Genomic DNA, 54,934 nt, shown 5'->3' on the forward strand with positions numbered 1-54,934 from the left:
GCGCGTCGGCTCGCTGCGCCATGGCGCGCTTGACCTGTCGCGGCCAAGGGGCTTTGCAGGGATCATGAGCGCGCCCGACGATCCTGACCGGCCCCCGGCATCCCCCGCAGCAGGCCCCACGCCCGCCCAGAAGCACAGCCAGGCGCGCGCCGAGCGTCTTGCCCGGCAACTGCGCGCCAACCTGCGCCGTCGCAAGCAGGGCGCGACACGGGCGTCCGGCCCGCCGCAGCCGGGGCCGGACACGGAATAAAGTGCGCCATCGCGCGCAGCGGGCTTTGCCGCGCCTGCCCGCCTCGGCTAGATAGTGGGCCCGACAGCGTGCCCGTCAGACCCGTGCTGGCGACGTGCGGTGCGCCTGCCGGCTCCGGGACCACGCTTATTCACTCAAGGCTATCATGGATCGCATCGCCATCCGGGGCGGAAACCGCCTTTTCGGAGACCTGCCCATCAGCGGGGCCAAGAACTCTGCCATCAAGCTGATGGCCGCCGCCCTGCTCAGCGACCAGCCGCTGACCCTGACCAATATGCCCAAGCTGTCCGACACCCGCTTTCTGGCGGCGCTGCTGGAGAGCCTCGGCGTCGAGATCGGCAATGGCAGCGATGTCATGCGCCTGCACGCGCGCGAGATCACCTCGACGTTCGCGCCCTATGACCGGGTGCGCAAGATGCGCGCCACCTTCAATGTGCTCGGCCCGCTGCTGGCGCGGCGCGGCGAGGCCAAGGTCAGTCTGCCCGGCGGCTGCACCATCGGCGCGCGTCCCGTGGATCTGCACCTGATGGCGCTCGAGGCCATGGGCGTGCAGATCGCCCTTGAGGAAGGCTATGTGCTGGCCCGTGCGCGCGACGGGCTGAAGGGCGCGGATGTGAGCTTTCCGTTCGTGTCGGTGGGGGCCACCGAGCACGCCCTGCTGGCCGCCACGCTTGCCAGCGGCACCACGGTGCTTCGCAATGCAGCCCGCGAGCCCGAGATCGGCGATCTGGCGCACTGCCTCAATGCCATGGGCGCGCGGGTGTCGGGCATCGACACCGACACCCTGGTCATCGAGGGTGTCACCTCGCTGCGCGGCACCGAGTGGGCCGTGATCCCCGACCGCATCGAGACGGGCACCTATGCCCTTGCGGCGGCCATGGCGGGGGGCGAGGTGACGCTGACGGGCACGCGCGCGGGCCTCAATGATGCGCTGATCGGCAAGATGCGCGAGGCGGGCGTCGAGGTGGACGAGGGCGCGGACACCCTTCGCGTGCGTCGCGGCGAGGCGCGCCTGCGTCCTGTCGATGTGGACACCGAGGTGTTTCCGGGCTTTGCCACCGACCTGCAGGCCCAGTTCATGGCCCTGATGACCGTGGCCGACGGCGAGAGTGTGATCCGCGAGCACATCTTCGAGAACCGCTTCATGCACGCGCCCGAGCTGGCGCGCCTCGGGGCCGACATCGCGGTGCACGGCGGCGAGGCGAGGGTGCGGGGCGTGGAGGCCCTGCGCGGGGCCGAGGTGATGGCCACGGATCTTCGCGCCTCGGTCAGCCTGGTGATCGCGGGGCTGGTGGCAGAGGGTGAAACCACCATCGGGCGCGTCTATCATCTGGATCGCGGCTTCGAGCGGCTTGAGGCCAAGCTCTCGGGCTGCGGGGCGGACATTCGCCGTCTCACCGGCCCGGAGAGCAGCGGGGAGGATGATGGACACTGAGCGTCATAGCCCTGACATCGGCCTTGATGCCGAGGGCGAGTCTGCTGCCTGCGGGCAGGGCAAGGCCGTGCGCCTGCCGCCCCTGCGCCTGCTGGCCCAGGACGAGGACGACCTGACCGTCATTTCCGCCGCGCTTCAGGATGCGGTGCTCAAGGCGGCTGACATCCGCTGGGAGCGTGCCGCGCGCCGCCTCACCGTCACCTTGAGCCGCTTCTGCTGGGAATGCGGGGGCACGCGCGTGCTGGCCGCACTTCAGCTCGGCGATGTCGAGGCCGTCAGAAGCCGCCGCCTGCCGCGCGCGCCCGAGCGCCCTCTGGAGCTGCTGGCCATCGAGTTCCTGCCGGGCGAGGCGCCGGGCGGGCGGGTGCTGTTCATGTTCGCAGGGGGCGGCGACCTGTGCGCCGATGTCGAGTGCCTTGATGCGGTGCTGGCCGACCTGTCCCAGCCGTGGGCCGCGCGGGTGGCTCCGGCTCATGAAGACGCCGGGCAGGACGCATGAGTGACGAAGAGCACGACCCCAAGGACAGCCTGCCTGCCAGCGACAGCCTGCCTGCCAGCGAGCGCCTTGAAGCCATCGAGCTTGATCCCGCCTCGCTCAGTGCCGCCAGCGCCGAGGTCGAGCACGAGCGCCGCGTGGCCATCTTCGACCTGATCGAGCAGAACCGCTTTGCGCCCGTGGGTGCGGATGGCGGCCCCTATCGCCTGCGCCTCTCGTTCGAGGACAACCGGCTGGTGCTCGACATCACCGGCGGACAGTGGCGGCGCTCGCACATGGTGTCGCTGACACCGCTGCGCGCCACGCTGCGCGACTATCACCTGATCTGCGAAAGCTACCACGAGGCCGTGCGCGGCTCCTCGCCCGCGCGCATCGAGGCCGTGGACATGGGCCGCAGGGGCCTGCACAACGAAGGGGCCATCGTGCTGCGCGAGCGCCTGTCAGGCAAGATCGGGATGGATCACGAGACCGCGCGCAGGCTGTTCACCCTGATCTATTCGCTGTCCCTGCGCGGCTGAGCGGGCACGCCGGGGCCCGCGCGTGCGTTAAACCTCGACGCAAAGCGGCTTTTGGTGCATTAAGCGCGCCCGAAACCGTGAGGCTTGGCTGTGGCCGGGCGCATCTCATGGCTGGTTTCGTCGCCCGGCGAAGCGCAGCGTCACACACCTTGGACGACCCGGGCGAGAGAGGCCGCATGGCGAAGGAAGAACTGCTTGAGTTTCCCGGCGTGGTCAGCGAGTTGCTGCCCAACGCCACGTTCCGCGTAAAGCTCGAGAACGATCACGAGATCATCGCCCACACGGCGGGCAAGATGCGCAAGAACCGCATCCGCGTGCTCGCGGGCGACAAGGTGCTGGTCGAGATGACCCCCTATGACCTGACCAAGGGTCGCATCACCTACCGCTTCAAGTAAGGGCGCGCGCGTGCCTGCGCCCCTGCTGCTGGCCTCGGCCAGCCCGCGCCGCCTGGAACTGCTGGGCCGCCTCGGGCTGGAGCCGGACAGGATCGTCTCCACCGACATCGACGAGAGCACCCGCCGGGCCGAGCGTCCCGACGATGCGGCGCTGCGCCTGGCCTGCGCCAAGGCCGCCGCTGCGGCGGCCCTGTATCCCGATCACATCGTGCTGGGTGCCGACACCATCGTCGCGGTGGGACGGCGCATCCTGCCCAAGGCCGAGACCGAGGACGAGGCGCGCGCGTGCCTGGCGCTCCTGTCCGGCCGCAATCACCGCGTGATCACCGCCGTGGCCCTGGCTGTGCCCGGCACGGGCCTTCGCCACCGCACTGTCTCCACCCGCGTGATGTTCAAGCCGCTCTGTGCGCCCGAGATCGATGCTTACGTCGCCACCGGCGAGTGGCGGGGCAAGGCCGGGGGCTATGGCATACAGGGCCGGGCCGAGGCCTTGATCGTGCGCCTTCAGGGCAGCTTTTCGGGCGTGATGGGCCTGCCGCTCTATGAGACGCGCAACCTGCTGGTCGGCGCGGGGTTCAGGCTCTGACCATGGCGGACGCGCCGACGCTCTATCTGGATGAAATGCCGGGCGAGCGGCGCCTCGTGCTGATGCGCGGCGAGCGCCCGCACCGGCTGCTGGTGTCCCGCGACAGCGACGATCCGGCGCGCCAGCCCGGTGCGCGCGTCGTCGGCCGTGTCGAGCAGCTCGTGCCTTCGCTGAAGGGCGCCTTCGTGCGCATAGGCACCGGCGAGGCCGACGCCTTCCTGCCCCTGCGCGGCGGGGCAAGGGTGGTGGAGGGGCAGGCGCTGAAGCTTCAGGTCACGGCAGCGGCGCGCAGCGGCAAGGGGCCGGTTGTGCGCGTGCTGGGTCCGGCCGAGGGGCCGCCTCGCCTGATCGCGCCTGCGCCCGACCTCGTGCAGCGCCTGCGCGTGCTCGAGCCCGACCTGCCCGCCGGTCTTTCTCCGGTCACCGGGCTTGATGCGGTGCGCGCCTCCCTCGCCGCGGAAGAAGAAGCACTGGCCGACCACCACGCGCCGGGCGGGCTTGATATGTCGGTCGAGCGCACCCGCGCGCTGGTCGCGGTGGATGTGGATCTTGCCCCCGGCTCACGCCTGTCGCGTCAGGGGGCCAATCTGCGCGCCATTGCCGAGGCGGCGCGCCTGATCGCGCTCAAGGGCTGGGGCGGGCTGGTGGCCATCGACCTTGCGGGCACAGGCCTTGATGGCGAGGCGATTGCGCGCGCGGCACGCAACGCCTTTGCCTCACCCGAGGTCGTGATCGGGCCGGTCAACCGCTTTGGCGTGCTGATGGTGTCCCTGCCATGGAGCGAGACCCCGATCGAGGAACGGCTGGCACCCACAGCCGAGACCCGTGCGCTGAACGCCCTGCGTCAGTTGAACCTTGCCCTGCTGTCGGACACGCGCGCGGCGCGCATCACCCTGAGGGCGGGGGCAGGGATCGCCGATCTTCTGGCCACGCCGGTGGCATTGCTGGGACCGCGCGCCCATCTGGTGCCTGACAGCAGCCTTGCTGCCTGCGCCCATCATGTCGAGACCCCATGAGCCCTGCCCCTTCCTGCCCCGTGTGCCGACGTCATGCCCCCGATGCGCGCTATCGCCCGTTCTGCTCGCGGCGCTGTGCGGATGTGGACCTGGGGCGCTGGTTCTCGGGCCGGTATGCCATCGCCGGGGCGCCCGCAGAGGAGGGCGAGGATGCGCCCGCGCGCCCCCGCGCCGATGACGAGGGGCAGTGAGCGGCATCAAGCGTGATCAAGGGGCTGGCCAAAGGGCTGGCCAAGATGCTGGACAGCGCGCGATGCCTCGCCTATAGACGCGCTCCTGCCGTGCCTGCCGCATCTGATTGCGGCGCGATCAGGCCCTTGCCGGCCGGACGCCTGGGTAGCTCAGTTGGTAGAGCAGCGGATTGAAAATCCGCGTGTCGCTGGTTCGATTCCGGCCCCAGGCACCACTTCCCGCCTTCGACACATCACGAACGATCCGAAATCGCCTGCGTTACGGCATTGGTGCCTGGCGAGGCCCATTTTTCAGGCGCTGGCGCTGAGGCTGACCGAGCGCAGCAGGCTGACGATTTCGGGCCCACTTCCCGTTCCGCGCGCCGCAAGGATCTGCTCCAGCCGGGGCGCCAGTTCGGGACTGATGCGCGCGGCGGCCATGCTCCAGCCCTCGAAGCTGCGCGCGTTTATCGGGCCCTGTTCAAGGATGCGGATGTCGCCGTGGCGCGGGTCGGCCGAAATGCGTTTCAGCGCCAGGGCCAGCTGATCGGCGCGGCCCTCCAGCACCTGCACGAAGTGCTCGCGGTGGGCAGCCAGGGCACCGGTCAGGCCGTCGCGGGCGTTGTTGCGCTGGGACTGGGCAAGGATGGTCGCCAGATTGAGCAGCGAGCCGGTGCTGTCGGTGGCACGGCTCTCATAGACGACACGTTCGAGCGAGGAGGCCATGGCACGCAACTTTCCACTGATGAACGAATGGGCCGAATGTGCCGCAAGGTTGTGTCCAAACCCATAACGTGCAGAGCTTTGGCCACGGGCGGGCTCTGGCGTCTTGTGGCGCGGCGCCGATGGGCCTAGGCTTGGCGCGTTCTCCCGGGGGCGACTGAGGGTCGCTGAGATTGGGGCCTATCCCCTGACCGGTCGAACCTGATCCGGGTCATGCCGGCGAAGGGACGGGAACGGGCGGCCCGGCGCAACGCGACACCCGGATACCGCCCCGCCTTTTCTGATCGTCGGCGCACCCTCTTGCGAGAAAAGAGGCCGCGCCATGAACATCAACATCACCCCCGACGCGCTCACACCCGAAGCCGCGCAGGATGAGGACGCGCGCGAGACGGTAGCGCCCGATACCTCTGACGTCCTCAAGCAGCGAGCGACCGCGTCGCGAGCGGTAGGACCCATAAAGAAAAACCCTTCGCGCGCCCCCCAGACCGGCGATGTCACGGTGGGCCCGCGCATGGGCGGTCGCAAGATCTACGAGGCGGGCACCCTGTTCCCGCACATCCGTGTGCCCCACCGCCAGATCGACCTGCACCCCAGCGCCGAAGAGCCGCCCGTGGTGGTCTATGACCCCTCCGGCCCCTACACCGACGATGCGCCCGACATCGACATCGCGCGCGGCCTTGCCCGCCACCGCGAGGCCTGGCTGGCCCGGCGGGGCGACGTGGAGCGGGTAGAGCAGCCCCGCCAGGTCAGGCCCGAGGACAACGGCGGTGCCAGCGGCGCGCATCTGGCCCCTGCCTTTGACGACAGCGCCCGCACCATCTGGCGCGCCCGCCAGGGCCGCCCCGCCACCCAGATGGAGTATGCCCGCGCCGGGATCATCACCGAGGAGATGGAATATGTCGCCATCCGCGAAAATCTCCTGCGCGCTCAAGTGGCGAGCGCCCGCGGCGCGATAATCCGCGACGGCGAGGATTTCGGCGCCGCCATCCCCGACTTCGTGACGCCGGAGTTCGTGCGCGACGAGGTGGCGCGCGGCCGCGCTGTCATTCCCGCCAACATCAACCACCCCGAGCTGGAGCCCGCCATCATCGGGCGCAATTTCCTGGTCAAGATCAACGCCAACATCGGCAACTCGGCGGTGCTCAGCCATGTCGCCGACGAGGTGGACAAGATGGTCTGGGCCACCCGCTGGGGTGCCGACACGGTCATGGACCTCAGCACCGGGCGCAACATCCACAACATCCGCGACTGGATCATCCGCAATGCGCCCGTGCCCATCGGCACCGTGCCCATCTATCAGGCGCTGGAGAAGGTCGGCGGCGTGGCCGAAGACCTGTCGTGGGAGGTGTTCCGCGACACCCTGATCGAACAGGCCGAGCAGGGCGTGGACTATTTCACCATCCATGCGGGCGTGCGCCTGCCCTTCGTGCCCATGACCGCGAAACGCGTCACCGGCATCGTGTCGCGCGGCGGCTCGATCATGGCCAAGTGGTGCCTGGCCCACCACCGCGAGAGCTTCCTCTACGAGAACTTCGCCGAGATCTGCGAGATCATGCGCGCCTATGACGTGACCTTCTCGCTTGGCGACGGCCTGCGCCCCGGCTCCATCGCCGATGCCAATGACGAGGCCCAGTTCGCCGAGCTGCGCACCTTAGGGCAGCTGACCAAGGTGGCGTGGGAGCACGGCTGTCAGGTCATGATCGAGGGCCCCGGCCATGTGCCCATGCACAAGATCAAGGCCAATATGGATGAACAGCTCAAACATTGCGGCGAGGCGCCGTTCTACACGCTGGGGCCGCTGACCACCGACATCGCGCCGGGCTATGACCACATCACCAGCGCCATCGGGGCGGCCATGATCGGCTGGTTCGGCACGGCCATGCTCTGCTACGTCACGCCCAAGGAGCACCTGGGGCTTCCCGACCGCGACGATGTGAAGACCGGGGTGATCACCTATAAACTCGCCGCCCATGCCGCCGACCTGGCCAAGGGCCATCCGGCGGCGCGCCTGCGCGACGATGCCCTGTCACGCGCGCGCTTCGAGTTCCGCTGGGAGGATCAGTTCAACCTTGGCCTCGATCCCGAGACGGCGCGCAGCTTCCATGATGAGACCCTGCCCAAAGAGGCCCACAAGACCGCCCACTTCTGTTCCATGTGCGGCCCGAAATTCTGCTCGATGAAGATCAGCCAGGACATCCGCGACGCCGCGAAAGCTCAGAACGACGCGGGCCAGAGCCTGGAGGCGGAAGCGGGCATGGCCGAAATGGCAGCCAAATTCCGCGCCAGCGGCGGAGAGATCGAGGTGAAGGTTTGAGGGGCTGGGCGGGCGGCGCAGGCTCGACGTCAGAAGTGCCGCCCCACATATCCGATCTTCACACGCGGCCTTGATTGGCTGATAGCGAAATAAATTCGCGCGCATTTGTCGGGATGAGTGCCGTCAGATGGCTTCAAATGGAGTTCGCAATGAACGTCAATTCCGTTGATCCGAAACGTTCTTGCAGCTTTCTCGGAACGGCTGTTCTTCACGGTCTCTGACTCGCCGCTACATTCGATGCCTTTACCTCGAAGCCAAATCGGGATTGTTTTTCCGATGTTGCCTTTGCCTTCTTCAAGTGCGATCGAAAGCTCGTTCAGCGCTTGCAAATAATCCATTATTTTACCCGGCGGACCAGCGGTGGCGGAAAGAGTTGCGACCGAATCCTTTATTGTGTCCGCAAATTCTAAGTCTGAGGCGAATGCCTGGGTCGCGCGGCCCACAGCCTCACTGACGGTGGCTGGTGGAGCTTCAGTTTCTTCGATTTCAGCCGCGTCTGCCCCAAGGTCACCTCGGTAGTAGGCAGCGCGAAGACCGATGAGCTCGGCCTCCGCGTTCTCGATTTGGGCCTTCAGTTCTTTATTGCGCGCTCGGAGGGCATCGTTTTCCTCGGCGTAGACATCTGCGAGTTGCTGATAGTCGGCATCATCTATGGCCTTCTTGAGCGCAAATTCTATCCTTGATGCAGCGCGTCGTTCTTCAAGTTCAACGAACGCCTGATCATCAGACACGTAGCTAGATGCCTCGATGACGCGGCGCGTAATGGTGTTGTCGAGCCATTTCTGCGCGTCATCCAGTGTGTCGTACCGGGCGAGAACCCGATCCGCTCGCCAAAGAGTGTGCCTGAACGGAAGCCCTCGCCCAACACCGCCTGGCCAGTAAATTCGGACCGCCCCATTATAACATGACCATTGCTCACCGAGGCTGTCCGTCAAGTCCCAGCTAGCGGCTTGGTCAAGGACGCAGACGTGAGCTAATGCCGAAATGCGTCTTGCAAGATTACCAGCTAGGTCTGGGAATTCTACGTGATCGTCAATCTTTGAGATCGCAATCACAGGGAGAGCGCGATCCTCCGAAAGAATCAAGTCTTTGAACAGTTTTACGTTGCTCGTACCGACAGGGAACGGGCTCGAGAAAACTCTGTCTCTCCCGTTCTCCACATGCCATGCGGTCCCCGTTCCGATTACGTCGTGAACAAAGCGGGGTGCGCGTAACGCGACGGTGGGTCTTGACACTCCCGTTGCAACTACTCCCAAGTCGGCGGTGAACCGCACTTCGTTGTCGGACGATAGCAATGCAGCCTGGGTGGTTAGTTTGCCCCCAATGATGTCTTCTGTGACACGAACTCTCAAGAGTCGGCTACCTTCCACATCCTCCTGGGCGATTGCAGCGATGGCCGGTCGCCCGTCCCTACGAAATCGATACCCGCCCTCGTCATCGCGTTCGAATTTGCCAGCAAACCATGTTTGCAGCATCGCCGCTACTTCGTCGAAAAGCTTGGGCTGTGCATTAGGGTGCACTAATTTGAACTTGGCTACTGAACGCATTGTGCCCCCTGCGTGCTGCTTGGCCATGGCATTTTCACTTGCAAATCATCAGGGCTCAACCCCTTCTTTCGAGATGACTACTTTTGTCTTTTTCGCTGGCCTAGCGGTGCCGAGGAAATCGGCTTCATCCACGGCTTATCGAAGCAGCTGATGGGAACCGTTCGCTGAATACAGATCAGAAAGAGATGTTGGTTTTCGCCGAGGTGCGGGAGCGCCTGCACCGAAAGGCGGGTGATTATTTCGCCTTTGATATGAAGCGATGGGACAGAGCCAAACGGAGATTATTCTTCGGGGCGACTGACGCCCTTCTCGACACCGAGTTCGCCTTGTCGAATGTGGAACGGGGAATTCCGGCAGATAGGCAGCATGCGATTCTAGCCTGCTATGGCTATCTCCAAGCTCTCTATATCCAACAGGATGCTGTAGCTCTCATATGGAAGGCGCTAGATCTATCAGGAGAACCGCTTGCCGATCCAAAGATCCAAAAAGTTCGAGAGTTGCGAAACCGTATTGCAGGCCATCCCGCTCGAGCCGAGAAAATGGGGCCGGGCAAACGCCCCTCATCTGCTATCATCAACCTTCACGACATCAACCCATCGAGCGGCTTCAAGGCTGTGATCTACTACGATGACGGCATGGACGTTGTTGATGTCTCTTTCGCTCAGCTATTCGCAGACAATTGCTGCGGACTTACGGAATCGCTGTTGGAGGCCGAGCGTACAATGGACGAACGAGAAGCTGCATTCCGGCAGGCCGAGAGCACTCAACCGCTTTCTGTGGCCTTCGAGAATGGCCTGACGTATACCCTCGAAAAGCTCCGTTGCGGACCAGACGACAGCCGCCGAGAAATGGCCATGCGGATGCTACACAATAGACTCGATGACCTCGAGGCACACTTGAAAGGCCGCAATTTTTGGTACGAGGCGTCCGATTACCCAATTGATTCAATACGCGCCGGACTCAGGTTGGGTGAGCGATTGCACGAAATCTCTGAACCGGGCCGTGTTGAGCAGACGTGGTGGCTTATTAGCGAGGGGATCGATTCTCACGTTCGAAATCTGCTTGGGCACCTTCGTGCGCTTGACGAAAAGCTCGCTGAGGCACCTGGTTAGGCCCCCGCTATTTACCCTGCCCCAGAACGGCGGGCACGGCGTTGGTGTCGCGCGCGCCACGGGGCGGGGCCTCGCACGGAGGAAGGGCGTGGTTCCCCTAGCGGCCCGGGGCCAGCACCCCGCGCGCGGTCGGTCTGCCTGCCGCCGTGTCACCCTTCCCTTGCGCCCCGGCAGAACCTCGCCGTGCGCCCCCACCACGCAGCGCATCGCTGCGTCCTCTGAGGCTGCAGGCTTGACGGCGGGGGCGGGGAGGGCCACCTGACGGGCTGTCGGGCAGGGCACGGCAGCAGGCCACGACACCAGGCCACGACACCAGGCAAGGGGGGCGGGCATGAAGATCGACATTCTGTGCACCGCGCCCGATCACCCGGTCGTGCCATGGCTGCGCCGCTGGATGGACGAGACGGGCCGCGCGGGCCATGTGATCGCCCTCCACCATGACCGCTCCAGCCTAAGCGGCGGAGACGTGCTGTTTCTGATCTCGTGCAGCCAGCTGATCGGCGAGGCGGTGCGAGGGAAGTACGGCGAGGTGCTGGTGCTGCACGCCAGCGACCTGCCCGCCGGGCGCGGCTGGAGCCCGCATATCTGGGCGATCCTGGGCGGGGCCGAACAGGTCACCCTGTCGATGATCAGCGCCGCCGATCCGGTCGACACCGGCGACATCTGGGCCAAGACCACCTTCGATGTGCCGCGCCATGCCCTGCACCATGAGATCAATGCGGCCCTGTTCGAGGCCGAGCTGGCCCTGATGAGCCGCGCGCTGGAGATGATGGAGGCGGGCGAGCGGCCGGTGCCCCAGCCCCCTTACGTGCCCGGCGAGGGGGCCGCGCCGCCGTGGTGGCCAAGGCGCACGCCCGCCGACAGCGCGCTTGACCCCCAGCGCCCGCTGGCCGAACTGTTCGACCAGATCCGCGTGGCCGATCCCGAACGCTATCCCGCCTTCTTCACCCTGCACGGGCGACGTTTCACCCTTCGCATCGAGAGCGCCGAGACCGATGACTGAGTTCGCCATTGATGGACGCCCCATCGGGCCGGAGCATCCGCCCTATGTCATCGCCGAGGTCTCGGCCAACCACAACGGGGACCGCGACACCGCCCTGCGCATGATCGGCCTGGCGAAAGAGTGCGGGGCCGCGGCGGTCAAGATCCAGACCTATCGGCCCGACACCCTGACCATCGACTGCGACAACGACTGGTTCCAGATCAAGGGCGGTCTGTGGGACGGGCGCACGCTCTATGATCTTTACGGCGAGGCCTTCACGCCCTGGGAATGGCACGGCGCCCTGTTCGAGGAGGCGCGTGCGCAGGGCATCACACTGTTCTCGTCGCCTTTTGACACCACGGCGGTGGACCTGCTGGAGGACCTGGGCGCGCCGGCCTACAAGATCGCCTCGTTCGAGGCCGTGGACCTGCCGTTGATCCGCTATGCGGCCGGCACCCGAAAGCCCATGATCATCTCGACGGGCATGGCCGATGCCGACGAGATCGGCGAGGCGATTGCGGCGGCGCGCGAGGGCGGGTGCGAACAGCTGGCCATACTGCACTGCGTCAGTGGCTATCCGGCTCCCGCGCGCGACTACAACCTGCGCACCATTGCCGACATGCGCGCGCGCTTTGGCCTGACGGTGGGTCTGTCCGACCATACGCTCGACAACACCACGGCCATCACCGCCGTGGCGCTGGGGGCCAGCATCTTTGAAAAGCACTTTACGCTGGACCGCAGCGGCGGCGGGCCTGACGACAGCTTCTCGCTGGAGCCCGAGGGCCTTCGGGAACTGTGCGAGGGCACCCGCACCGCCTGGGAGGCGCTGGGCCGCGTCGATTACGGGCGCAAGTCCAGCGAGCAGGGCAATGTCGTCTTCCGCCGCTCGCTGTTCGTGGTGGCCGACATCAATGAGGGCGAGCCGATCACGAGCCAGAACGTGCGCTCGATCCGCCCCGGCTATGGCCTCGCGCCCAAGCATCTGGACGCGGTGCTGGGCCGCACGGCGGTGCGGGCGCTCAGGCGCGGCGAGCCGCTGCGCTGGGACGACATCAGCGCCTGAGACGTGCCCCCTGAGGCCGCGTGCGCCCAGAGGCAGCGTGCCTAGTGCAAGGCCGCCTTGCCGATCTCCAGCCCGTCGCTGCCCGCTGACACGGCGATCACGCTGCCGTCCTCCAGCTCGCCCGCCAGCAGCTTGCGCGCGATGGGGTCGGTCAGCTCCTTCTGGATCACACGCTTGAGCGGGCGCGCGCCATAGGCCGGGTCGAAACCCCGCTCGGCCAGCCACGCCAGCGCCGCGTCATCGAGGCTGAGCGCCATGCGCCGGTCGGCCAGCAGGGCCTCCAGACGCGCAAGCTGGATGCGCACGATGGCGCCCATCTGCTCGCGGCCGAGGCGGCGGAACAGGATGATCTCGTCGATGCGGTTGAGGAACTCGGGCCGGAAGTGTGCGCGCACCGCCTCCATGACGATGGGGCGCACCGCCTCGACGTCCTCGCCCTCGGGCTGGGCGGCCAGGGCGTCAGAGCCCAGGTTCGAGGTCATGATGATCAGGGTGTTCTTGAAGTCGACAGTGCGGCCCTGGCTGTCGGTCAGGCGGCCGTCGTCGAGCACCTGAAGCAGCACGTTGAACACGTCCGGGTGGGCCTTTTCCACTTCGTCGAACAGCACGACCTGATAGGGCCGCCTGCGCACGGCTTCGGTCAGCGCCCCGCCCTCGTCATAGCCGACATAGCCCGGCGGCGCGCCGATCAGGCGGCTGACGGCGTGCTTTTCCATATACTCGCTCATGTCGATGCGCGTGACGGCGGCCTCGTCATCGAACAGGAAGGCGGCGAGCGCGCGGGTCAGCTCGGTCTTGCCCACGCCGGTGGGACCGAGGAACAGGAACGAGCCCAGCGGGCGGTTCGGATCGTTCAGGCCCGCGCGGGCACGTCGCACCGCATCGGAGACCGCTTCCAGCGCCGCATCCTGACCGACCACGCGCGCGCGCAGCGCATCTTCCATGGCCAGCAGCTTCTCGCGCTCGGCTTCCAGCATCTTGTCCACGGGCACGCCGGTCCAGCGGCTGACCACGGCGGCGATCTGTTCGGCGTCCACCACCTCGGGCGTGAGGGGCGCGGCCCCTTGCGCGGCGGTGGCCTCGGCCTCGGCAAGCTGGCGCTCGAGTGCCGGAATCTGGCCGTAGGCGATCTCGGAGGCGCGGGCCAGATCGCCCGCCCGCTGGGCGTGGGTCAGTTCAAGTCGCAGGCGCTCCAGCGTCTCGCGCAGGCGCGCGCTCTCGCCGACCTTGTCCTTTTCCGAGCGCCAGCGTGCGGTCAGGGCCGCGGACTGCTGTTCCAGCTCGCCGATCTCGCCTTCCAGCCGATCGAGGCGCGCGCGCGACCCGGCGTCGGTCTCCTTGCGCAGGGCCTCGCGCTCGATCTTGAGCTGGACGAGGCGGCGGTCGATCTCGTCCAGGGCCTCGGGCTTGGAGTCCACGTTCATGCGCACGCGCGAGGCGGCCTCGTCGATCAGGTCGATGGCCTTGTCGGGCAGGAAGCGGTCGGTGATGTAGCGGTTCGACAGGCTCGCCGCCGCCACAATGGCCGAGTCCGAGATGCGCACGCCGTGGTGAACCTCGTACTTCTCCTTCAGCCCGCGCAGGATCGACACCGTGTCCTCGACCGAGGGCTCGTCCACGAACACGGGCTGGAAGCGCCGCGCCAGGGCGGCGTCCTTCTCGACGTGCTTGCGGTATTCGTCGAGGGTGGTGGCACCCACGCAGTGCAGCTCGCCGCGCGCAAGCGCCGGCTTGAGCAGGTTGGAGGCGTCCATGGCGCCATCGGTCTTGCCGGCTCCGACCAGGGTGTGCATCTCGTCGATGAACAGCACGATCTGGCCTTCGGCGGCGCTGACCTCGCCCAGCACGGCCTTGAGGCGTTCCTCGAACTCGCCGCGATACTTGGCCCCTGCGATCAGCGCGCCCATGTCGAGGGCCAGCACGCGCTTGTCGCGCAGGCTCTCGGGCACGTCGCCATTGACGATGCGCAGCGCCAGCCCCTCGACGATGGCGGTCTTGCCCACGCCGGGCTCTCCGATCAGAACCGGATTGTTCTTGGTGCGGCGCGAGAGCACCTGGATGGTGCGCCGGATTTCCTCGTCGCGCCCGATCACCGGATCGACCTTGCCGTCGCGCGCCGCTTCGGTCAGGTCGCGGGCATAGCGCTTGAGCGCGTCATAGGCGTCCTCGGCCGAGGCGCTGTCGGCCGGGCGGCCCTTGCGCAGGGCCGTGGCGGCCTCGTCGAGACGCTCGGGCGTGACGCCATTGTCCTTGAGGATGCGCGCGGCCTCTCCGCCCTCGCGCGCCAGGGCCGACAGCAGGCGCTCTGAGGTGACGAAGGCATCGCCCGCTTCCTTGGCGGCGGCTTCGGCGGCGGCGAATGTGCGCGCCATCTCGGGCTTGAGATAGAGCTGGCCCGAGCCGCCCTCGACGCGCGGCAGCCTTGACAGCGCGCCTTCCACCGCCGCATCCACAGCCGCCGGGCGACCGCCCGCGCTCTCGATCAGCGAGCGGGCCAGGGCGTCGCGGCTCTCCAGCAGGGTTTTTAGCAGGTGCTCGGGCGCGAATTGCTGGTGGCGGCGCGCCAGCGCCAGGGTCTGGGCCGACTGCACGGCCTGACGGGCGCGGTCGGAGTAGAGGTCAAGGTCCATGTCTTCCCCTGCATGAGGCGGATGAAACGCACGCGCGCCCCCGATGTGGGCGACGCACCTGCGCGGGTCATGGAACAGGTGGGTGAGCGGGCCGGGCCCTGCAAGGGCCGCTCGCCGTCAGCCCCCGGTGGGCGCGGTCGAGAAGTCGAACTGCTCGGGCTGGCGGCGCGGGCTGGAGCCGAAGCTGTAGGTCAGGCCGATGTAGAAGGCGCGCAAGGACACCTTCTGCTCGAAGCGCTCGCGGAACAGCGGGGTCTCGAACACCGTGACGTTGTTGAAGGTGTTGAGCACGTCGCGCCCGGTCACGTTCAGCGACCACTGCTCGTTCAGGCGGCGGCGATAGCCGATGTTGAGCATGCCGCCCGCCTCGCGCGTGCCCTGGGCCAGCAGGCTCTCGCCCTGCCAGAAGCCGGTCACCTGGACGAAATTGCGATCATCGGGCTGCCAGTTGAGGCTGGCGCGGCCGCTGGCCAGGGTGCCCGAGCGGTCGCTGCCGCCCGCGATGCCGCCTGCGTCGATCTCCTGATAGAACAGGTTGACGCTGGCGTTGTAGCGCAGGGTGGGGCTGATGCGGCCGCTGGCGGTCAGCTCCAGCCCGGTGTCGCGGCGCCCGCCCAGGTTCTCCGGGCGCGTCAGCAGCACGCCCCCGCCGATATCGACGGCCACGTCCGTGAACGCGCCGCTGGTCGAGCGGTGATAGAGGGTGGACTGATAGAAGGTCTGGCCCTGGCGCATCTGCCACATCAGCTCGAAGGAGTCGGTTTCCTGGGGCTCCAGGTCCGGGTTGCCCGAGCGCAGGTTCTGGGGATCCTGATAGGCGACGAAGGGGTTGAGCTGGCCGGGCTGGGGGCGCTGGATGCGGCGCGAGTAGCTGGCGCGCAGGGTCTGGGTGTCGCTGAGCTGATACTGGACGTGGGCGCTGGGATAGGCGCGGAAATAGTCCTGGCTGGCGCTCAGGCCGCCGGTGATGTCCTCGATGCGGATGTCGGCCTGCTCGAGGCGCAGACCCACCTGGGCGGCGAGGCGCTCGCTCAGGGGGCGCTCGAAGGTGGCATAGAGGGCGTGCACGCTCTGGCGCGCCTCGAAGCGGTTGCTCAGGCCCGGCACGGGCGCGAGGCCGCTGACCGAGGGGCCGCGCTCGAACAGCACGTCCTGGGTCGGGCGCTGCTGGTTCAGCTCATAGCCTGCGCGCAGGCGCCCGCCGTCCTCGGTGGGTCGCACATAGGCGCTGGTGAAGCCGAGGGTCTCCTGCTCGATGCTCTGGCTGGTGCGCTCGAAAAGGTCGGGCGCTGCCGGGGTCAGGAATCGGCTGAGCGCGACGCCGCCGCTTTCATTGGCATTGCTGTCAAAGCGCAGCTCGTTCGACCACTCGTGGCCCGCATCGTCAAAGCGGTGCACCACACGCGCCGTGGCGCCGAAGTTGGTGAAATCGAATGCGGTCTGGCCGTCGCGGCGGAAGGCGCCGGTCACGGTGCCCGCCGGATTGCGCGTCTCGAACAGGCCAATGACATCGCCCTCGCCCTCGAAGGCGACGGCGCGCAGCTCTCCGGTCAGGGAGGTGCGCGGGGTGATGCGGTATTCGGCGGTGAAGCGGCCAAAGGCCCCGCTGTTGTCGATCTCGACGCTCTGGTCGGTGGTGGTGATCGAGACCAGATCGCCGGTGACCGGATCGAACTGCTCGCGCTCGCGGATGAATCCGACCGAGTTGGGATCGGCGCGATAGCTGAGATCGCCCGAAAGCGTCACGCGATCCTTCTGCCACGAGCCGCTGATGCCGGCGTTCCAGCGGCCGTCGGTGCCGACATTGAAGCGCGCCGAGCCGGTGGTCTGCACGCCCGCGCGCGGCGCGGTGGGACGGGTGATCAGATTGATGACCCCGCCCGAGCCCTCGGGGCTGTAGGCGGCGGACGGATTGGTCATGACCTCGATGCGCGCATACTGGCTGGCGGGCAGCTGCAGCAGGGCCTGGGCGCGGCCGGGGCCGGAAAGGATGCCGGACGGGCGACCGTCGACCAGGATCGTGACGTTGGAATCGCCGCGAAGCGAGACATTCCCCTGAGGGTCCACATCGACCGAGGGGATGTTGCGCAGGGCATCGGCCAGGCTGCCGGTGGTCGCCTGAAGGTCATTGGCGAGGCTGTAGCTGACCGAGTCGATCGAGGTGCGGATCTCGCTGTTGGGCGCGACGATCACCAGACCTTCGACCGCCGTGGGCTCGGCGGGCCCGTCCTGATCGTGCTCGTCCTGATCGGGCTCGTCGCCGTCCTCGGGCGATGATTCCTCGGCGCTCGACGGCTGCTCTGCGTCGGCGGCGGCAGGCTGCCGGGGCGTGGGCTGGGCAGGCGTCTGGGTGCTTGTGGGCTGGGCACCTGTATGCTGGCTTGCGCCCTCGTGATCCATGGCGGCGGCCATGGCGGGCGCAGCGGCGACGAGCGCGGTGGCGGTGCCGGCGAGAAGGACGGTCTTGAGACGGATCATGTTCGTGGTGCCCCTGCGGACCCTGATGGTCCGCTTCGCACCGCCGATAGCAGGGGGAGCCTGTGCGCCCCAGTTAAATCGCCGTCATCTGAACGGGCACAATCCTGCCGCATTTCAGCGTCTTGCGACAGGATCGCATCTGGCCGTGCGCGCAGGAGCCCCTCACGCCCGCGGCTCGGGCATGAGGGCCGCTTGCAGGGCTCGCCTACTGGGTCATGTACTGGAAGTAGAAGGTCGCCACCGAACGGAAGTCGGGCGCACAGGCGGGCAGGTTCAGCTCGGCGTCCCAGCGGCTGCGTTCGGAGCAGATGAAGTTGACCATGTCGGCCCCGGCGGTGTTGGGGCTGACCGTGTCCCAGTCCGAAGAGGCGGTGTTGTAGGGCACGACCACCTCGAAGGCGCGGTTGTAGCCCACGACATTGAGCAGGCGCGTCTGGCGCGTGCGGCAGTTGACCTGGGTGGTGGTCACATAGGCGTGGATGGTGGTGCCGGCGAAATTGTGGCCGTTCTTGAAGGTGCCCATCTCCATGATCGAGCGCACATCGCCATTGATCGACAAGCTGCGCTCGTCGACGAAGCGGGCGGAGTTGTCGCCGAAGTTGACGGCCCAGATCGGGCCCATGCTGCTGGACTGGGCCGTGGCTGCTCCTGCGGCGGCCCCTGCGGCGGCCAAGGCGGTGCCGAGCGCGACAGTGGCCGTCGCGGCAAGGGTCAGTGCGGTGGTGCGGATGCTCATGTGGTTCTCCCCCGGAAGCGATCAGAGTAAAGGCCCAAAAGCGCTCAGGGCCAAGCGTTCATTGCCCTGTCACTACATCTGCGCTGCGCACTGTGGCACCCCCGGGACGGGGGGGCGAGAGGGGGGCGAGAGGGGCGGGCGCAACGGACTGTCGCATTGCCGAACCGGGGACGCCCTAGCTGGCGGGCACCAGCTCCAGGATGTCGAGGTTCGATTCATACTGCGGCCAGGGCATGACGAGGCGCCAGCGGTTCGGCTCCACTCGCTCCAGCACGCCAACGATGTCGCGCTCGGCATTGAGGCCGTAGGAGGTGGCCGGAGGCTCGTTGCCTATTGCGAGCGAGCCGAGGAACACCATGCGCCTGGGGCTTTCGGAAAAGAACAGGCCGAACTGACGCTGGGAGCCGGTCAGCTTGGACAGCTTGAGACCGCCGGGGGTCTGTTCGATGCGGCACTGGAACCAGCCATAGACCACATAGCCAAGCCCGCTCTCGCCCGACTGGGAGCCCAGCTTGATGGTGCGGCAGCGGTACTCCCCCGGCGGCGGGGTGACACTCGCCTGGGCCGCGTCGGGATCGATCAGGCGTCCGAGACTGCGAAGATCGCCCGATCCCTCCTGGCGGCGCGCCTGAGCCAGGGCCAGCGACCAGGCCGCATCGAGCCGGTTGAGCCGGTCGCGGTCGTAGGAGGTGATGATGGTGCGCCAGTCCTGCTGGATCGGCCCTCCGCCACCGGGCGCGCCGGGAAGCGGCGGGGGCGCAGGCGGAGGCGGCACGCTGGCACAGCCGCCGATCAGGGCCACGGACAGGCTCAGGCAGGCAAGGGAACGAAGCATGGGCGACCTCTGACTGGGGGCGAAGGAGGCATTTGCTCGCAAGCCCTCGTGACGGTCAACACTGTGCAGCCCCGAGGCAGAGTCAGGGATGGTCGGCGCGCGCACGCACGCCCCGCCGCAGGCCCGTCTCGATGCTGGCGCGCAATGTGGTCACATCCAGAGGGCGAGACAGGTGCAGGGTAAAGCCGCGTCCCGGCCCCGCAGGCTCGCCGATGCCCGGCGCGCGCCCCAGCAGGATCAGCGACAGGTGCCGCGTCAGGGGGTGGGCACGCAGGTCGGTCTTGAGCTGGCGCGCAGGTGCATCGGGCAGGTCGGTGCTGGCGATGACCAGATCGGGCTCCAGCCCCTCGGCCAGCGACAGCGCCTCGCGGGCCGAGCGCGCCACGTGCAGGCACACCGGCGGCAGGGTCGAGAGCACATGGCGGACAAGGGCGATACCCGCCGCGCTGTCGTCGGCATAGAGCACGACGGGAACAGCGTCCGGCCGTGCAGCCGCCGGCGCGCTTGATGCGGGCGCGAGTGCGGCGCCCGGTGCCAGCGGCACTGAAAGGCTGACACGCAGGATCTCGCCGGCCCGCAGGGCATGGACTCGTTCGTGGCACAGCTCGAGGCCGAGCCTGCGGGCAAGGCGCATGGCCACGAACAGGGCGAGGGCCATGGGGTCCATGGGCGGCTCGTCACCGGCCAGCCGCTCGAGGCGGGCCTGACCAAGGGTGCAGCCCTCGATCTCGAGGGTCAGGCACGCGTGACCGGCCCGCGACGCCACGCTGGCGCTGACTCGCCCGCCCGCAGGCACGTTGCGCGCCAGATGGCCGAGCAGGCCGGACAGCAGGCGCGACAGGCGGCCCGGGTCGGTCATGCAGACCAGCCCGCGCGGGGCCGGGGCCATGAGCCAGCGCACCGCGCGCCCTCTCGCCTCGTCGCCATATTCCTCCAGCAGCCGTGAGGACAGAAGGCCGATGTCGGTGGGCAGGCTCAGCGGCGGGTCGGCCAGATCGTCCGCCGCCCCGATCAGGCGAGACAGGTCGCGCGCGGTGGTGAGGATGTGCGACAGGGCGAGGCTCTGGCGCGCCGACAGGCTCTCGCCCGGGCCTGGGTGGCGCAGAAGCTCGGCAAAACCTTCGATGAGCGACAGTCGCGAGGCGAACGCCGGACCCAGCCATGCGTGATCGCGCGGCGCTTGCGGGCCTGGTCCTTCCAGGTCCAGAACGTGAGACATGTCAAAAGCCCTCGCAGCCGATCAATGCTGCGAGATTACACACGCGAAGGTTGCGTTATAATAAACAGCAACCCTGAGGGTCAGGCGTCCTCGCCCACGCTCGTCTCGGCCTTCTTGCGTGGGCTGCGCCGGCGGGCCTTTGGGGCCTCGTCGCCATCGCCGGCATCACCACCGGTCTCGCCCGGTGCCTCGGCAGCGGGCTTGCGCGCAGCGGCACGCGAGGGGCGGGTCAGAAAGCCGGGCAGGGATGCGGCGTCCGCGGAGGGGGCGTCGGTGTCGGCGGCCGTCGGGCCTCGAGTCTCGCTGCGGTTGGCGGCTTCCGGGTCGATGACCTCGATGGGGCTGCGCTGGCCGCTCTCGCGCTCATCGCGATCGTCGCGGTCATGACGCGGGCGGCGCTCGTCGCGGCGACGCTCCCAGCGCTCGCGGCGGCTCTCGCGGCGGCTGCCTTCGCGGCCCTCGCCGTCCTGGCGGGCACCCTCGCCGTTCTCGCCATCAGTGCTCTCGCTGCCGAAGCCCTGATGTTGATTCTGGCCCTGATTCTGGTTCTGGCCCTGGTTCTGGCCCTGGGCCTGCCTCTGGGCCTCGGCGGCGGCAAAGGCAGCGGCCTGGGCGCCGCTCTCGTCCTCGAAGTCGATGTCAAAGCCCTGGTTGAAGGTCTCGCGCGCGGCGATGTCGGACACGGGCCGGTTGGGCTGAAGGGCGCGCAGAACGCGGAAATAGTGCTCGGCGTGCTGCAGATAGTTCTCGGCCAGCACCCGGTCGCCCGACGAAAAGGCATCGCGGGCAAGCTGCTGGTAGCGCTCATAGACCGTCTGGGCGTTGCCGCGGACCTTGATGCCCTCGGGGCCCTGCGAGTCCCACGACCGGTTCGGATTGGTCGTGTTGCCCTGGTTGCCGCCCGGCTTGCGGTTGCGCCCGCGCTGGCGCTTCATGCCCTTGAAATCTCTCATCGCACTCTAAGACCGTTGTGCAGGAACTCTGTGATCGGGAGGCCGCCAGCGGTGTGCGCCCAGAAAGCGGACATCCGGCGGTCGTGGCCATAGCTGTTCTGTGGGGCGCGGCGCGGGCCTGATAGGAGGCTCAGGCGATAGGTGGTGACGAGCCCGATTGTTTGAAAATGCGCTTCCGCCTCATGCCCCTGCGCCCGATGGCCAGACGTGCAGGCGCTCGCAGGAACCTGGGGCGGCGAACCGTCCAAATGCTGCGATTTGTTGGAAGACGCCCAAGACTTAGCGCGTCACGCACGCCTTTCCAAGACTTTTTGCACCGCGAGGCCCGCAAAAAGGCTTGCTGCAGCGCAATGGACGTGCAGGCTCAGCCAAGGCCCGTCGGCTTCAGACCCGTCACCACGCGGTCGCGGTCGCCAAGGTCGCGCACCGTGCGAAGCTGCTCGAAACCGGCCTCGTCCATGATGGCGGTAACGGCTGCGGCCTGATCAAAGCCGATTTCGAGCACGAAGGGCGCGCCGGGCTTGAGCACGCGGGCGATCTCGGGGGCAAGGGCGCGATAGGCCTCAAGGCCGTCTTCGCCCCCATCGAGCGCAAGGTGCGGGTCGTGCTCGCGCACCTCGGGCTCCAGGCCGGCGATGTCAGGCGTGGGGATGTAGGGCGGGTTGGAGACCACCAGATCGAAGCAGGCATCGGCCAGCCCGCTCGCCCACGGTGTGCGCAGGAAGGCGGCCCGCGCCTCAAGGCCCAGCGAGGCGGCATTGTCGCGCGCCACGGCCAGCGCTTCCTCGCTGATGTCGGTGCCAAGACCGCGGGCGGCAGGGCGCTCGGCAAGGATGGCGAGCAAGATGGCGCCCGAGCCCGTGCCCATGTCCAGCATGGAAAAGCCCATGGCTTCGGGAAAGGCGGAAAGCGCCGTCTCGACTACCGTTTCGGTGTCGGCGCGCGGGCTCAGCACATCGGGCGTGACCGACAGCATGACCTTCCAGAAGGCCTTGCGTCCGAGGATGCGCGAGACGGGCTCGCGCCGCTCGCGACGGGTGAGATAGTCCTCGAGGCGCGCCAAGGGCTCCTCGTCCAGCACGCGGTACGGATCGGTGAGAATCTCCAGCCGCGTGGCGCCGGTTGCCGCCTCGAGCAGCAGGCGTGCGTCGATGGCCGGGCTGTCGATTCCGGCGGCCTTCAGGCGCGACTGGGCGCTCTTCCAGGCGCTGACCAGGGTGGCGGGGCCATGTGCCGGTCCGGCATCAGGGTTGGACGTCTGGCTGCTCATGAGGGGGCATCTGCGCGCTTGCGGGCCATTAGGCAAGAGTGGCGTGGGCGCGGGAACGTGAGCGACGGCCCTCTCGTTAGGACCGCATGACGTTCCATATCGACGCCGTGAAGTCGCGCCTGAGGGCGCTGGGGTACAAGCTGGAAAAAGGTTTTGGACACGTGCTCGCGCCAGGGCGCAGCGCCACGTCAGCTAACAGTCTCGGGAAAGTGCGCATTCCCTTCCGGTCTCTGGCGGCGCTGGGTGCCGGGCTGGCTGCGGGTGCAGCCATCGCCCATGGCCTGGACAGCCGACGCCGGCTCGACGCCGTGCTGAACCCCGACGTGCCCGACACCCCCGCCGACTTCGAGGCGCGCGAGCCGGGGCGCGGGCGCAATGCCCAGTGGCCCTGGCAGATCCCGGCGGCGGGATGGCACGATGTGCTCTGGCGCACGGGCGCGAGCTATCTCGGCGATCGCACCAACTTCGTGGCCGGAACCGTGGCTTTCTTTGCGGTGCTGTCGCTGTTTCCCACGCTTGCCGCCTTCGTGACGCTGTATGGCCTGTTCGCCAATCCGGTCAGTGCGTGGGAGCATCTGACCTATGTCACCAGCGTCCTGCCCGCCGAGGTGGCCGGGTTCATCGGCGACGAGATGAGGCGGCTGGCCAGCGCCGACCGGCCCACCCTCGGGTTGACGCTGGCGGGCTCTCTGCTGGTGTCGCTGTGGACGGCCAATCTGGCGGTCAAGGGGCTCTTTTACGGGCTGAACATCACCTATCACGAGGCCGAGCGGCGCGGGCCGATCGCGTTCAACCTGCTCGGATTCGCCTTTACGCTCTCGGCGCTGGCGTTCCTGCTGGTAGTGACAGGTCTGGTGGTGGCGGTGCCCGTGGTCCTGCGTACACTGGGCCTCACCGAGGAGTTCGCCATGATCGCGGGCCTGCGCTGGCTGGCGCTGCTGGGCGTGTATCTGGTGGCCCTGATGGCGCTTTACCGCTGGGGGCCGTGCCGGGCGCGGGCCAGGTGGCGCTGGCTGGTGCCGGGCGCGGCCTTTGCGGCGCTGGGCTCTCTGGCACTGTCGAGCCTGTTCTCGTGGTATCTGTCCACCTTCGCCGATTTCAGCCGCTCCTACGGCTCGCTGGGTGCGCTGATGGGCTTCATGGTGTGGGCGTGGATCAGCGCGCAGCTCGTGCTTCTGGGCGCGGCGCTGAATGCGGCGCTGGAGCACCAGACCGCGTGCGACACCACCATCGGCGAGCCATGCGCCCTTGGCGAGCGCGGCGCCACCGTGGCCGACAGTGTCGGACCCAAGGCGGGCTCGAAGGCCGCCATCGCCATGACCATGAAGCACGCCGAGGCGCTCACGGCCCGGCTTGTCCGCCGCCAGCGCGGCGACCAGAGTCAGTAAAAAAAGCCCCGGCACGTGCGGCTGGGGCTGATCGGTTCATCACCGGAATGGCGGGATCAGGGCTTCTGCACCCACTGTCCCGAGGCCGTGCGATACCAGGCGCCGGACGGCAGGCCCGGCAGGATGCGGCTCTCGAACATGGCGGCGCCCGCCACATCGACCGAGGTGCCAGCCTCGCGCGCGCTGGCCGCATAGCCCTGACGGCGGGCGTCATTGACCGCCTGAACGGCAGCGCGGATGTCGGCGGTGGCGGCGGATTCGTTGCGGATGGCGGCAAAGCCGGTATGCAACTCGCCCACGATACCCTGGGTGCGCGCGCTCTGGAACAGGCTGCGCTCGGCCTGGGACTGGGCGTAGGCGTGGCCCGCGACGCCGACGCCGGCGATCAGCATCGCGCTGGCCACGGCGGTGAGAAGGGTGCGGAAGGTCATGGTCATGTGCCTCGAAAAGGGGTCAGCCTCAGAACAGGTCCGGGTTCTGCTCGTAGAAGCGCCTCAGCTCCTCATCCAGACGCACGCGCACGTCCAGATCGAGCTTGGCGTAGATGTGAATGGGTTCGACCTGCAGGCGCACGGTCGGCGTGCAGGCCGCCGCGCCCACGGTGATGGCGGTGGCGCTGGCGAGGATGGCTAGGTCGCGTCTGGTCATCGACGTCACGGGCTCCGGCAGGCACGGATAGGGAAACACTCACGCTGACAAGGCCCTGTATCGCACACCAGACCTGTCACCAAGCATCTAACGCGCGTGCCCATGAACGGGTTCTGAATGGCGCAAGCCCGCTGGTGCTGCCGCCCTAGGGGCCTTCCTGACGGGCCATCTCCTCGCGAAGCTGCTCGATCAGCTCGTCGAGATTGAGCGAGACATCCAGCGTCAGATTGACCTCGGTGCCCGAAGGCAGTGGAAGCGGCCCCGACAGGAAATCCTGATTGAGAAGCTGCGCGGGCGTCAGGCGGATTTCCTGATGCTCGGGCGGGTCGTGGCGTCCGCGCAGACGGAACACCAGGCCGAGCCGCCCGCCGGGCAAGGTGCGCACATCCGCGGAAAGGATGTCGAACGCCATGTGCTCCAGCGCCTGATAGGCCAGATCCTGCACCACGTCGGGCGCTTCGGCACTGCCACCGTCTGCAGACACGTCGGTCAGGCCCCCGCGACGGATGGAAAGTCGGCCCGGCCCCGTGGCGGCCAGCTGACCATCAATGATGCGCACGCGCCCGTCCGCATCCGACACGAACGGCAGGCGCCCCGAGACGCGGGCCTCTACGCGCACCGTGTTGCCGAACCCCGCGTCCACGATGATCTGGCCCAGATCGACGTCCTCCAGCACCAGCACGCCATCAAAGGCAATGGAGGGGGTGAGCGGCAGGGTCATGGGCTCGATGCGCACGCGCCCGCCCGCCGCGCGCAAGGTGGCGGCATCGATCACCAGACCTGTCGGGCCGAGCGAGAAGGTGGCCTCGATATCCTCCAGCGCCGTGACGGCCGCGACGCGCTCGGCCCTGAGGCGCTGGACCGGGGCGGTGGTCAGGGGCACCAGCGAGGCGAAGTCCAGCGTGCCCGACAGGCCCTCGACGCGCCCGGCGGGACTGTCGAAATCGAGACGCTCGATCACGGCGCGCCCGGTACTCGCGCTGTCGTCGCGGGTCCAGTCGAAGCGGCCTGCGAAGTGGGCGCGGCCCTCGGCGTTTCCGGTCACGAGGTTGGCCCCTATGGGCGTCAGGCGCGAGGGCTGCAGCCCGTCCTGGGTGAACGACAGGCCGGTCATGTCGAAGGCGACGCCGCCTGCGCCGGTGCCCTGATCGTGATCGAGGCTCATCTGGCCCAGGTGCCGGCCGTCCGCACGCAGGGCCAGATCGCCGCGCCAGCGGTCACGCGCGAGCGTGATGCGCCCGTCGCTGGCCAGCGGATTGAAACGGGGCATCTCGGCGGTGTCGCTCAGGGCTGCCGCGCGCACATCCACCTCGGCCTCAAGCCCGGCGGGCGTATTGGCGAAGGTGAGCGGCCCTGCGGCCTCGCTGATGGCGATATCGAGAAAGTCCACATGGGCCGAGACACCGCGCGCCTCGGAGACAAGACGCCAGTTGCCGCCGCTGATGGTCAGCAGCGGGGCCGAGACGGGGCACAGGGCACCGGACAGATCGCTGACGGTATTGTCCCCGAACACCAGCGCGCGGGTCGAGACACTGACGCACTCGCGCGCCGCAAAGCGCGTCTGCCCGCCAGCATTGGCGAGCTGGCCGCTGAATGTCAGGTCGATGCCTCGCGCAAAGTCGTAGTCTAGGCCGGCACGCCCGCTCACGTCGGCGATGAAACCCCCTGCGGGCAGGCGAAGGTTGCGCACCTGAACCGACGCATCGGGCAGGCCGCCACCTGCGCGGGTCGAGATCATCTCGAAGCTGCCGCCCGAGCCAAAGTCGGGCGTCGCGCGCCACAGGGGCTGGGCGGGAGCCGCGCTGATGCGGATCTGGCCGCCGGTGCGAGGCGTCAGGGTCAGGGGCGCGCCCAGCACCACCTCGGTGCCCGAGGTGCCGGTGGCCACACGAATATTGGGCGCGCTCAGGGCAAAGTCGCCCAGCGCACGCTTCAGGGCGATCAGGTCGCCGTTGTCGCCTGCGCGCGGCGTGCCCAGCAGGTCGAGCGCGCCGCCGCGAGAGGAAAGACCGAGGCGCAGGTCGATCAGACTGGCCTGCGAGATGCGCACATCCGAGATCACCGAGCCGCTCACACCGTTGAGGGTCAGAGGGCCGCTGCTCGCGCTGCGGGCATTGAGGCGCAAGGGGCCGGTAATCTCGAGTGCGCCGCCGCGCCCGCCGGCCACCACATCGCTGCCCGCAAGCTCCAGTCCTGACAGGTTGAGGCCCGCTGTGCGAAGCTGCGCCGTACGCACGCGGGCAGGACCGTCAAAACGCCAGCGCAGGCCCTCGCGCCCGGACGCCAGTTCTGCAGGCGCCGAGCCGAGGCTGACGTCGAGGCCCCTGGCATTCAGCGAAGGGGCGCCGAGCACTGAGGCGCTCATGCGCATGGCGCTGTCGCCAGACAGGCGCCAGTTGTCGAGCCAGCCTGCGCCCATGCCGTCGAAATCGAGGCTGAACGTCAGATCACGCGCCGTATTTTCGCCTGCGCCGAAGCTGTCGGCGGCGAAGCTGAGCGACAGGCGGGCCGGACCGTCGAGCTGGCGGCGCAGGGTGTCGGGATAGGCCAGGTCCGCGCTCAGCTCCAGGCGGGCACCGGCCAGCGAGAGCGCACCGCCCGCCCCGCCGCCTTCCTCGCCGCGGCTGAAGCGGGGCGCGCTGGCGCGAAGGGCGACGTCGGTGCGGTTGCCCCGTGTGACGAGGGTCAGGCTGGAGGCCCCCACCTCGGCCTCGAAATCCGGGCCGCTCAGCGGACCGCCCCCGGTGCTGGCCGACAGGCGCAGCAGGCGGCCCTGATCGGCCACAAGGTCGAGGCGCGCGGGCAGCACCCCGCCGCGTGTGACCAGATTGAGCCGCCCCTCCTCGACGCTGACGCGCGGGGCGGGCACGTCGGGGCGCGGCTCGCGCTGGCTGAACGTCTCGATCAGCGGATCGAGCGCCCCGAAGCCGAGGCGGCCGTCCTCATAGCGCACGCGCAAGGTGGGGCGCAGGATGCGGATGTCGGTGGGCGTCAGGCCCAGCCCGCCGCGCGACCAGGGCGCATTGACGCTGTAGCGCACCACCATTTCCTCGGAGGCGAAGTCGGGATCTTCGGGATCGCCTATGACGATGCTGCCGACAAAGCCGTCCAGCTCGATGGAGCGCACCTCGATCACGGCGGGGATGCCCCGGCGCTCGAACCAGTCGCTGAGCACCTGATGGGCCGCCTCGCGACGCAGGGTGTAGAGCACCAGAGGTGCCAGTGTCAGCAGCAGCAGAACCACCAGCAGCACGATCAGGGCACGCCGCATCACCCGGCGCAGGCGCGATCCGCGCGCCCGGAGCCGCGCAGGGCTCTCGGCTGCCCGGCTTTCGCCTTCGGGCCTGCCCCCGGGAGGAGGCTCGGGGGGAAGATCGGGAAGCTGGGGCTCGGGCGTGTCGTTCACAATCGCGTTTGTCCGGCGTGATCACTGGGCAGGGTCAATGACACCAGAAGACTGAAGCCCCGATGAAGGCTGATAGGCCCTCAGCACTGAAAGCGCAAAGGCCGCTGCGGTTGCGTGTCACGATGAAGAGTGGCTGCGGGCCACAGAGGGCTCAAGCACTTTGCGCACAAAGGTGTCCGCGCCCCGGAGCCACCAGCAGATCAGCGCCCGCACCGGCCCGCACAGGCTCGCCGCCCGTTGGCCGAGGCGCAGGCCTCCCCGTTCCGGCCAGCGCCTTGCAGGACATCTTCCCGCGAGGGTCGAAATGGCACAGACCCTTCGCGCGTCGGGTGCTGGACACGGGGTTGAGTCGCTTGGCATAACGCCGCAACGCGTAAAAATGCTTGAAGTTAACTGCCTGTGAAGGCCATGCTTCCCAAGCTTGGGAACTCGGGCTATAGGCCTGACGGCTTCTTTTAGTGCCAGTGAAATCAGGCGCCGCGCAGGGCGTCGCAGCAGATGACGGGACCGATGGCTCAGTTCGATCCACGCCGCCAGCCTACGCGCTTTGCGCCCCACCTCTTCACCGTTGCCGCCGCGATCGTGGTCGCAACCCTGGCCGGCAAGATCGTTCAGCCCGTCACCGCAGAACCCATTGCACCCCTCACGCCCGAGCAGGTCGCCGCGCTGGAAGCGCGCGCCTTCACGGCGGCGGGCGCACCCGAAGGCATGGGCAGCCCCGAGGCCATTCCCGTTCAGGTCCGCTCCGGCGAGACCTTCGAGCAGGCCGTGCGCCGCGCCGGTGTCGCCGAGGACGATGCGCGCGAGGTCGTGCGCGTGCTGTCCGATGCCTATGACGTGGTCAACATCCGCGCCGGGCTGCGCTTCGAGACCGCCGTGGCGCGTCCGCGCGGTGATCGCGTCTCCGAAGGCCGCCTGATCGGCCTGACCATGCGCACCAGCCCCGCGACCCAGCTGACGGTGTCGCGCAGCTTCGACGGTGCCCTGCACGTGCGCGCCCTCGAGGAACTGATCACCCAGGAAGTTCACGTGGCCACCGGCGAGATTCACGGCTCGCTGTCCCAGTCCGCCCAGCGCCTCGGTGCCAACTCTCGCATCGTCAGCGCCGCGACCCAGCTTTTCGCTCATCGCCTCGACTTTGCCCGCGACATCCGCGCCGGTGACAGCTTCACCCTCGTGTTCGAGCGCAGCGTGACCGAGAGCGGACGCACCGTCGAGACGGGCGAGCTGCTTTACGCCGAGGTCAAGGGCCAGGTCTTCTATCGCTTCCGTCCCCAGGGCGCGAGCGAGTACAAATACTTCGACGCCGAGGGCAAGAACATCCGCGGCTTCCTGCTGGCCACGCCGATCGACGGCGCGCGCATCAGCTCCAGCTTCGGCATGCGTCGCCACCCGATCTCGGGCTATCAGCGCATGCACCAGGGCATCGATTTCGCCGCCCCCACCGGCACACCCGTGCTGGCCGCTGCCGACGGCGTGGTGGTCGAGGCGCGGCGCTGGGGCGGCTATGGCAACTGGGTGCGTATCCGCCATTCCGACGGCTGGGAGACCGGCTATGCGCACCTGTCGCGCTATGCCCGTGGCCTGCGCCCCGGACAGCGGGTCAGTCAGGGTCAGGTGATCGCCTATGTCGGCTCGACGGGGGCCTCCACCGGTCCGCACCTGCACTATGAGCTGTGGCGCCATGGCCAGCGCGTCAATCCGCGCGGTGCGCGCGTGCCTCAGGGCACGGTGCTTTCGGGCCGTGACCTCAACGCCTTCCGCGCCGAAAAGGCCCGCATCGACGCCATGATCGCCGCCGCCCGCAACGGCGAGCGCGTGCCGGTCGACGGCATCCGCCGCACCCAGGGCTGATCCCGAAGCGGCATCCGGCACTATCCGGCAGACGCCTGCATGAGACCCCTGGCCCGCGCCGGGGGTTTTCTCGTTCAGGACCGCATTTCACCGACAATGGCGGCCAGCCGGGACAGATCCTGATCGCGCGACAGCCGGTGATCGCCATCCTCGATCAGGGTGAAGCCCAGCGCAGGCGCCTCGATCAGATCGCGCAGGCGCTCGGCATGGGCCAGAGGCACGCTCTCGTCCTCTCGCCCGTGCAGGATGTGCACGCGGCAGGTCAGAGGCAGAGGGCGGTCCAGCAAGGTCCAGTTGCGGGCCTCGTCGAAAAAACGCCGTGTCAGCACATAGTCGCCCAGACCGTCGGGGTCTGATACCGGCACGGCCCCGTCGCGCATGATGGCCTGGCGCGTCTCGTCGGTGAGCGAGGGCCACATCAGGTCGTGGGCGAAGTCGGGCGCGGGCGCGATCAGGACCAGGCCATGCAGGCGCTCGGGCCGCGCAAGGGCGGCGAGCAGGCTGATCCATCCGCCCATGCTCGATCCGACCAGCACCAGCGGCCCGGCGCTCGCCTCGTCGATCACGGCAAGGGCATCCTCGCGCCAGCGCCCGATGGTGGCCTCGGCGAAATCACCCGAAGAGGCGCCGTGGGCAAAATGGTCGAAGGCCAGATAGCTCCAGCCCCGCTCGCGCGCCAGCGCCTCCAGGTGGCGCGCCTTGGTGCCGTTCATGTCCGAGCGATAGCCGCCGATCCAGACGATGGTGGGGTCTTCGCCCTCGATGCGGCGAAAGGCGATGGTGTGACCATCGGGGCGGGCGAGATGCTGGGTGGTCATGGAAGCTCCCCGATCGGAATGCTTGGCGCGGCGGACGCTTCCTGTTAGCCGACGACAGGGCCAGGGCCCAAGCCCCCGATGCTCAAGTCCGCTGCCCTAAACGCTGCCCGAAACGCTGCCCGAAACGCTGCCCGAAACGCTGCCACGCAAGACCGCCATGACCGAAGCCTCATCCGACCGCTCGCATACGCCGCCCGAAGTCCTGTTCGTGACCTCGAACCGCATTGGCGACTGCGTGATCTCGTCCGGCATCATCGCCGAGATCAACCGCCAGAAGCCCGGCGCGCGCATCACCGTGGCCTGTGGCAGGCCCCCTGCACCCTTCTTCCGTTCGGCGCCGGGCGTCGAGGAGATCATCATTCTCGACAAGAAGCCTCGCGGCGGCCACTGGCTGGAGCTGTGGTGCAAGGTGCGCGCGCGCCGCTGGGACATGGTGATCGACATTCGTGGCTCGGCCCTCGCCTTCCTGCTGAGGGCGCGCGAGCGGCGGGTCTATTCGCGCGCGCTCGAGAAGGGTACGCCCAAGGTCGAGCTGGTCACGCGTCTGATGCGCGCCGATGCGCCCGTCGAGCCCGCCATCTGGCTGGACGCGCGCGCCCATGCCGATGCCGCCGCGGTGCTGGGCCACGATGACGTGCCCATGCTGGCCATCGCGCCCATCGCCCTGCAACCGGGCAAGAGCTGGCCGTCCGATCGCTGGGGCGCGCTGATCGAGGCGCTGAAGGGCGAGCCGCAGATGCAGGGCTGGCGCTATCTGATCGTGGGCGGGCCAGGCGACGAGGCGGCGGCGGCCGATGCCCTGAGGGCGGCGGGCGGCGAGGGCATCGACTTCGTGGGCCGGGGCGACATTCTGGCCGCTGCCGCCGCCCTGTCGCGCGCGCGCATGTTCGTGGGCAACGATTCCGGGCTGATGCACACCTCGGCGGCGCTGGGCCGGCCGACGCTGGGGCTGTTCGGCCCGACCGAATGGTGGCTCTATGGCCCGCGCGGCCCGCGCACCGAGACGCTGGCGTCCAACCAGCACGGCGATTTCGCGCCCATCGAATCCTTGAGCGTCGATCAGGTCAGGGACGCGGTGCTGGCCATGAAGGCGAAATATGAGCTGTGAGCGGCACGGCCATTTTGCACCCTGACTTGATCGAAGGGGGCGGGGCGGTCATATTCGCAGCGCCCACGGGTGGGGGAACCTGCCGGTGAGCGGTCCTGTGCCGTGCATCCGCATCCGATCTGCCCTCTGGCATGAGGGCGTGAGCAAGGGCGGCAGGTGCAACCGGCGCGGGCCGAAGCCCGTTCCGCTATCCATCGGCTGACGCGATCAGCCGACCAGACGTTTCAACAGTCCAGGAGACGAAACCTATTCGCCGTCCCATGCAAGCGCCGCCCGTGAAAGACGGACCGCGCATGAACCAAGATATCCGCGTGCCGCGCGTCCTGCTCATCGACCAGAACGGGGAGAAGCAAGGCATCATGCCGACCTCCGCCGCTCTGGAAGCCGCCGAGGAGGCCGGGCTCGATCTGGTTGAAATCGTCCCCACCGCCGATCCGCCGGTGTGCAAGATCCTCGACTACGGCAAGTTCCGCTTTCAGGAGCAGAAGAAGAAAGCCGAGGCGCGCAAGCGTCAGAAGGTCGTCGAGATCAAGGAAATCAAGCTGCGCCCCAACATCGACACCCATGACTATGAGGTGAAGGCGCGCGCCATGACCCGCTTCTTCGAGGCCGGCGACAAGGTGAAGGTGACCCTGCGCTTCCGGGGCCGCGAGATGGCGCACCCCGAGCTGGGCATGAAGCTGATGCAGCAGGTCAAGGCCGACTTCGAGGAGCAGGCCAAGGTCGAATACGAGCCCCGCATGGAGGGGCGCCAGATGATCATGATCCTGGCGCCGAAGTGACGGCTCACACTGCCCTGGTATGAGACCTGCCCTGTCATGAGACCCGAGAACCCCGGTGGAGCGCTCCGCCGGGGTTTTTCAATGCGGGCCGCATAGCCCTTTAGGGGCCTAGACCTTTTCGCTGATGCGGATGGCGGCGCGACAGCCCGCGCGGATCACGGCGGTCAGCAGCGGATAGGCCGGTGCCTCGCGCGCACCACGCGCGATGGCGTCATCGTGGTGGGCCAGTTCCTCGTCGCGGAACTGGCGGAACCGGTCGGCAAGGTCCGGCGCCTGATCGCCGATGGCGCTGGCGTCCACCTCACGGGCCTGATCGTCGTAGTGCGCGCCGATCACGCTCTCGACCGCCTCGGTGCAGGCGTGCGCCGCCTTCTCGCCCATCAGGGCGGTGCCCACGCCGAGGCCATAGGCCATGACCCGCCACAGCGGCAGCATCAGGGTCGGGCGCACGCGATGGCTGTTCAGCAGATCGTCGAAGGCGGCGAGGTGCACGGCCTCCTCGGCCTGCATACGCGAGAGGTCGGCGGCGAAGTCCTGATGTTGCGGGCTGCGGGAAAAGACGCGGGACTGGGCCTTGTAGATCTCGACCGCGGCGGTCTCTCCGGCGTGATCGACGCGCAGCATCTCGGCCATGCGCGCGCGGGTCGCGCCGCGTCCGGGGCGGGGCAGGGGGATGTCGCGGCTCATGAAGGCCCTCTCGATCCGGGCGCCCGTCAGCTCGGGCCCTTCGGCACAATAGGCTCTGGCTTGCGCGGGCAAAAGCCCCGGCGGGTGCGGCCGATCAGCTTACGGTCCTGATGACCTTGGGCGCGCGCGCATCGCGCGGACGCTTGGCGGCCATGAAGCTAAGCACGGCGAGAGTGACAGAGATCAGCGTGTTCCACCCGGCCATGGACAGGCCCGCAAAGGTCCAGGTGACCGCATCGCACGCGACGATGCGGCTTTCTCTCGCCGTGCCGGTGGCAAGGGCGCGCAGGCCATCGAGGTCGATGCCTCCGGTGATCCCGGCGCACGAGGCTGGCAGCGACCACCAGCCGTATTCGCCGCCCATGTGAAAGCCTGCCGTGATCGCGCTGGCGACGAACACCACCAGCAGCAGAAAGGCGCTGATGCGCGGTGTGCCCCGGCTGGCACGGCTGAACAGGGCCCACAGCGTGGCGGGCAGGGCGATGGCCAGCGCCGCCCAGTAGACCTCGCGCTGGCGCAGGCACAGGGGGCATGGGGCAAGGTCGCCGTAACGCTCAAACGCATGGGCCGCGCCCAGCATGGCCAGCGCCGCCAGGGTGGCAAAGGCGGTCCACCAGCGGACGACAAAGCGCAGAACGGCCATGGGCGGCTTCAAGGTCATGACAGGCCTATTACGGCCTTGCGATGGCTGAGGGAAGGGGCCGCGCTAGAGCAGACGCAGCAGCAGGAAACCGCCCACCAGCAGCATGATTCCCAGTACCGTGAAGGTCAGCAGGCGGCGTTCGATCACGGGCAGCATGGCCGGGCCGAAGGTGCGCACCACATAGGCGATCATGAAATAGCGCGCCCCGCGCGTCACCACCGACAGGGCGATGAACAGCGGAAAGCTGAAGGCGAATATGCCTGAGGCAATGGTCACCACCTTGTAGGGCAGGGGCGTGAAGCCGCCGATCACCACGGCCCAGACCCCGTAACGGTTGAACACGTCCTGACTGCGGGCAAAGATCTCGGCCTTGCCCATCTGTCCCAGCATCCAGATGCCCACCGGTTCTAGGAAATAGCCGATCACATATCCCAGCATCCCGCCCAGCACGGACGCCAGCGTGCACACGGCGGCATAGAAATAGGCGCGGTCGGGCCGCGCCAGCACCATGGGGGCCAGCACCACATCGGGGGGCACCGGAAAGAATGAGCTTTCCGCGAACGAGACCGCGGCCATGGCCTTGGTGGCATGGCGGCTGGCCGCAAGGCGCATGGTCCAGTGATAGAGCCTGCGGATCATGCGCGCACGCGGTCTCCCGGGAGAGTGAGTGGCGATCAGGGCGCCCTTGCGGATGTGCCCTCTAGCAAAGCAGGCCTCGCCTGTCTCGCCCTAAGCGCCCCCTCCAAGGTCGTGCCAAGGCCGGTGCCGCTGCACCCAAGCTTGGATTCCGGGGCCGCAGCCACTAGGTTCCGCGCAGCACCGTGCGCCCGAGCGCGCCCACCCACCTGCCGGAGGAACGATCATGAGCGAGCACACGATGAGCGACAGCGCCCAGGAGATGACGTCCATCGACATCGAGAACCCGCTGGGTCTCGACGGCTTCGAGTTCGTCGAGTTCACCGGGCCGGAGCCTCGGGCCATGATCGAGCGGCTGGAGCTGATGGGCTTTGTCAAGAGCCACGAGCATCCGTCCAACGGTGTGGTGCGACTCGTGCAGGGCGATATCAGCTTTCTGGTCCACACGCGCCCCTCGGGCCACGCGGCCGAGTTCGGCAAGCTGCACGGCCCGTCGGCCAGTGGCATGGCCTTTCGGGTCGACGATGCGAAGGAAGCCTTTGAAGGCGCCGTGTCGCGCGGGGCAAAGGCTGCCGAGGGCGTGAGCGGCGGCGCGCTGGGCGAGGGCTATGACTACATCCTCGAAGGGATCGGCGGCTCGCTGCTCTATCTGGTCGATCGCTATGGCGACAAGGGCTCGCTTTATGGCGACTGGAGCGAGGTCGAGGGCTGGCGCGAGGCCTCGGCCAGGAACAGCGTGGGGCTCGAGGTGCTCGATCACCTGACCCACAATGTGCGCCGCGGCCAGATGCGCACATGGTCGGGCTTCTACGGTCAGATCTTCAACTTCCAGGAACAGAAGTATTTCGACATCAAGGGCAAGGCGACCGGCCTGTTCAGTCAGGCCATGATCGCGCCCGACCGCGCCATCCGCATCCCGCTCAACGAGAGCCAGGACGAGAACTCCCAGATCGAGGAGTTCATCCGCCGCTACAACGGCGAGGGCATCCAGCACATCGCCCTGACGACCGAGAACATCTTCGAGACGGTCGAGGAGATGAAGCGGCGCGGCATCCCCTTCCAGGACACCATGGAGACCTACTACGAGCTGGTCGACAAGCGCGTGCCCGGCCACGGCGAAGATCTGGAGCGCATGAAGAAGAACCGCATCCTGATCGACGGCAACGAGCGCGACGGGATGCTGCTGCAGATCTTCACCCAGGACACCTTCGGCCCGATCTTCTTCGAGATCATCCAGCGCAAGGGCAACCAGGCGTTCGGCGAGGGCAATTTCCAGGCCCTGTTCGACTCCATCGAGCTGGACCAGATCAAGCGCGGCGTCATCAAGGTCGATGCCTGACGACAGTGCGGCTGCCGGGGCGAGGGCTCCGGCTGCCGCCCGCCTCACGCCCGGTGCTGAGTGCCTTGCGACGGGCGTGGCGCGGCGGAGGGCGGCTGGTGCAGGGCCGAGGGCTCCATGGCATCGAGGCGCGATGACAGCCTTCGCACCTCGGCATTGAGGCGCTCCATGTCCGCAGACATCTTCTGAAGATACATCAGGATCAGGGTTTCGGGCTGGGACATGCCCCAAGGTCAGCACGGGGAGGTGACAGGGCCATGACGGATGCGACAAGGTTTTGGGCCGGGGCGTGCGCCCTTGCGGCGACGGCATTTCTGAGCGCGGGCGCTGTCAGCGCCCAGGAGGGGCCGCGCTGGTCGCTGGCCATTCACGGCGGTGCAGGCGTGATCGAGCGCAACAGCCTGACGCCCGAACAGGACGGCGCCTATCGCGAGGCGCTCGCGCGTGCGCTCGCGGCAGGTGAGGAAGTGCTCGCAGGCGGAGGCAGTGCGCTCGATGCCGTCACCATCGCCGTTCAGGTGCTGGAGGACGATCCCCTGTTCAATGCCGGGCGCGGCGCGGTGTTCACGGCGGCCGGCGTCAACGAGCTGGATGCGGCGATCATGGACGGCGAGAGCCTTCAGGCCGGGGCCGTAGCCGGGGTCACGCGCACGCGCCACCCGGTGCGGCTTGCCCGCGCGGTCATGGAGGTCTCGCCCCACGTCATGCTGATCGGCGAGGGCGCAGACGCCTTTGCCGCGGAAGTCGGGCTGGAGCAGGTCGAGCCGGCCTTCTTCTTCACCGAGCGGCGCTGGCGCGGGCTGGAGGCCACCTTGCGTGCGCGCGGCGATGCAATCCCGCCGCGTCCCCAGGGCGCTCCCCTGCCGGAAGGTGCCGACCTCGGCCCGATCCGGGGCCAGGGCCTCGACGAGAACCGCTTTGGCACTGTCGGCGCCGTGGCGCTCGATCAGCAGGGCAGGCTGGCGGCCGCGACATCGACCGGGGGCATGACGGCCAAGCGCTGGGGGCGGGTGGGCGATGTGCCGGTGATCGGCGCGGGCACCTATGCCTCAAACGCCGATGGCTGCGCGGTCTCGGCGACGGGCTCGGGCGAATATTTCATCCGCGCCACCGTGGCGCGGGACATTTGCGCGCGCATGGGTGCTGGCTTGGGCGCGCGCATGGCCGGTCAGGCCGAGATCGACGAGGTGGGCGCGCTGGGCGGTGACGGCGGCGTGATCGTGATGGGCTCTGATGGCCTCAGCGCCTTCGCCATGAACACCTCGGGGATGTATCGTGCGCGCGTCGCATGGAACCGGGCGGCCGAGATCGCTATCTATGCCGACGAGGAGAGCGAGTGATGAGCAAGAAGCACTGGATTCCCGTTCGCGGCGCCGAGGGCGTGCATTCGCGCCAGGCCCACGCCGATCTGCCCGAAGGCACCTTCGAGCGCGAGGTGTCCAAGGAGGGCTTCTTCGGCCCGGCAGCGTTCCTCTATCACCGCAAGCCGCCGACGAGCTGGCAGAGCTTCGAGGGGCCGCTGCGCCCTCGCGCCTTCGACCTGAACGGCCTCGACGAAGCGCAAGCCTCGCCTTGGTCCGCGCCGGTGGTGCTGCACAACCGCTCGGTCGAGGTGCGCTTCTGGAAGCTGTCCGGTGCCATGCCCGATCTGGCGCGCAACGCCGATGGCGACCAGCTGCTGTTCATTCACCGGGGCGAGGGCGATCTGTTCTGCGACTATGGCCAGATGCGCTTCGAGGCGGGCGACTACGTCTATCTGCCGCGCGGCACCATGTGGCGCCTAATGCCGCGCGATCAGGCCCAGGTGCTGATGATCGAGGCCACCAACGGCCACTACACCCTGCCTGACCGGGGCCTGCTCGGCCCCCACGCCATCTTCGATCCGGCCATTCTGGAACATCCGCGCATCAACGAGGCCTTCAAGGCCCATCAGGACGAGCCGGGCGACCATGTGGTGCGCATCAAGAAGCGCGGTCAGGTCTCCAGCGTGACCTTCGACTACAATCCGCTCGATGCGGTGGGCTGGCACGGCGAGCTGGCGCCCGTGCGCCTCAACGTGCGCGACATCCGCCCGGTGATGAGCGCGCGCTATCACCTGCCGCCATCGGCTCACACCACCTTCCTGGCCGACCGCTTCGTGGTCTGCACCTTTGCGCCCCGGCCCTTCGAGACCGATCCGGGCGCGATCAAGATCCCGTTCTTCCACAACAACGACGATTATGACGAGGTGCTGTTCTATCACGCCGGCGACTTCTTCAGCCGCGACAACATCGAGGCCGGCATGATGACCTTCCACCCGTCCGGCTTCACCCACGGCCCGCACCCCAAGGCGCTCAAGAAGATGCTGGTGCAGGACAAGGAGATGACCGACGAATACGCGGTGATGATCGACACGCGCGATCCGCTCGACGTGGGCGAGGACGCAGGCAGCGTCGAGAACCACGCCTATGTCGACAGCTGGAAGACGCCGCGCTGAGCGCTCTGGCCATGAGGGGGCAGGATGAACCGCGCCAGCCAGGGTGATGGCGGTGAGGGCGACATACCCGGCGTCATCGCGCCGCCGCCGCTGATCTTTGCCGCCTTCCTGATCGCGGGCTGGATGGCGGGGCGCTGGCTGGGCCTGCCGACGCTGGGGCAGCTTGCGGGTCTGGAGGCAGGGCTTCGCAACCCTCTGGCCATCGTCCTGATCGTCGTGGGCCTCGGGCTGGAGGCCTGGGCCGCCGGGCGCTTTCGCCGCGCGCGCACCAATGTGGTGCCATGGAAGCCGTCCACCGCGCTGGTGACGGACGGGCCTTACAGCTTCTCGCGCAACCCGATCTATGTGGGCTTTGCCCTCACCTATGCGGGCATTGCGACGGGCCTCGATTCCATCGCGGCGCTGGCGGGCCTGATCCCCTGCCTGATCGTGGTCGAGCGCTTCGTGATCGTGCGCGAGGAGCGGTATCTGGCCGCGCGCTTCGGGGCCGCCTTCGATGACTACCGGCAGAAGGTACGCCGCTGGCTGTGAGGGCGCGTTAACTTTTGGCGTTGCGGCGCGCGGGCGCTGACGGCACTGTGGGGCAGGGCAGATCGCCTCATGGGCCGGGGGAGGCCGTCATGTATCCACTGGAGTTTCCGGTCGAGAATGCGGCGCCGGTGCTCGACCCGACGCTTCTGGCGCTGGCGGGCCTGCTGGTGCTGGCGCTGGTCGTCGTGGCCTTCTGCAGCGGAAGCTGGTGGCGCGGGCGTGAGCTGGGACACAGCCGCGCCCATGTGTGCGAAGACATCTATGACGCCATTGCCAGGGCCGCCGACAAGGCTGCCGGTGCGCGCCGGCCCGAAGTGATCGCGCGCTGTGGCGATCTGGTGCAGGTGCTGGAGCGAACGCTTGGCCCGGTGATCCGGCTGGGCGGGGATCTGGCCCATTTCCATGGGCGGCTGAAGGCGGGGCTGCATCCCGAGGCCGCTTACGAGCCGCCGCCGCGCCCGCGCATCGACAGCCATGCGCCCGCCAGCACGGGCGTTACCAACACCATCGGCGCCCATGCGGTGGTGCACCAGACCTTCATCTCGGGCGAGCCGCGTGACGAGGCGGGTCATGGCGAGCGTGGTCATGGCGAGAAGGGCCGCGGCGACAGTGATGACAGGGGCAAGGACAGCGTGGACATCGCCACCGCCCGCGCGGCGGCCCTCGCGTTCCGGGACTACTGGAGCGAGCGTGCCGCCCGTCTCGATGACCTGCGCGCCGCCCAGAAGGCCCTGCTGACCCATCCGCCGCGCAAGGCCTGAGGCGATGGACCCGAAGCTCTCCAGTCTCAGCCGTCGCAGCCTGATCGCCGGGGCTGCAGCCGGTCTGGTGGGCACCATGAGCGCGCGCCCGGCGGCCGCACAGGTTTCCGCCCTGGGCCTCAGCCGCATCAACGCTCTCGCCCGTCATTTCCTGAGCACTCGCGCCGCGCCGGGCTTCTCCGTGGCGATATCGCGCGGAGGGCAGGTGCTGTTCGAGGGTGCCTTTGGCCGGGCCGACGAAGCGGGCCGCCTACTCACCACCAGCCATCGCCTTCGCATCGGCAGCCTGTCCAAGGTCATCACCGCCACCGCCATAATGATGCTGGTCGAGCGTCAGTGGCTGGGGCTCGAGGATCGGGTCTTCGGGCCGGGCAGCCTGCTTGGCGATCACTTCGGGCCAACGTCGGGCCCGGTGCGCCAGATCAGGGTCTCGCACCTGCTGGGCCACACCGCGGGTGGATGGAGCAATCAGGGGCCTGATCCGCTGTTCTTCCTGGCAGAAGGGACTTCGAACGATGCGATCAGCTGGACCCTTGCGAATGTGCCGCTCAGCACCATGCCCGGCGTGCGTCAGGCCTATTCCAACATGGGCTATGCCATTCTGGGGCGGATCATCGAACAGGTTACAGGCGAGAGCTACGAGACCTGGGTGCGCGACAACCTGCTGGCACGGGCGGGGGCAGGGGGGATGTACATCGGTGAACCGATCCCCGGACAGGGCGAGAGCCGGTACTTCTCGCGCACGCAGGCCCTGCCCTATTCCATCTCGCCGCGCCGCCTCGATTCCTGCGGGGGCTGGGTGGGCACCGCGCGTGAACTGGTCAATCTGATGCTGAGGATCGACGGGTTCGCAGGCGTGCCGGACCTGATCTCCGCCTCCTCGGCCCGCTACATGGGAACAGCCTTCATGAACGGCTCGGATTATGGCCGGGGCTGGATCGTGAACAGCCACTTCGGCAACTGGTGGCACAATGGCATTCTGCCGGGGGCCTCCAGCGTCATGGGCACGACCCATGACGGCTGGTGCTTTGCGCTGCTGGCAAACGGCGGTGATGCGCAAGCCCCGCTCTGGCAGCCGCTCGAGAGGATGGCGGGCGATATCATTCGTGCGGTGCCCGAGTGGCAGAGCCTGCCGAGCCTGCGACGCTTTCAGAACTAAGACCCGTCGACCTGAACACCGGGCTTTCCCACCGGGGGCGGATGGCGCTAAGTCTGGGGCATGAAACTCGCCTCGCTCAAGCATGGCCGTGACGGCCGCCTCGTGGTCGTGTCCAACGACCTTCACTGGTACACCGATGCCTTCCTGATCGCGCCGACCTTGCAGGCCGCGCTGGACGACTGGGAGCGGTGCGCGCCGCGTCTGGCCGCCCTGGCCGAAAGCCTGGAGCACGACGCTGTTCCCAAGGGCCGCTTTCACGAGCGCGAGGCCGATGCGCCCCTGCCGCGGGCCTATCAGTGGGCCGACGGCTCGGCCTATGTGAACCACGTCGAGCTGGTGCGAAAGGCGCGCGGCGCCGAGATGCCCGAGAGCTTCTGGACCGACCCGCTCATGTATCAGGGCGGCTCTGACACCATGCTGGCCCCGCGCGATCCGATCCCGCTGGCTGACGAGGCGTGGGGCTGTGACTGCGAGGGCGAGATCGTGGTCGTCACCGATGATGTGCCCCAGGGTGTCAGCCGCGAGGAGGCCCTGTCGCACATCAAGCTGGTCGGTCTGGTCAACGATGTCAGCTTGCGCAACCTGATCCCCGCAGAGCTGGCCAAGGGTTTCGGCTTCGTGCAGTCCAAGCCCGCATCAGCCCTGTCGCCGGTGCTGGTCACGCCTGAAAGCCTCGGCGAGAACTTTCGTGACGGCAAGCTGCACGGGCCGCTGCTGGTGAGCATCAACGGCCAGCCGTTCGGCCGCGCCGATGCAGGCGTGGACATGACCTTCTGTTTCGGCACCCTGATCGCGCACCTGGCCAAGACCCGCAGCCTCGGCGCAGGCTCTATCATCGGCTCGGGCACGGTCTCGAACCGCGATGCGGATGGCGGACCGGGGCGCCCCGTCAGCGACGGCGGTCTCGGCTACAGCTGCATTGCCGAGGTGCGCATGGTCGAGACCATCCTCAAGGGCAAGCCCGAGACGCCGTTCCTCAAGGCCGGCGATCAGGTGCGCATCGAGATGCTGGACGAGCGCGGCCGCTCCATCTTCGGCGCGATTGAACAGACGGTGGCGTGAACGGCTTAAGGTCCGCCGCATTTGCCGCCCGCGCGCGATCGTGTTTAGTCTGAAGCCGTCAGTGTTGCAGACACGGGAGGACGGCATGAGAAGGTGGCATGACGGGGCAGTGGGAGCCGCAGCGGGTGTGTTCGCAGCGGGGGCGGTACTGGTTTCGGCCGGGACTGCGACAGCTCAGGACGCGGTTCCCTCGTGGCAGCTGGACAACCGGGGCAGCGTGGCCTCGGCGCGCTATGAGTCGGGCGTGACCCTGCTGGTGCGCTGCGAAGGTGGCCAGCTCGACGTGATCCTGACGCTTGTGGCGCCCATCGAGGCCACCCATGTGCCGGTGCAGGTCAGCCTTGATGGTGGTCCCGCCGAGGCCCAGCGCTGGCTGATTTCCAGGTCCGGCCAGACGATCTTTGCCCGCCAGCCCGTGCGCCTTGCCCGCCAGCTGGCCGGGGCGCGCACGCTCACTGTGGCGATCGAGCACGGCGGCGTGCTGCGCTATGAGCTGGACGCGCCCGAGCGTGCGCCAGTGCTGAACCAGGTGGTCTCGGGCTGTGGCAGCGCCCGGGTGGCTGACAGCGCTGCGGCGGTGGAGCAGCCGCGCTTTTCACGCACGCCCGAGGGCCACCGCATCGCCGCCGCCTTCCCCGCCCGCGCCTTCGACAGACGCATCAGCGGCGAGGGCGAGGTGGAGTGCGTGACCACGCGCACAGGTGCGCTGCGCCAGTGCATCTGGCTGCGCGAGAGCCCCGAGGGCTACGGCTTCGGAGACGCTTCGGCGGCCCTGGCCGGTGACTATCGCACCACGGGCCTTGCCGAGGAGACGCTGGTTCGGTTCCCCGTGCGCTGGCGGGTCGAATAGGCGGCGCGCCGGTCCTGACGCGCCCTGGTCCGCGGCGGTGCGATTTCGCGCGAGGCGCGTCTCGACCTGCGGAAAAAATCGGCTAGATTGCGCGCCCTCGCACCGGGCTGCCGGCCCGTGCCGGGCCCCGGTGGCGAAATGGTAGACGCGGCAGACTCAAAATCTGCTGTCCGTGAGGACGTGTTGGTTCGAGTCCGACCCGGGGCACCACCTTCAAGGCTGGTTTGGCAGGCAAGGCTGGTTTGGCGCGGCAGTCAGCCCTTGCGGGGCGGCGTTTCGCGCAGGGCGTCGCGGATCTCGGTCAGCAGGGCCTCGGTCGGCGTGGGTGCCGGGGGCGTTGCGGGCGCGGGATCGGCGGCCTGCTGGCGGCGCAGGCGGTTGATGTAGCGCACCATCATGAACACCACGAAGGCCACGATCAGGAACTGGATGATCGTGTTGATGAAGGCGCCGTACTGGATGGCGACCTTCTCGATTTCCTCGGTGGCCGGGTTCTCGGGCACCAGAACCCATTCGAGCTGGGCAAAGTCCACGCGGCCGAGCAGCAGCCCGATGGGCGGCATGATGACCTGATCGACCAGGCTGGTGACGATGCGCCCGAACGAGGCGCCGATGATCACGCCCACCGCCAGATCGACGACATTGCCGCGGGCGGCGAACTCCTTGAACTCGGTCAGAAGGCCCATGGGCGTGTCTCCGGGCTGGCTCAGTCGGCGTTCAGGCGCTGGCGCAGTTCCTTGCCGCTCTTGAAGAAGGGCACGGCCTTGGCGGGCACCTCAACGGCCTCGCCGGTGCGCGGATTGCGGCCCATGCGTGCGGGGCGCGCGCGCACCGAAAAGGCACCGAAGCCGCGCAGCTCGACACGCCCGCCATTGGAGAGGGCATTGGTCATGGAGCCCAGGATAACGCCCACCACCCGCTCGACCTCGGCATGGGTCAGGTGCGGGTTCTCGTCAGCAAGACGCTCGATCAGTTCCGACTTGATCATCTGCCCCTCAAATATGGTCCCAACAAAAGCGCGCCGACCTTAGCCCTCGCGCGCCGGGGGAAAAACCCCTGAGTCACGCAATTTCATCGCCATTCGTGCTTAACGCCTGCGCTGCCCGCGCGGATTTAATCACCCATAGATTGTGCTTAGTTGCGCATCATGCAATCCCAGATAGAGTTAAAGGGCAGGCGCGCGCCTTGCCTGCGGCCTGCTTCAGGAGGGGCTCATGGCCTTGCGTGAATGCACACCCTTTGACCGCGAGGCGCTCAACGCCCTGCGCAGGCGGGTCTGGTGGCCCGAGCGTTCGCGCGCCAGCTGGTGCTGGCTGATGCGGCACCCGGTGCGACAGGAGCGGGGCGATCCTTTGGGCTGGGTGATCACGCGCGAGGATCAGGTGCGCGCCTGCCTGGGGCTTATGGTCGAGACCTATGTCCATCAGGGCGCGCGCCTCTTTGCTGCCACCGGCCACTCGCTGATCGTGCCGCCCGTCATGAAGGGCCGCTCGAAGGCGCTGATCGAGACCTTCCTCGATGTGAAGGGTGTGTTCGCGCACCACACGCTCAATGCCAATGCCCGCTCCAGTCCAATCTATGGCCGCTTTGGCATGGTGCCTCACCCGCCTCAGACCCATGCGCTGAAGCTGTCATGGTGCCTCGATCCGCTCGCCTGCGCCCAGGCGAGGGGCTATCGCGCCATCGCCCGGCAGGCACCGAGGCTGGCCCATGCGCTCGGTGAGCGGTTGCTGGGTCCGCGCCTGCATCGCCCCATTCATGCGCGCATGGAGCCGGGGGTGGTGTTCGTCTCGTGCGAAAGTGCCGCCTGGCAGAGGTTCTGGGATGGCCTGCAAGGATCGGGGCGCCTGATGCTGGACCGCAGCCCCGCCATGATGCGCTGGCGCATGAGCGATCCCGACCAGACCACCGTGCCCGTGCTGCTGGGCTTTGTCGAGGATGGTGAGCTGAGCGCGGCGGCCTTCGCGCAGGTGGGCAAGGACGACGCCCTGTCCGCCCCCGTGCTGGAGGTGCTGGATCTGGTGGCCCTGTCCGGTGCGGCGGTGCGCGGCCACTCCGCCCTGATCAGGGCGCTGAAGCGCATCGGGCGGGCGCTTGGCGCGGCCAAGCTGAGGCTGCCGGTCGTCAGTCCCGAGGTGCTGGATGCGCTCGGCCCCATGGCCGATGAGGCAAGGGTGGAAGGCGGCTGGGGCCACTGTCATGTCAGGTTCGCCCCCGGCGAGGAGGCGCGCTGGCAGGGCGTCTGGCAGCCCATGGGCCTCGATGGCGATTATGTCGCCTGCCTGCGCCCGGCGCCACTGCGTGGCAAGGCGAGGGCCGTGCAAGATCTTGCGGTGGCGGACGAAAAAGCCCCGGAGCGCGGGGCGCTCCGGGGCCGGATCGTGCAGGGGTTCCAGGAACCCGCGGCGGGCTATCAGTCCTTGGAGCCCTGCTTTTCGCGCAGGGCCGCGCCCAGGATGTCACCGAGCGAAGCGCCCGAGTCCTGAGAGCCGAACTGCTCGACCGCTTCCTTCTCCTCGGCCATCTCCAGGGCCTTGATCGACACCGAGATGCGGCGGCTGGCCTTGTCGATGGCGGTGATCAGGGCATCGACGCGGTCGCCAACGGCAAAGCGCTCGGGGCGCTGCTCGGCGCGGTCGCGCGACAGGTCCGACTTGCGGATGAAGGCGGTGGCCGGGGCGTTCTCGTCGCCGAAGCGCACCTCGATGCCGCCCGACTCGATGGCCGTGACGGTGACGGTCACGGTCTGACCCTTGCGGAAGGTGTCGCCTTCCATCGGATCGCCGCCCAGCTGCTTGATGCCGAGGCTGACGCGCTCCTTGTCGATGTCCACGTCCAGCACGCGGGCCTTGACCATCTCACCCTTGCTGTAGCGCTGGATGGCTTCCTCGCCCGGCGTGTTCCAGTCGATGTCCGACAGGTGGACCATGCCGTCGATCTCGTTGTCCAGACCGATGAACAGGCCGAATTCGGTGGCGTTCTTGACCTCGCCCTCGACTTCGGAGCCGATGGGATGCGCCTCCAGGAAGGCCTCCCACGGATTGGCCTGGGCCTGCTTGAGGCCCAGCGAGATGCGGCGCTTGGTCGAATCGACGTCCAGCACCACCACTTCGACTTCCTGCGAGGTCGAGACGATCTTGCCGGGGTGAACGTTCTTCTTGGTCCAGGACATTTCCGAGACGTGAACCAGGCCCTCGACGCCCGCTTCCAGCTCCACGAAGGCGCCGTAGTCGGTGATGTTGGTGACGCGGCCGCTCATCTTGGCGCCCGAGGGATACTTGGCCTCGACGCCTTCCCACGGATCGGACTGGAGCTGCTTCATGCCCAGCGAGATGCGCTGGGTCTCGGGGTTGATCTTGATGACCTGCACCTTGACGGTGTCGCCCACGGCCAGCACCTGCGAGGGGTGGCTGACGCGCTTCCAGCTCATGTCGGTGACGTGCAGCAGGCCGTCGATGCCGCCCAGATCCACGAACGCACCGTAGTCGGTGATGTTCTTGACCACGCCTTCGCGCACTTCGCCTTCCTGCAGCTGGCCGACCAGTTCGGTGCGCTGTTCGGCGCGCGCTTCCTCGAGGATGGCGCGGCGCGAGACGACGATGTTGCCGCGCGGGCGGTCCATCTTGAGGATCGAGAACGGCTGTTCCTTGCCCATCAGGGGCGCGATGTCGCGCACGGGGCGGATGTCGACCTGCGAGCCAGGCAGGAAGGCCGAGGCGCCGCCCAGATCGACGGTGAAGCCGCCCTTCACGCGCCCGACGATGGCACCCATGACCGGCTCGCCCTTTTCGAACACGCCCTCGAGGCGCGTCCAGGCTTCCTCGCGGCGGGCCTTCTCGCGGCTGATGACCGCCTCGCCCATCGCGTTCTCGACGCGCTCCAGATAGACCTCGACGGTCTCGCCGGCCTTGGGCAGGCTTGCGCCCTCGCCCTGGCCGAACTCCTTGAGCGGCACGCGGCCTTCGGTCTTGAGGCCGACATCGACGATCACGAAGTCCTTTTCGACGGAGACGACGCGGCCGTGGACGACCTGGCCTTCGCCGAAATCGCGGCCCGAGAGCTGCTCGTCGAGCAGGGCGGCGAAATCATCGCGGGTGGGGTTGAGAAGCTGGGTATCGGTCATGAGGGATAAGGGTTCCGGCGGCGCTTTCATGGCCGGGACAGCCCCTTTGCGGGGCATGGCCGGGCGCGGCGCAGCACATCTGGCTGGAGGTTGAGGTTCAGTCGGTCCGGTGCGGGATCGGAGCGCGAGCGGTCGCAAGACCTGACCGGAAAACCGGCCTGCGCCCTGTAAGCTGATCCGAAACGCCCGCGGCCGTGCGAGGATCTGGCGCGTTGGATTGGCTGGGAGCCTAGGCCCCGGCGCGCGCCGCCTCGACGATGCGGCGGGCCGCATCGAAGGCGGCCTCTATATCCATTTCGGTCGTGTCCAGCAAGACCGCATCGGCTGCGGCGACCATGGGGGCGGTGCCCCGGCCCGCGTCGCGCGCATCGCGTCGCTCGATGTCGGCCAGCATGTCCTCGAAGGCGATGGTCTCGCCGCGCGCCAGCAGTTGCAGCCAGCGCCTGCGCGCGCGGGCCTCGGTGCTGGCGGTGACGAACAGCTTGGCGGTGGCCGCAGGCGCAATCACCGTGCCGATGTCGCGCCCGTCCAGCACCGCGCCACCGGGTCGCGCGGCAAAGCGGCGCTGAAGATCGAGCAGGGCGGCGCGCACGCCCGGATGCGCGGCCACGCGGCTGGCGGCCTCGCCCGCGCCCCGGTCGGTCAGGCGGTGGGTGTCGGACAGGGCGGACAGATCCAGGCTGCGCGCCACGGCTTCGGCCGCTGCGGCGTCGTCGAGGTCGATGCCCTGATCCAGCAAGGCCAGTCCCACGGCGCGATAGAGCAGCCCCGTATCGAGATGGGGCAGGGCGTAATGGGCGGCGAGGCGGGCAGCGATCGTGCCCTTGCCGGAGGCCGCCGGGCCGTCAACAGCGATAATGAGCGTCATCAGGCCCTGTCCTTATGGGATGAGACGCGCCAGCGCAAAGCCGCAGATGCGCCGCCTGTGCGCCTAACGGTGCTGGCCCGCATCCCCCGGCCGGAAAATGGGCGCGCCTGTGCGGGCCATCAGTTGCCCGAAGCCCGGAAAGCTGGTGGTGATCATCTCGGCGTCGCGCACCGTGACGGGGGCCTCGGCACCCAGCCCCAGAACCAGATGGCTCATGGCGATGCGGTGGTCGTGGGCGGTGTCTATGGTGGCACCGCCGCGCACCGGCCCTCCGGTGACGATCAGCCCCTCCGGCTCTTCGGTGACATCGACACCGCACGCCGCCAGACCCCGCGCCATCAGGGCGATGCGGTCGCTTTCCTTCACGCGCATCTCGCCGATGCCGCGCATGACTGTCCGGCCTGTGGCAAAGGCGGCGGTAACGGCGAGCACGGGGTATTCGTCGATCATGGAGGGCGCGCGCTGTGGCGGCACGATGACACCGGCCAGCGGGCCGTGACGGGCGGTGATGTCGCCCACCTCCTCGCCGCCAGAGACGCGCCGGTTGGTGATCTCGATGTCCGCGCCCATCTCGGCCCAGGTGGTCAGCAGCCCCGTGCGCAAGCGGTTCAGCATCACCCCCTCCAGCGTCACCTCCGAGCCCGGCACGATCAGGGCCGCCGCCAGCAGGAATGCCGCCGAGGAGGGGTCCGAGGGCACATGGATCTCGGCGGGGCTGAGCGTGCAGGGGCCATGGATGCCGATCCGCGTGCCCGCGGCGCTGGTGGCAATCTCGACGGGCACGCCGAAGGCGGGCAGCATCCGCTCCAGGTGATCGCGGGTCGGCACGGGCTCGATCACCTCGGTGGTGCCTGTCGCGCCAAGGCCTGCCAGCAGGATGGCGGACTTGACCTGGGCCGAGGCGATGGTCTGGGTGTGGCTGATGGGGCTGAGGGCGGCCCCTGTGAGGGTAAGCGGCAGGCGATCGGCCTGCCCGTGCCAGCGCACCATGGCACCCATGCGCTCCAGCGGGTCCAGCACCCGCTTCATGGGCCGCGAGCGCAAGCTGGCGTCGCCATCGAGGCGCGCGGCGATGCCCTGTCCGGCAATGGCCCCCATGAGAAGGCGCACGCCCGTGCCCGCATTGCCGCAGTCGATCACGCCCCGGGGGGTGGAAAAGCGGCCCTGTCCGCGCACCCACCACTGCCCCTCTGCGATGCGTTCGACCTCGGCGCCGAGGGCGGCAACGGCGCGCGCCGTGGCCAGCACATCGTCGCCTTCCAGCAGGTCGTGGATAAGGCTCTCGCCGTCCGCCAGCCCCGCCAGGATCAGCGCCCGGTGGGATATGGACTTGTCCGATGGCGCCCGCACCCGCCCCTTCAGGGGGGCAGGCGCGCGATGGGCGGTCAGGCTGAGGGAGGCGGGGGACTTGAGGTCCGGCGGCAACATGGGCAGGGCTTCCGTTGAAAAACGCTTTTGACAGCGCGCCCCCTTGGTGGCAAGGGACGCGCCCGATACGCCATTCCCGCTAGAGAAAGAGGGTTCCGCCTTGGCCAAACCCGAGCTTGGCGCCAAGCAGATCTGCCCGAACTGCCAGGCCAAATTCTACGATCTGGGCCGCCGCCCCGCGCGCTGCCCCAAATGCGAGACGGAGTTCGACCCCGAAGAGGTGGTGCGCACCCGTCGCGGGCGCAGCCGCGAAATCATCGCCGAACTGCCCGAGGACGACAGCGAGGACCAGGTCAAGGGCAAGGCCGACGCTGACGACGAGGACGAGGACGACGGCGCCACGCCCGAAATCGATCAGGAAGCCGAAGCCATCGTCATCGATGACGAGGACGCCGAGGATGATGTCGCGGTCAAGGGCGGCGTCGGCATGGGCGAGGCATCGGACGACGACGATGACGTCGATCTTTCTGACGATGACGACGACTCGGTGCCCTTCATCGAGGACGATGACGACGACAGCTTCGACGACGAAATCGACGTCAGCGCGGACGACGAGGACGATCGATAAAAAAGGTGCGGAAACGGGCTTGATCGGAACTTCCCGCTGGCCTAGTTTCCGCCGCCTCGCGACAGGGTGCCAGCCCCGCCGCGACCAGCACAGCCGCTTTCCGCAATCGCGTCTATCGCAAAGTGGGGCGGTCTGATGCCTGGGGCTATAGCTCAGTTGGTAGAGCGCTTGAATGGCATTCAAGAGGTCAGCGGTTCGACTCCGCTTAGCTCCACCATGAACCCCTCGCCGGACAACGGCGGGGGGTTTTCCTTTTAGGGCCCTGACGGCGATGCCCAGGACGCTCAAAGGCGGGTGGCGCAGGTGTCATCGGCTGGCGCGGTCAGCTGGTTCCACACCGACCATCAGGGCAGTGTGATCGCCATCACCAATGCTGCGGGCCATGCGACGGCCACGGCCAGCTATTCACCCTATGGAGAGTTCGCCACTCCCGGCCAGGTGCCCCCCGGACTTGGAGCGGGGGGCGGCGTGTTCGGCTATACCGGCCGCCAGTTCGATGCCGAAACCGGGCTCTATCAATACCGCGCCCGCTACTATCACCCCAGGCTGGGCCAGTTCCTCTCCACCGATCCCATCGGCACAAAGGACGATCCGAACCTCACCCTCTACGTCGCAAACGATCCGGTGAACTACACCGACCCGACGGGCGAGACGCGGTTGTTGCGGACGGGCGTCAACCTCGTTCGCCGGAGCGTGCGCAATAGAGGTAATGTCGGCCGGGCTATCCGTGAGGAAGCGGCCAGCATCGCAGGCGATGTTGCGACACTCGTTTCACCAGACTCGTCGATGGCTGATAGAGCAGGGGCGGCCTTTAATCTCGCATCCCCTGTTCGGAGAAATGAAATGGCTGACGGAGTCGCTGCGGTGCAGCGTGCGACGGCGCGCACACCTCGAGCGGCACGTCGAGAAGCTACTAGGAGTCACGCAACCTACACGAGGACTAACCCACAAACAGGCCAAGTCTATAGTGGCCGGACAAGCGGGAGAGGATCCCCTGAACAGGCGGTTGCGGCTCGCGGACGGTCTGCTGATCATAGAAGGCTAACCGAAGAAGGCTTTGAACCGCCCCAACTAGACAGGTCAGGAAGCGCAGGTGCTATAAGGGGTCGGGAGCAACAACTCGTCGAGGCTAATGGAGGGGCTCAGTCGGTTGGAGGTACCTCAGCGAATCGGATCAATGCTGTAGGGCCTCGAAATCCGAACGGTCCTCGCTACAGACGAGACGCCGAAAGAGAATTTCCAGACTAGACCAACTCAACTAATCCACCTGAGAATTGAATATGTTGAAATCTTCCAGAACTGAAAACGACATTATAGAAATCGAGCTAATCGATGGCAGATTCGCTTATGCGCAGCGCTTGACCGATCCGTTAGTCGGATTTTATCCGGGGTGCTATGGGCAACGGCAGACCGTCGAGACGTTTGAAGGCCAAACTTTCCGGTTTTGTGTCTGGGTGCATAGTGATGCCTTCGCCTCAGCGCGTTGGAACGTCGTTGGAACGATTGAGCCCCCTCCGAATATGCAGAACCCGTGGTTCTTCAAACAAGACGCACTAAGCAAAAAGCTCACATTGTATCAGCACCAAACGGGCAAGGTTCGCACCCTTCAAGTTGATGAGCTGTTCGGGTATGAGGCTGCCGCCGTGTGGGATCCAGAGCACATTGAGCAGAGGCTGATCGATGAATGTGAAGGACGCAGCAATGTCTTTGTCGAGAGTATGAAAAAACGTGCTGCGGCTGACTGGATCTCAAGATTTGGTTCGTAGCGCCGCCTAGTTTACCCTGAAATAGGATCCGGGCGGATCGGGCGGATCGGGCGACGCCACGTCGAAGAGGCGGGTATGAATTTCGACCAAGTTCAACGCGCAGTGCGTGCAGATATCGCACGAAGGGGCCCTTCCGCTTTCCCGCCCGGGACCAATCCGCGTATTCAGATTACTGTGGGTGGACGGCAGGTTACGTATTCGGCTTACAGGCTTCCAAATGGAAGTATAAATGTCGGGAGGATCACAGTGCCATGAATTTCCGGAGAATGTCTGAAGCGGAGTGGCGCCTTCTCAACTGTTTGCTCGTAGATATCATGGACTGCGAGGAGCGCGTAAAATTTCGTGATGTCGAAGTCGTAACGATGAATGATGGAGGCATGGGCAGCTTCGCACTTCGAGGCGCGTGCCCAGGCTTGAAAAAACTCGCAGTCGAGGCGATGAGCAAAGACAGTGATGGCACAGAGCTTCTTATATCACTTTTCTGTGATTGTAGTGGGAAGCCCGCAGAGGTTGATATTTGGAAAGTAGACTTTTCCCCGCTATGCGTTTTTCCTGATCCTGAGACGTTAAAATTTTTGCCTCCTATTGGGTAGTGATCTAAGTCCATCGAGTGTCAGCTTAATCCAGCGTGGCTTTGCTTCCTCCAAGTGTACGTAGGGCAGGATAGCTAGGTGGCGTGACGGTGCTGTCAGTCTAACGCTAACAAGTCTCCACTTCGGCTGGATCGGCTGGGGCACGGGAGGCATGGGTTGCGACCGATATCGTTCAAGCGTCACCGGTTTCCGGCTGACATCATCCGCCATGTGGTATGGCTCTATTTCCGCTTCACTCTGAGCTTCCGCGATGTAGAGGAAATGCTCGCCCAGCGGGGTGTCGAGGTCAGCTACGAGACCATCAGGTGCTGGACGATCAAGTTCGGTCCGCAGATCTCCAGGAACCTGAAACGCAGGCGGCCGGTGCCCTCGCGCACTGGCATCTGGACGAGGTGGTCTGCACCATTGGGGGCATGCGCATGTACCTGTGGCGCGCCGTCGACGACGAGGGTGAAGTTCTGGATGTCGTGGTGCAGAAGCGCCGGGATCATGACGCGGCCCTGACGCTGCTGAAGCGCCTCCTGCGCAATCAGCCGGTCGAACCCACGGCGATCGTTACAGACGGGCTGGCGTCGTATCGCTCAGCACTGCGGGAGCTGGGCCTGGACGGCATCCACCGACCCGGCCGGCTTCGAGAGAACAACAGGGCGGAGAACTCCCACCTGCCGATCCGAAGACGGGAGCGGAAGATGCCGCTCTTCAAGTCCCGGAGCTCAGCCCAGCGTTTCCTCACCACCCACGCAGCCGTCTACAACACCTTCTACACCCAGCGTCACCTGATCAGCCGAGATACCCTCCGGACCTTCCGGAGTGCGGCGACTGACGCCTGGACGGAGGCGACGGCGGCCGCCTGAGCGCCCCCCGTGCGGGCCACCGAGTTAACCTGACAACGCTAGCGACGCTCCGCACCGCGTTGCGGGCATTTTCCGTGCGCCAGATTCCCTGTTCTGCATCATGAATTCCCTGTTCTTGGCGTCCGGGATGACACCGTGAGTTCCGTCGTAGGATGCTGAAAAAACAAGGCTCTATCGTCCCCGTGGTCGCGCAGGCACGTATGATATCCCTAAGAATTCGGCGACAACCGGGAAAATGGGAAAATCGCATACATGGCCGACGGCTGTAGACAGAGAGAAATCTCTCAGCTCCTCCGCGCACCACCATGAACCCCTCGCCGGACAACGGCGGGGGGTTTTCCTTTTAGGGCTCTGACGGTGATGCCAAGGACGCTCAAAGGGCGCGCACGGTAAGGATCGTGGGCGGCGTCATGACCCGCACCCTGTGGTCCGGTGCCGACGAGGTGGCCGAGCTGGATGCCAGCGGGGGGCTTTAAGGCTGCGGCTGGATGCCGGGCACCCGCGCAGAAGCACGTTTCGCACAAAAGAACACGGGGCCGCCGGTGAGGGCAGCCCCGCTTTCCTGGTCGTGAGGGTGTCGGTCTTGAAGACAGAAAGGCCGATCAGAGGCCGGGCAGCTTGATGCCCCGGTTCTGGCGGCGCTGGATCACGATGCCCTGACCCCCCGTGAGGGCCTGCAGGCGCTCATATTCGGTGGAAGCGTCGATGGTCACCGCCTCGCCGCCGCGAACCACGGTGGTGGGGGCCTGGCTGGTCGCATCGTCACGGCGCCAGAACATCAGGCGGTCGGCGAAGGAGGGCTCCTTGTGCGCCAGGTCGCCGAACTCGTCGTCGATCACATAGGCAGCCAGCGGGTCGGCGCGGTCGGCACCGGCGCGCGCCACCAGAACCTGCTCGGCGGCGGAGCGATCGACGCTCTGACGGCTGCCCAGCAGGATGTTGCGCGCGGCGCTCTCGGGGGCGAGTTCCTGCGGACGGGGCTGACCGGGCAGGGGCGGGCGCAGGTTGTACTCGGGCGGCACGGTCAGGGGCGGAGCCGACACGGTGCGGAACTCGTCGGGCGTGACGCGCTGAACGCCCATGCTGTTGCGCACGGAGTTGCAGCCGGTGACGGCGACGGCAGCAGCGGCCAGTACCGCGAGGGACGCATGGGATGCACGCATGGACAGTCGGTCTCCAACAAAACCAGAAGCGGGATGCTCAGGCGCAAGAATGCGCCATCCCGGACAGGGCATGATAGGCCACTTTAGGGAGCATTACGACTTTTCGCGGGCAAGGCCAATGGCTGCGCGCTCGCGCCGCTCGGCCAGCACGCTGTCCAGCAGGAGCACCGCCACGCCCACCGAGATGGCGGCATCGGCCACATTGAACACCCACGGGAACATCAGGGCCGAGAAGTCGAGAAAATCCACCACGCCGCCAAAGCGGATGCGGTCGATGACATTGCCGATGGCGCCGCCCATCACCAGACCCACGGCAACGGCGAACAGCGGACGGTCAGCCCGGCGCACCCATACGGCCAGGGCGACGGCGACCAGGATCGAAAAGGCCGACAGCCCCCAGCGCGCCAGCTCTCCGCCCGCCAGCAGGCCGAAGCTGACGCCCGTGTTCAGAACATAGGTCAGGTTGAAGAAGGGCAGCACCTCGATGCGCCCCACCTCGCGCAGGGACAGGCCATAGAGCACCCAGGCCTTGGTGATCTGATCGAGCACGATCACGGCCAGGCCGAGAAGATAGGCGAACAGGGCGTGACGGGTCAGCGACATGGACGGTCCGAAAAAGAGCGAGGCCACAGGGCAGGGCCGGGGAGGAATGAGGCGTTACTAGACGATTTTTCGCCGCCGTCTAAGGGGCACGC

The 54,934-nt window shown here is 67.4% G+C and carries 53 protein-coding genes, 3 tRNA genes, 1 pseudogene and 1 riboswitch (1 of these 58 only partly in view); of the genes and pseudogenes, 33 read left to right on the top strand and 24 right to left on the bottom strand.

Annotated features, from left to right (window positions below):
* The 9 genes from ACK4E3_RS08880 to ACK4E3_RS08920 form a co-directional block, all read left to right on the top strand.
* A protein-coding gene (locus ACK4E3_RS08880) for a hypothetical protein (RefSeq protein WP_409699365.1) crosses the window boundary here: on the top strand, window positions 1–250 show its 3' portion. It extends 29 nt beyond the left edge of the window; the window shows 250 of its 279 coding nt (coding positions 30–279); the start codon falls outside the window, past its left edge; its stop codon occupies window positions 248–250.
* Window positions 251–395: 145 nt separating this feature from the next.
* Window positions 396–1,685: a UDP-N-acetylglucosamine 1-carboxyvinyltransferase gene (gene murA / locus ACK4E3_RS08885; RefSeq protein WP_409699368.1), complete on the top strand. Its 1,290-nt coding sequence runs from the start codon at window positions 396–398 to the stop codon at window positions 1,683–1,685.
* Window positions 1,675–2,184, top strand: coding sequence for a DUF2948 family protein (locus ACK4E3_RS08890; protein WP_409701202.1), 510 nt, complete (start codon window positions 1,675–1,677; stop codon window positions 2,182–2,184). The genes murA and ACK4E3_RS08890 overlap by 11 nt, the downstream gene beginning before the upstream one ends.
* The gene (locus ACK4E3_RS08895) at window positions 2,181–2,699 is read left to right on the top strand and encodes a UPF0262 family protein (protein ID WP_409699371.1); all 519 of its coding nucleotides are present in this window, start codon (window positions 2,181–2,183) and stop codon (window positions 2,697–2,699) included. The genes ACK4E3_RS08890 and ACK4E3_RS08895 overlap by 4 nt, the downstream gene beginning before the upstream one ends.
* Window positions 2,700–2,875: 176 nt before the next feature.
* Window positions 2,876–3,094 (top strand): translation initiation factor IF-1, encoded by a 219-nt coding sequence (infA, locus tag ACK4E3_RS08900; protein WP_409699374.1) that lies wholly within the window; start codon window positions 2,876–2,878, stop codon window positions 3,092–3,094.
* A 10-nt stretch (window positions 3,095–3,104) separates the two neighbouring features.
* Entirely contained in the window at window positions 3,105–3,680 is a 576-nt protein-coding gene (locus tag ACK4E3_RS08905; protein ID WP_409699377.1) for a Maf family protein, read from the top strand.
* A gap of 2 nt (window positions 3,681–3,682) precedes the next feature.
* Complete coding sequence (locus tag ACK4E3_RS08910) at window positions 3,683–4,696, top strand: RNA-binding protein (RefSeq protein ID WP_409699380.1); 1,014 nt, start codon at window positions 3,683–3,685, stop codon at window positions 4,694–4,696.
* Entirely contained in the window at window positions 4,693–4,887 is a 195-nt protein-coding gene (locus tag ACK4E3_RS08915) for a DNA gyrase inhibitor YacG (protein WP_409699383.1), read from the top strand. Before ACK4E3_RS08910 ends, ACK4E3_RS08915 begins: the two co-directional genes overlap by 4 nt.
* 139 nt (window positions 4,888–5,026) lie before the next feature.
* A tRNA-Phe gene (locus ACK4E3_RS08920) sits at window positions 5,027–5,102 on the top strand.
* A 76-nt stretch (window positions 5,103–5,178) separates the two neighbouring features.
* Here the strand turns inward: ACK4E3_RS08920 and ACK4E3_RS08925 are convergent.
* Window positions 5,179–5,592: a BLUF domain-containing protein gene (locus ACK4E3_RS08925; protein WP_409699386.1), complete on the bottom strand. Its 414-nt coding sequence runs from the start codon at window positions 5,590–5,592 to the stop codon at window positions 5,179–5,181.
* Window positions 5,593–5,726: 134 nt separating this feature from the next.
* Window positions 5,727–5,835: riboswitch (TPP riboswitch) on the top strand.
* A gap of 265 nt (window positions 5,836–6,100) precedes the next feature.
* Between ACK4E3_RS08925 and thiC the strand changes: the two genes are divergently transcribed.
* Complete coding sequence (gene thiC / locus ACK4E3_RS08930; protein WP_409701205.1) at window positions 6,101–7,903, top strand: phosphomethylpyrimidine synthase ThiC; 1,803 nt, start codon at window positions 6,101–6,103, stop codon at window positions 7,901–7,903.
* Window positions 7,904–7,932: 29 nt separating this feature from the next.
* On the opposite strand, the gene ACK4E3_RS08935 is transcribed toward thiC, so the two are convergent.
* Window positions 7,933–9,450 (bottom strand): hypothetical protein, encoded by a 1,518-nt coding sequence (locus tag ACK4E3_RS08935; RefSeq protein WP_409699389.1) that lies wholly within the window; start codon window positions 9,448–9,450, stop codon window positions 7,933–7,935.
* A 185-nt stretch (window positions 9,451–9,635) separates the two neighbouring features.
* Between ACK4E3_RS08935 and ACK4E3_RS08940 the strand changes: the two genes are divergently transcribed.
* The 3 genes from ACK4E3_RS08940 to pseI all read left to right on the top strand — a co-directional run bounded on the left by ACK4E3_RS08940 (window position 9,636) and on the right by pseI (window position 12,607).
* Window positions 9,636–10,562, top strand: a complete 927-nt coding sequence (locus ACK4E3_RS08940; RefSeq protein ID WP_409699392.1) for a hypothetical protein — start codon at window positions 9,636–9,638, stop codon at window positions 10,560–10,562.
* Between the two features lie 331 nt (window positions 10,563–10,893).
* Window positions 10,894–11,565, top strand: a complete 672-nt coding sequence (locus tag ACK4E3_RS08945; RefSeq protein WP_409699395.1) for a formyltransferase family protein — start codon at window positions 10,894–10,896, stop codon at window positions 11,563–11,565.
* On the top strand, window positions 11,558–12,607 hold the full coding sequence (gene pseI, locus ACK4E3_RS08950; protein ID WP_409699397.1) for a pseudaminic acid synthase: 1,050 nt from the start codon (window positions 11,558–11,560) through the stop codon (window positions 12,605–12,607). Before ACK4E3_RS08945 ends, pseI begins: the two co-directional genes overlap by 8 nt.
* A 41-nt stretch (window positions 12,608–12,648) precedes the next feature.
* Here the strand turns inward: pseI and clpB are convergent, their stop codons facing one another.
* The 7 genes from clpB to prmC form a co-directional block, all read right to left on the bottom strand.
* Window positions 12,649–15,237 (bottom strand): ATP-dependent chaperone ClpB, encoded by a 2,589-nt coding sequence (gene clpB, locus ACK4E3_RS08955; RefSeq protein WP_409699399.1) that lies wholly within the window; start codon window positions 15,235–15,237, stop codon window positions 12,649–12,651.
* A 117-nt stretch (window positions 15,238–15,354) separates the two neighbouring features.
* A complete protein-coding gene (locus ACK4E3_RS08960; protein ID WP_409699401.1) occupies window positions 15,355–17,715 on the bottom strand; it encodes a TonB-dependent receptor domain-containing protein in 2,361 nt (786 codons plus the stop codon).
* 205 nt (window positions 17,716–17,920) lie between these two features.
* On the bottom strand, window positions 17,921–18,451 hold the full coding sequence (locus ACK4E3_RS08965; RefSeq protein WP_409699403.1) for a surface-adhesin E family protein: 531 nt from the start codon (window positions 18,449–18,451) through the stop codon (window positions 17,921–17,923).
* A gap of 175 nt (window positions 18,452–18,626) precedes the next feature.
* The gene (locus ACK4E3_RS08970) at window positions 18,627–19,286 is read right to left on the bottom strand and encodes a DUF4893 domain-containing protein (protein ID WP_409699405.1); all 660 of its coding nucleotides are present in this window, start codon (window positions 19,284–19,286) and stop codon (window positions 18,627–18,629) included.
* Between the two features lie 82 nt (window positions 19,287–19,368).
* Window positions 19,369–20,505: a two-component system response regulator gene (locus ACK4E3_RS08975; protein ID WP_409699408.1), complete on the bottom strand. Its 1,137-nt coding sequence runs from the start codon at window positions 20,503–20,505 to the stop codon at window positions 19,369–19,371.
* A gap of 80 nt (window positions 20,506–20,585) precedes the next feature.
* On the bottom strand, window positions 20,586–21,440 hold the full coding sequence (locus tag ACK4E3_RS08980; protein ID WP_409699411.1) for a DUF4167 domain-containing protein: 855 nt from the start codon (window positions 21,438–21,440) through the stop codon (window positions 20,586–20,588).
* A 382-nt stretch (window positions 21,441–21,822) separates the two neighbouring features.
* Window positions 21,823–22,728, bottom strand: coding sequence for a peptide chain release factor N(5)-glutamine methyltransferase (gene prmC, locus ACK4E3_RS08985; protein ID WP_409699414.1), 906 nt, complete (start codon window positions 22,726–22,728; stop codon window positions 21,823–21,825).
* An 86-nt stretch (window positions 22,729–22,814) separates the two neighbouring features.
* Between prmC and ACK4E3_RS08990 the strand changes: the two genes are divergently transcribed.
* Complete coding sequence (locus tag ACK4E3_RS08990; RefSeq protein ID WP_409699417.1) at window positions 22,815–24,116, top strand: YihY/virulence factor BrkB family protein; 1,302 nt, start codon at window positions 22,815–22,817, stop codon at window positions 24,114–24,116.
* Window positions 24,117–24,172: 56 nt separating this feature from the next.
* Here the strand turns inward: ACK4E3_RS08990 and ACK4E3_RS08995 are convergent, their stop codons facing one another.
* The 3 genes from ACK4E3_RS08995 to ACK4E3_RS09005 form a co-directional block, all read right to left on the bottom strand.
* Window positions 24,173–24,547, bottom strand: a complete 375-nt coding sequence (locus ACK4E3_RS08995; protein ID WP_409699420.1) for a DUF1318 domain-containing protein — start codon at window positions 24,545–24,547, stop codon at window positions 24,173–24,175.
* 28 nt (window positions 24,548–24,575) lie between these two features.
* Window positions 24,576–24,764, bottom strand: a complete 189-nt coding sequence (locus tag ACK4E3_RS09000; protein WP_409699423.1) for a YnbE family lipoprotein — start codon at window positions 24,762–24,764, stop codon at window positions 24,576–24,578.
* A 145-nt stretch (window positions 24,765–24,909) separates the two neighbouring features.
* Window positions 24,910–28,170 (bottom strand): YdbH domain-containing protein, encoded by a 3,261-nt coding sequence (locus ACK4E3_RS09005; protein WP_409699426.1) that lies wholly within the window; start codon window positions 28,168–28,170, stop codon window positions 24,910–24,912.
* Between the two features lie 510 nt (window positions 28,171–28,680).
* Here ACK4E3_RS09005 and ACK4E3_RS09010 point away from each other — a divergent pair.
* Entirely contained in the window at window positions 28,681–30,024 is a 1,344-nt protein-coding gene (locus ACK4E3_RS09010; protein ID WP_409699428.1) for a M23 family metallopeptidase, read from the top strand.
* 74 nt (window positions 30,025–30,098) lie between these two features.
* On the opposite strand, the gene ACK4E3_RS09015 is transcribed toward ACK4E3_RS09010, so the two are convergent.
* Window positions 30,099–30,842: an alpha/beta fold hydrolase gene (locus ACK4E3_RS09015; RefSeq protein WP_409699432.1), complete on the bottom strand. Its 744-nt coding sequence runs from the start codon at window positions 30,840–30,842 to the stop codon at window positions 30,099–30,101.
* 157 nt (window positions 30,843–30,999) lie between these two features.
* On the opposite strand from ACK4E3_RS09015, the gene ACK4E3_RS09020 reads away from it, so the two are divergent.
* Both ACK4E3_RS09020 and infC read left to right on the top strand, forming a co-directional pair.
* Entirely contained in the window at window positions 31,000–31,950 is a 951-nt protein-coding gene (locus tag ACK4E3_RS09020) for a glycosyltransferase family 9 protein (protein WP_409699435.1), read from the top strand.
* A 260-nt stretch (window positions 31,951–32,210) separates the two neighbouring features.
* Window positions 32,211–32,732 (top strand): translation initiation factor IF-3, encoded by a 522-nt coding sequence (gene infC / locus ACK4E3_RS09025; RefSeq protein WP_409699437.1) that lies wholly within the window; start codon window positions 32,211–32,213, stop codon window positions 32,730–32,732.
* Window positions 32,733–32,840: 108 nt separating this feature from the next.
* Here the strand turns inward: infC and ACK4E3_RS09030 are convergent, their stop codons facing one another.
* The 3 genes from ACK4E3_RS09030 to ACK4E3_RS09040 form a co-directional block, all read right to left on the bottom strand.
* The gene (locus tag ACK4E3_RS09030; RefSeq protein ID WP_409699440.1) at window positions 32,841–33,419 is read right to left on the bottom strand and encodes a demethoxyubiquinone hydroxylase family protein; all 579 of its coding nucleotides are present in this window, start codon (window positions 33,417–33,419) and stop codon (window positions 32,841–32,843) included.
* Window positions 33,420–33,513: 94 nt separating this feature from the next.
* Window positions 33,514–34,080, bottom strand: a complete 567-nt coding sequence (locus tag ACK4E3_RS09035) for a disulfide bond formation protein B (protein WP_409699443.1) — start codon at window positions 34,078–34,080, stop codon at window positions 33,514–33,516.
* Window positions 34,081–34,125: 45 nt separating this feature from the next.
* Window positions 34,126–34,701, bottom strand: coding sequence for a YqaA family protein (locus ACK4E3_RS09040; RefSeq protein WP_409699445.1), 576 nt, complete (start codon window positions 34,699–34,701; stop codon window positions 34,126–34,128).
* A gap of 259 nt (window positions 34,702–34,960) precedes the next feature.
* Here ACK4E3_RS09040 and hppD point away from each other — a divergent pair, with 259 nt between their 5' ends.
* Window positions 34,961–36,037, top strand: coding sequence for a 4-hydroxyphenylpyruvate dioxygenase (gene hppD, locus ACK4E3_RS09045; RefSeq protein WP_409701208.1), 1,077 nt, complete (start codon window positions 34,961–34,963; stop codon window positions 36,035–36,037).
* Between the two features lie 44 nt (window positions 36,038–36,081).
* Here the strand turns inward: hppD and ACK4E3_RS09050 are convergent, their stop codons facing one another.
* Entirely contained in the window at window positions 36,082–36,261 is a 180-nt protein-coding gene (locus tag ACK4E3_RS09050; protein ID WP_409699448.1) for a hypothetical protein, read from the bottom strand.
* Between the two features lie 33 nt (window positions 36,262–36,294).
* On the opposite strand from ACK4E3_RS09050, the gene ACK4E3_RS09055 reads away from it, so the two are divergent.
* The 8 genes from ACK4E3_RS09055 to ACK4E3_RS09090 all read left to right on the top strand — a co-directional run bounded on the left by ACK4E3_RS09055 (window position 36,295) and on the right by ACK4E3_RS09090 (window position 43,086).
* Entirely contained in the window at window positions 36,295–37,377 is a 1,083-nt protein-coding gene (locus ACK4E3_RS09055; protein ID WP_409699451.1) for an isoaspartyl peptidase/L-asparaginase family protein, read from the top strand.
* On the top strand, window positions 37,377–38,513 hold the full coding sequence (locus tag ACK4E3_RS09060; RefSeq protein WP_409699454.1) for a homogentisate 1,2-dioxygenase: 1,137 nt from the start codon (window positions 37,377–37,379) through the stop codon (window positions 38,511–38,513). The genes ACK4E3_RS09055 and ACK4E3_RS09060 overlap by 1 nt, the downstream gene beginning before the upstream one ends.
* A 24-nt stretch (window positions 38,514–38,537) precedes the next feature.
* The gene (locus tag ACK4E3_RS09065; RefSeq protein ID WP_409699457.1) at window positions 38,538–39,044 is read left to right on the top strand and encodes a methyltransferase family protein; all 507 of its coding nucleotides are present in this window, start codon (window positions 38,538–38,540) and stop codon (window positions 39,042–39,044) included.
* A gap of 89 nt (window positions 39,045–39,133) precedes the next feature.
* A complete protein-coding gene (locus tag ACK4E3_RS09070; RefSeq protein ID WP_409699460.1) occupies window positions 39,134–39,805 on the top strand; it encodes a hypothetical protein in 672 nt (223 codons plus the stop codon).
* A 4-nt stretch (window positions 39,806–39,809) separates the two neighbouring features.
* On the top strand, window positions 39,810–40,964 hold the full coding sequence (locus ACK4E3_RS09075) for a serine hydrolase domain-containing protein (protein WP_409699463.1): 1,155 nt from the start codon (window positions 39,810–39,812) through the stop codon (window positions 40,962–40,964).
* A 60-nt stretch (window positions 40,965–41,024) separates the two neighbouring features.
* Window positions 41,025–42,026: a fumarylacetoacetate hydrolase family protein gene (locus tag ACK4E3_RS09080; protein ID WP_409699466.1), complete on the top strand. Its 1,002-nt coding sequence runs from the start codon at window positions 41,025–41,027 to the stop codon at window positions 42,024–42,026.
* 85 nt (window positions 42,027–42,111) lie between these two features.
* The gene (locus ACK4E3_RS09085; protein ID WP_409699469.1) at window positions 42,112–42,876 is read left to right on the top strand and encodes a hypothetical protein; all 765 of its coding nucleotides are present in this window, start codon (window positions 42,112–42,114) and stop codon (window positions 42,874–42,876) included.
* Window positions 42,877–43,000: 124 nt separating this feature from the next.
* A tRNA-Leu gene (locus ACK4E3_RS09090) sits at window positions 43,001–43,086 on the top strand.
* Window positions 43,087–43,130: 44 nt separating this feature from the next.
* Here ACK4E3_RS09090 and mscL read toward each other — a convergent pair.
* Together mscL and ACK4E3_RS09100 are read right to left on the bottom strand one after the other, a co-directional pair.
* Window positions 43,131–43,562 carry a large-conductance mechanosensitive channel protein MscL gene (gene mscL, locus ACK4E3_RS09095; protein WP_409699472.1) on the bottom strand — a complete coding sequence of 144 codons (432 nt, stop codon included), beginning with the start codon at window positions 43,560–43,562 and terminating at the stop codon, window positions 43,131–43,133.
* 20 nt (window positions 43,563–43,582) lie between these two features.
* A complete protein-coding gene (locus ACK4E3_RS09100) occupies window positions 43,583–43,879 on the bottom strand; it encodes an integration host factor subunit beta (RefSeq protein ID WP_409701211.1) in 297 nt (98 codons plus the stop codon).
* Between the two features lie 211 nt (window positions 43,880–44,090).
* On the opposite strand from ACK4E3_RS09100, the gene ACK4E3_RS09105 reads away from it, so the two are divergent.
* Window positions 44,091–45,362 carry an N-acetyltransferase gene (locus ACK4E3_RS09105; RefSeq protein WP_409699475.1) on the top strand — a complete coding sequence of 424 codons (1,272 nt, stop codon included), beginning with the start codon at window positions 44,091–44,093 and terminating at the stop codon, window positions 45,360–45,362.
* On the opposite strand, the gene rpsA is transcribed toward ACK4E3_RS09105, so the two are convergent.
* The 3 genes from rpsA to aroA form a co-directional block, all read right to left on the bottom strand.
* Window positions 45,290–46,999 (bottom strand): 30S ribosomal protein S1, encoded by a 1,710-nt coding sequence (rpsA, locus tag ACK4E3_RS09110; protein WP_409699478.1) that lies wholly within the window; start codon window positions 46,997–46,999, stop codon window positions 45,290–45,292. The genes ACK4E3_RS09105 and rpsA overlap by 73 nt on opposite strands.
* Window positions 47,000–47,228: 229 nt before the next feature.
* Entirely contained in the window at window positions 47,229–47,867 is a 639-nt protein-coding gene (cmk, locus tag ACK4E3_RS09115; protein WP_409699481.1) for a (d)CMP kinase, read from the bottom strand.
* A 63-nt stretch (window positions 47,868–47,930) separates the two neighbouring features.
* The gene (gene aroA, locus ACK4E3_RS09120) at window positions 47,931–49,295 is read right to left on the bottom strand and encodes a 3-phosphoshikimate 1-carboxyvinyltransferase (protein WP_409699484.1); all 1,365 of its coding nucleotides are present in this window, start codon (window positions 49,293–49,295) and stop codon (window positions 47,931–47,933) included.
* A 100-nt stretch (window positions 49,296–49,395) separates the two neighbouring features.
* Between aroA and ACK4E3_RS09125 the strand changes: the two genes are divergently transcribed.
* The 6 genes and pseudogenes from ACK4E3_RS09125 (at window position 49,396) to ACK4E3_RS09150 (ending at window position 53,076) form a co-directional block, all read left to right on the top strand.
* Window positions 49,396–49,863 (top strand): TIGR02300 family protein, encoded by a 468-nt coding sequence (locus tag ACK4E3_RS09125; RefSeq protein WP_409699487.1) that lies wholly within the window; start codon window positions 49,396–49,398, stop codon window positions 49,861–49,863.
* Window positions 49,864–50,004: 141 nt separating this feature from the next.
* Window positions 50,005–50,080 (top strand) — tRNA-Ala (locus ACK4E3_RS09130).
* 137 nt (window positions 50,081–50,217) lie between these two features.
* Window positions 50,218–51,111 (top strand): RHS repeat-associated core domain-containing protein, encoded by an 894-nt coding sequence (locus tag ACK4E3_RS09135; RefSeq protein WP_409701214.1) that lies wholly within the window; start codon window positions 50,218–50,220, stop codon window positions 51,109–51,111.
* 32 nt (window positions 51,112–51,143) lie between these two features.
* Window positions 51,144–51,629: a hypothetical protein gene (locus ACK4E3_RS09140; protein WP_409699490.1), complete on the top strand. Its 486-nt coding sequence runs from the start codon at window positions 51,144–51,146 to the stop codon at window positions 51,627–51,629.
* A 266-nt stretch (window positions 51,630–51,895) separates the two neighbouring features.
* Window positions 51,896–52,222 carry a DUF6984 family protein gene (locus ACK4E3_RS09145; RefSeq protein ID WP_409701217.1) on the top strand — a complete coding sequence of 109 codons (327 nt, stop codon included), beginning with the start codon at window positions 51,896–51,898 and terminating at the stop codon, window positions 52,220–52,222.
* A 156-nt stretch (window positions 52,223–52,378) separates the two neighbouring features.
* Window positions 52,379–53,076: pseudogene (locus tag ACK4E3_RS09150) on the top strand (IS6 family transposase).
* A gap of 602 nt (window positions 53,077–53,678) precedes the next feature.
* Here ACK4E3_RS09150 and ACK4E3_RS09155 read toward each other — a convergent pair.
* Window positions 53,679–54,239, bottom strand: a complete 561-nt coding sequence (locus ACK4E3_RS09155) for a DUF3035 domain-containing protein (RefSeq protein WP_409699493.1) — start codon at window positions 54,237–54,239, stop codon at window positions 53,679–53,681.
* Between the two features lie 93 nt (window positions 54,240–54,332).
* Window positions 54,333–54,842: a signal peptidase II gene (gene lspA / locus ACK4E3_RS09160; protein WP_409699496.1), complete on the bottom strand. Its 510-nt coding sequence runs from the start codon at window positions 54,840–54,842 to the stop codon at window positions 54,333–54,335.
* Between the last annotated feature and the right edge of the window lie 92 nt (window positions 54,843–54,934).

Source organism: Brevundimonas sp., assembly GCF_046299595.1.
GTDB lineage: Bacteria > Pseudomonadota > Alphaproteobacteria > Caulobacterales > Caulobacteraceae > Brevundimonas.

Bases quoted from the DNA above. Each gene is read 5' to 3' on its own strand.
- murA (WP_409699368.1), top strand. From the start codon at position 396: ATGGATCGCATCGCCATCCGGGGCGGAAACCGCCTTTTCGGAGACCTG.
- ACK4E3_RS08890 (WP_409701202.1), top strand. From the start codon at position 1,675: ATGGACACTGAGCGTCATAGCCCTGACATCGGCCTTGATGCCGAGGGC.
- ACK4E3_RS08895 (WP_409699371.1), top strand. From the start codon at position 2,181: ATGAGTGACGAAGAGCACGACCCCAAGGACAGCCTGCCTGCCAGCGAC.
- infA (WP_409699374.1), top strand. From the start codon at position 2,876: ATGGCGAAGGAAGAACTGCTTGAGTTTCCCGGCGTGGTCAGCGAGTTG.
- ACK4E3_RS08910 (WP_409699380.1), top strand. From the start codon at position 3,683: ATGGCGGACGCGCCGACGCTCTATCTGGATGAAATGCCGGGCGAGCGG.
- ACK4E3_RS08915 (WP_409699383.1), top strand. From the start codon at position 4,693: ATGAGCCCTGCCCCTTCCTGCCCCGTGTGCCGACGTCATGCCCCCGAT.
- ACK4E3_RS08925 (WP_409699386.1), bottom strand. From the start codon at position 5,592: ATGGCCTCCTCGCTCGAACGTGTCGTCTATGAGAGCCGTGCCACCGAC.
- thiC (WP_409701205.1), top strand. From the start codon at position 6,101: ATGGGCGGTCGCAAGATCTACGAGGCGGGCACCCTGTTCCCGCACATC.
- ACK4E3_RS08935 (WP_409699389.1), bottom strand. From the start codon at position 9,450: ATGCGTTCAGTAGCCAAGTTCAAATTAGTGCACCCTAATGCACAGCCC.
- ACK4E3_RS08940 (WP_409699392.1), top strand. From the start codon at position 9,636: ATGTTGGTTTTCGCCGAGGTGCGGGAGCGCCTGCACCGAAAGGCGGGT.
- ACK4E3_RS08945 (WP_409699395.1), top strand. From the start codon at position 10,894: ATGAAGATCGACATTCTGTGCACCGCGCCCGATCACCCGGTCGTGCCA.
- pseI (WP_409699397.1), top strand. From the start codon at position 11,558: ATGACTGAGTTCGCCATTGATGGACGCCCCATCGGGCCGGAGCATCCG.
- clpB (WP_409699399.1), bottom strand. From the start codon at position 15,237: ATGGACCTTGACCTCTACTCCGACCGCGCCCGTCAGGCCGTGCAGTCG.
- ACK4E3_RS08960 (WP_409699401.1), bottom strand. From the start codon at position 17,715: ATGATCCGTCTCAAGACCGTCCTTCTCGCCGGCACCGCCACCGCGCTC.
- ACK4E3_RS08965 (WP_409699403.1), bottom strand. From the start codon at position 18,451: ATGAGCATCCGCACCACCGCACTGACCCTTGCCGCGACGGCCACTGTC.
- ACK4E3_RS08970 (WP_409699405.1), bottom strand. From the start codon at position 19,286: ATGCTTCGTTCCCTTGCCTGCCTGAGCCTGTCCGTGGCCCTGATCGGC.
- ACK4E3_RS08975 (WP_409699408.1), bottom strand. From the start codon at position 20,505: ATGTCTCACGTTCTGGACCTGGAAGGACCAGGCCCGCAAGCGCCGCGC.
- ACK4E3_RS08980 (WP_409699411.1), bottom strand. From the start codon at position 21,440: ATGAAGCGCCAGCGCGGGCGCAACCGCAAGCCGGGCGGCAACCAGGGC.
- prmC (WP_409699414.1), bottom strand. From the start codon at position 22,728: ATGAGCAGCCAGACGTCCAACCCTGATGCCGGACCGGCACATGGCCCC.
- ACK4E3_RS08990 (WP_409699417.1), top strand. From the start codon at position 22,815: ATGACGTTCCATATCGACGCCGTGAAGTCGCGCCTGAGGGCGCTGGGG.
- ACK4E3_RS08995 (WP_409699420.1), bottom strand. From the start codon at position 24,547: ATGACCTTCCGCACCCTTCTCACCGCCGTGGCCAGCGCGATGCTGATC.
- ACK4E3_RS09000 (WP_409699423.1), bottom strand. From the start codon at position 24,764: ATGACCAGACGCGACCTAGCCATCCTCGCCAGCGCCACCGCCATCACC.
- ACK4E3_RS09010 (WP_409699428.1), top strand. From the start codon at position 28,681: ATGGCTCAGTTCGATCCACGCCGCCAGCCTACGCGCTTTGCGCCCCAC.
- ACK4E3_RS09015 (WP_409699432.1), bottom strand. From the start codon at position 30,842: ATGACCACCCAGCATCTCGCCCGCCCCGATGGTCACACCATCGCCTTT.
- ACK4E3_RS09020 (WP_409699435.1), top strand. From the start codon at position 31,000: ATGACCGAAGCCTCATCCGACCGCTCGCATACGCCGCCCGAAGTCCTG.
- infC (WP_409699437.1), top strand. From the start codon at position 32,211: ATGCAAGCGCCGCCCGTGAAAGACGGACCGCGCATGAACCAAGATATC.
- ACK4E3_RS09030 (WP_409699440.1), bottom strand. From the start codon at position 33,419: ATGAGCCGCGACATCCCCCTGCCCCGCCCCGGACGCGGCGCGACCCGC.
- ACK4E3_RS09035 (WP_409699443.1), bottom strand. From the start codon at position 34,080: ATGACCTTGAAGCCGCCCATGGCCGTTCTGCGCTTTGTCGTCCGCTGG.
- ACK4E3_RS09040 (WP_409699445.1), bottom strand. From the start codon at position 34,701: ATGATCCGCAGGCTCTATCACTGGACCATGCGCCTTGCGGCCAGCCGC.
- hppD (WP_409701208.1), top strand. From the start codon at position 34,961: ATGACGTCCATCGACATCGAGAACCCGCTGGGTCTCGACGGCTTCGAG.
- ACK4E3_RS09050 (WP_409699448.1), bottom strand. From the start codon at position 36,261: ATGTCCCAGCCCGAAACCCTGATCCTGATGTATCTTCAGAAGATGTCT.
- ACK4E3_RS09055 (WP_409699451.1), top strand. From the start codon at position 36,295: ATGACGGATGCGACAAGGTTTTGGGCCGGGGCGTGCGCCCTTGCGGCG.
- ACK4E3_RS09060 (WP_409699454.1), top strand. From the start codon at position 37,377: ATGAGCAAGAAGCACTGGATTCCCGTTCGCGGCGCCGAGGGCGTGCAT.
- ACK4E3_RS09065 (WP_409699457.1), top strand. From the start codon at position 38,538: ATGAACCGCGCCAGCCAGGGTGATGGCGGTGAGGGCGACATACCCGGC.
- ACK4E3_RS09070 (WP_409699460.1), top strand. From the start codon at position 39,134: ATGTATCCACTGGAGTTTCCGGTCGAGAATGCGGCGCCGGTGCTCGAC.
- ACK4E3_RS09075 (WP_409699463.1), top strand. From the start codon at position 39,810: ATGGACCCGAAGCTCTCCAGTCTCAGCCGTCGCAGCCTGATCGCCGGG.
- ACK4E3_RS09080 (WP_409699466.1), top strand. From the start codon at position 41,025: ATGAAACTCGCCTCGCTCAAGCATGGCCGTGACGGCCGCCTCGTGGTC.
- ACK4E3_RS09085 (WP_409699469.1), top strand. From the start codon at position 42,112: ATGAGAAGGTGGCATGACGGGGCAGTGGGAGCCGCAGCGGGTGTGTTC.
- mscL (WP_409699472.1), bottom strand. From the start codon at position 43,562: ATGGGCCTTCTGACCGAGTTCAAGGAGTTCGCCGCCCGCGGCAATGTC.
- ACK4E3_RS09105 (WP_409699475.1), top strand. From the start codon at position 44,091: ATGGCCTTGCGTGAATGCACACCCTTTGACCGCGAGGCGCTCAACGCC.
- rpsA (WP_409699478.1), bottom strand. From the start codon at position 46,999: ATGACCGATACCCAGCTTCTCAACCCCACCCGCGATGATTTCGCCGCC.
- cmk (WP_409699481.1), bottom strand. From the start codon at position 47,867: ATGACGCTCATTATCGCTGTTGACGGCCCGGCGGCCTCCGGCAAGGGC.
- aroA (WP_409699484.1), bottom strand. From the start codon at position 49,295: ATGTTGCCGCCGGACCTCAAGTCCCCCGCCTCCCTCAGCCTGACCGCC.
- ACK4E3_RS09140 (WP_409699490.1), top strand. From the start codon at position 51,144: ATGTTGAAATCTTCCAGAACTGAAAACGACATTATAGAAATCGAGCTA.
- ACK4E3_RS09145 (WP_409701217.1), top strand. From the start codon at position 51,896: ATGTCTGAAGCGGAGTGGCGCCTTCTCAACTGTTTGCTCGTAGATATC.
- ACK4E3_RS09155 (WP_409699493.1), bottom strand. From the start codon at position 54,239: ATGCGTGCATCCCATGCGTCCCTCGCGGTACTGGCCGCTGCTGCCGTC.
- lspA (WP_409699496.1), bottom strand. From the start codon at position 54,842: ATGTCGCTGACCCGTCACGCCCTGTTCGCCTATCTTCTCGGCCTGGCC.